This window comes from Rhizobium sp. AN6A (assembly GCF_900215635.1).
In the GTDB taxonomy this organism is placed as follows: domain Bacteria; phylum Pseudomonadota; class Alphaproteobacteria; order Rhizobiales; family Rhizobiaceae; genus Agrobacterium; species Agrobacterium tumefaciens.
Genome location: NZ_OCNC01000004.1, coordinates 2,362,279 through 2,419,949 on the forward strand (window position 1 = coordinate 2,362,279; position 57,671 = coordinate 2,419,949).

General features: G+C 59.5%; 49 protein-coding genes and 1 pseudogene (2 of these 50 only partly in view). 34 read left to right on the forward strand and 16 right to left on the reverse strand.

Annotation, left to right across the window (positions count from 1 at the left end; all coding sequences use genetic code 11):
• On the reverse strand, window positions 1-2,925 hold the 5' portion of the coding sequence (locus tag CRO62_RS24235) for an Rne/Rng family ribonuclease (protein WP_097102374.1). It extends 33 nt beyond the left edge of the window; 2,925 of the gene's 2,958 nt are visible here — the first part of the coding sequence; its start codon is at window positions 2,923-2,925; its stop codon lies off the left edge, out of view.
• Window positions 2,926-3,570: 645 nt separating this feature from the next.
• On the opposite strand from CRO62_RS24235, the gene CRO62_RS24250 reads away from it, so the two are divergent.
• The 4 genes from CRO62_RS24250 to CRO62_RS24265 all read left to right on the forward strand — a co-directional run bounded on the left by CRO62_RS24250 (window position 3,571) and on the right by CRO62_RS24265 (window position 9,386).
• Window positions 3,571-4,842, forward strand: a complete 1,272-nt coding sequence (locus CRO62_RS24250; protein ID WP_097103284.1) for an N-acetylmuramoyl-L-alanine amidase — start codon at window positions 3,571-3,573, stop codon at window positions 4,840-4,842.
• Between the two features lie 326 nt (window positions 4,843-5,168).
• Window positions 5,169-7,613 (forward strand): penicillin-binding protein 1A, encoded by a 2,445-nt coding sequence (locus CRO62_RS24255; protein WP_097102380.1) that lies wholly within the window; start codon window positions 5,169-5,171, stop codon window positions 7,611-7,613.
• A 98-nt stretch (window positions 7,614-7,711) separates the two neighbouring features.
• Window positions 7,712-8,843 (forward strand): peptide chain release factor 2 gene (gene prfB, locus CRO62_RS24260; RefSeq protein WP_097102382.1). Its coding sequence is split into 2 segments (ribosomal slippage): window positions 7,712-7,780 and window positions 7,782-8,843, totalling 1,131 coding nucleotides; the frame shifts between segments, so codons are not numbered across the junction.
• A gap of 72 nt (window positions 8,844-8,915) precedes the next feature.
• A complete protein-coding gene (locus tag CRO62_RS24265; protein ID WP_097102384.1) occupies window positions 8,916-9,386 on the forward strand; it encodes a cysteine hydrolase family protein in 471 nt (156 codons plus the stop codon).
• Between the two features lie 80 nt (window positions 9,387-9,466).
• Here the strand turns inward: CRO62_RS24265 and CRO62_RS24270 are convergent, their stop codons facing one another.
• Together CRO62_RS24270 and CRO62_RS24275 are read right to left on the reverse strand one after the other, a co-directional pair.
• Window positions 9,467-9,967 (reverse strand): hypothetical protein, encoded by a 501-nt coding sequence (locus CRO62_RS24270; RefSeq protein ID WP_097103286.1) that lies wholly within the window; start codon window positions 9,965-9,967, stop codon window positions 9,467-9,469.
• 21 nt (window positions 9,968-9,988) lie between these two features.
• Window positions 9,989-10,762 carry an NAD kinase gene (locus tag CRO62_RS24275; RefSeq protein WP_003512774.1) on the reverse strand — a complete coding sequence of 258 codons (774 nt, stop codon included), beginning with the start codon at window positions 10,760-10,762 and terminating at the stop codon, window positions 9,989-9,991.
• A gap of 306 nt (window positions 10,763-11,068) precedes the next feature.
• Between CRO62_RS24275 and CRO62_RS24280 the strand changes: the two genes are divergently transcribed.
• A complete protein-coding gene (locus CRO62_RS24280; RefSeq protein ID WP_025593313.1) occupies window positions 11,069-11,986 on the forward strand; it encodes a PhzF family phenazine biosynthesis protein in 918 nt (305 codons plus the stop codon).
• Between the two features lie 104 nt (window positions 11,987-12,090).
• Here CRO62_RS24280 and CRO62_RS24285 read toward each other — a convergent pair whose 3' ends face one another.
• Window positions 12,091-18,642 (reverse strand): hypothetical protein, encoded by a 6,552-nt coding sequence (locus CRO62_RS24285; RefSeq protein WP_097102386.1) that lies wholly within the window; start codon window positions 18,640-18,642, stop codon window positions 12,091-12,093.
• A 479-nt stretch (window positions 18,643-19,121) separates the two neighbouring features.
• On the opposite strand from CRO62_RS24285, the gene CRO62_RS24290 reads away from it, so the two are divergent.
• Entirely contained in the window at window positions 19,122-19,490 is a 369-nt protein-coding gene (locus CRO62_RS24290) for an Hpt domain-containing protein (protein ID WP_097102388.1), read from the forward strand.
• A 127-nt stretch (window positions 19,491-19,617) separates the two neighbouring features.
• Entirely contained in the window at window positions 19,618-19,938 is a 321-nt protein-coding gene (locus tag CRO62_RS24295; RefSeq protein WP_003512782.1) for a 2Fe-2S iron-sulfur cluster-binding protein, read from the forward strand.
• Between the two features lie 308 nt (window positions 19,939-20,246).
• On the opposite strand, the gene CRO62_RS24300 is transcribed toward CRO62_RS24295, so the two are convergent.
• Window positions 20,247-20,873: a DUF922 domain-containing Zn-dependent protease gene (locus CRO62_RS24300; protein WP_097102390.1), complete on the reverse strand. Its 627-nt coding sequence runs from the start codon at window positions 20,871-20,873 to the stop codon at window positions 20,247-20,249.
• 179 nt (window positions 20,874-21,052) lie between these two features.
• Here CRO62_RS24300 and folP point away from each other — a divergent pair, with 179 nt between their 5' ends.
• From folP to folK, 3 genes are all read left to right on the forward strand, one after another.
• Window positions 21,053-21,838 carry a dihydropteroate synthase gene (gene folP / locus CRO62_RS24305; RefSeq protein ID WP_097102393.1) on the forward strand — a complete coding sequence of 262 codons (786 nt, stop codon included), beginning with the start codon at window positions 21,053-21,055 and terminating at the stop codon, window positions 21,836-21,838.
• A gap of 77 nt (window positions 21,839-21,915) precedes the next feature.
• The gene (gene folB, locus CRO62_RS24310; protein WP_003502532.1) at window positions 21,916-22,281 is read left to right on the forward strand and encodes a dihydroneopterin aldolase; all 366 of its coding nucleotides are present in this window, start codon (window positions 21,916-21,918) and stop codon (window positions 22,279-22,281) included.
• Window positions 22,282-22,285: 4 nt separating this feature from the next.
• Entirely contained in the window at window positions 22,286-22,801 is a 516-nt protein-coding gene (gene folK / locus CRO62_RS24315) for a 2-amino-4-hydroxy-6-hydroxymethyldihydropteridine diphosphokinase (protein ID WP_097102395.1), read from the forward strand.
• Between the two features lie 14 nt (window positions 22,802-22,815).
• Here the strand turns inward: folK and CRO62_RS24320 are convergent, their stop codons facing one another.
• The 4 genes from CRO62_RS24320 to CRO62_RS24335 form a co-directional block, all read right to left on the reverse strand.
• Window positions 22,816-23,376, reverse strand: a complete 561-nt coding sequence (locus tag CRO62_RS24320; protein ID WP_097102397.1) for a hypothetical protein — start codon at window positions 23,374-23,376, stop codon at window positions 22,816-22,818.
• Window positions 23,377-23,505: 129 nt separating this feature from the next.
• Window positions 23,506-24,585: a YcjF family protein gene (locus CRO62_RS24325; protein WP_097102399.1), complete on the reverse strand. Its 1,080-nt coding sequence runs from the start codon at window positions 24,583-24,585 to the stop codon at window positions 23,506-23,508.
• Complete coding sequence (locus CRO62_RS24330; RefSeq protein ID WP_097102401.1) at window positions 24,582-26,060, reverse strand: YcjX family protein; 1,479 nt, start codon at window positions 26,058-26,060, stop codon at window positions 24,582-24,584. Before CRO62_RS24330 ends, CRO62_RS24325 begins: the two co-directional genes overlap by 4 nt.
• Before the next feature lie 131 nt (window positions 26,061-26,191).
• Window positions 26,192-26,668, reverse strand: a complete 477-nt coding sequence (locus CRO62_RS24335; protein ID WP_236742471.1) for a SixA phosphatase family protein — start codon at window positions 26,666-26,668, stop codon at window positions 26,192-26,194.
• 301 nt (window positions 26,669-26,969) lie between these two features.
• Here CRO62_RS24335 and dksA point away from each other — a divergent pair, with 301 nt between their 5' ends.
• Window positions 26,970-27,389, forward strand: coding sequence for an RNA polymerase-binding protein DksA (gene dksA / locus CRO62_RS24340; RefSeq protein WP_003512796.1), 420 nt, complete (start codon window positions 26,970-26,972; stop codon window positions 27,387-27,389).
• A 128-nt stretch (window positions 27,390-27,517) separates the two neighbouring features.
• Here dksA and CRO62_RS24345 read toward each other — a convergent pair whose 3' ends face one another.
• Entirely contained in the window at window positions 27,518-28,756 is a 1,239-nt protein-coding gene (locus CRO62_RS24345; protein ID WP_179784615.1) for a flagellar biosynthetic protein FliO, read from the reverse strand.
• Between the two features lie 233 nt (window positions 28,757-28,989).
• Between CRO62_RS24345 and CRO62_RS24350 the strand changes: the two genes are divergently transcribed.
• From CRO62_RS24350 to CRO62_RS27720, 7 genes and pseudogenes are all read left to right on the forward strand, one after another.
• Window positions 28,990-29,277, forward strand: coding sequence for a hypothetical protein (locus CRO62_RS24350; RefSeq protein ID WP_097102403.1), 288 nt, complete (start codon window positions 28,990-28,992; stop codon window positions 29,275-29,277).
• A gap of 165 nt (window positions 29,278-29,442) precedes the next feature.
• Complete coding sequence (gene cckA, locus CRO62_RS24355) at window positions 29,443-32,031, forward strand: cell cycle histidine kinase CckA (RefSeq protein WP_097102405.1); 2,589 nt, start codon at window positions 29,443-29,445, stop codon at window positions 32,029-32,031.
• A gap of 296 nt (window positions 32,032-32,327) precedes the next feature.
• Window positions 32,328-32,681: an ATP-dependent Clp protease adapter ClpS gene (clpS, locus tag CRO62_RS24365; RefSeq protein WP_003512812.1), complete on the forward strand. Its 354-nt coding sequence runs from the start codon at window positions 32,328-32,330 to the stop codon at window positions 32,679-32,681.
• Window positions 32,682-32,691: 10 nt separating this feature from the next.
• The gene (clpA, locus tag CRO62_RS24370; RefSeq protein WP_065657957.1) at window positions 32,692-35,208 is read left to right on the forward strand and encodes an ATP-dependent Clp protease ATP-binding subunit ClpA; all 2,517 of its coding nucleotides are present in this window, start codon (window positions 32,692-32,694) and stop codon (window positions 35,206-35,208) included.
• Window positions 35,209-35,368: 160 nt separating this feature from the next.
• A complete protein-coding gene (locus CRO62_RS24375; protein WP_097102408.1) occupies window positions 35,369-36,127 on the forward strand; it encodes an AzlC family ABC transporter permease in 759 nt (252 codons plus the stop codon).
• On the forward strand, window positions 36,124-36,468 hold the full coding sequence (locus tag CRO62_RS24380; protein WP_179784616.1) for an AzlD domain-containing protein: 345 nt from the start codon (window positions 36,124-36,126) through the stop codon (window positions 36,466-36,468). The genes CRO62_RS24375 and CRO62_RS24380 overlap by 4 nt, the downstream gene beginning before the upstream one ends.
• 86 nt (window positions 36,469-36,554) lie before the next feature.
• Window positions 36,555-36,855, forward strand: a pseudogene (locus CRO62_RS27720) (hypothetical protein); the annotation flags it as partial.
• Between the two features lie 24 nt (window positions 36,856-36,879).
• On the opposite strand, the gene CRO62_RS24390 reads toward CRO62_RS27720, so the two are convergent.
• Window positions 36,880-37,770, reverse strand: a complete 891-nt coding sequence (locus CRO62_RS24390) for a LysR family transcriptional regulator (RefSeq protein ID WP_097102409.1) — start codon at window positions 37,768-37,770, stop codon at window positions 36,880-36,882.
• 110 nt (window positions 37,771-37,880) lie between these two features.
• Here CRO62_RS24390 and CRO62_RS24395 point away from each other — a divergent pair, with 110 nt between their 5' ends.
• On the forward strand, window positions 37,881-38,732 hold the full coding sequence (locus CRO62_RS24395) for an urea carboxylase-associated family protein (protein ID WP_097102411.1): 852 nt from the start codon (window positions 37,881-37,883) through the stop codon (window positions 38,730-38,732).
• A 176-nt stretch (window positions 38,733-38,908) separates the two neighbouring features.
• Here the strand turns inward: CRO62_RS24395 and CRO62_RS24400 are convergent, their stop codons facing one another.
• The 4 genes from CRO62_RS24400 to CRO62_RS24415 all read right to left on the reverse strand — a co-directional run bounded on the left by CRO62_RS24400 (window position 38,909) and on the right by CRO62_RS24415 (window position 41,870).
• On the reverse strand, window positions 38,909-39,340 hold the full coding sequence (locus CRO62_RS24400) for an HIT family protein (protein ID WP_097102414.1): 432 nt from the start codon (window positions 39,338-39,340) through the stop codon (window positions 38,909-38,911).
• A gap of 126 nt (window positions 39,341-39,466) precedes the next feature.
• The gene (locus CRO62_RS24405) at window positions 39,467-40,666 is read right to left on the reverse strand and encodes a GNAT family N-acetyltransferase (protein ID WP_097102416.1); all 1,200 of its coding nucleotides are present in this window, start codon (window positions 40,664-40,666) and stop codon (window positions 39,467-39,469) included.
• Complete coding sequence (locus tag CRO62_RS24410; RefSeq protein WP_003512827.1) at window positions 40,663-41,403, reverse strand: glycerophosphodiester phosphodiesterase; 741 nt, start codon at window positions 41,401-41,403, stop codon at window positions 40,663-40,665. The genes CRO62_RS24405 and CRO62_RS24410 overlap by 4 nt, the downstream gene beginning before the upstream one ends.
• Complete coding sequence (locus CRO62_RS24415; protein WP_003512829.1) at window positions 41,400-41,870, reverse strand: RidA family protein; 471 nt, start codon at window positions 41,868-41,870, stop codon at window positions 41,400-41,402. The genes CRO62_RS24410 and CRO62_RS24415 overlap by 4 nt, the downstream gene beginning before the upstream one ends.
• A 116-nt stretch (window positions 41,871-41,986) precedes the next feature.
• On the opposite strand from CRO62_RS24415, the gene CRO62_RS24420 reads away from it, so the two are divergent.
• The 15 genes from CRO62_RS24420 to lpxB all read left to right on the forward strand — a co-directional run bounded on the left by CRO62_RS24420 (window position 41,987) and on the right by lpxB (window position 56,310).
• Window positions 41,987-42,829 carry a cell envelope integrity EipB family protein gene (locus CRO62_RS24420; RefSeq protein ID WP_097102418.1) on the forward strand — a complete coding sequence of 281 codons (843 nt, stop codon included), beginning with the start codon at window positions 41,987-41,989 and terminating at the stop codon, window positions 42,827-42,829.
• Window positions 42,830-42,890: 61 nt separating this feature from the next.
• Window positions 42,891-43,016, forward strand: coding sequence for a hypothetical protein (locus CRO62_RS27725; protein WP_003512833.1), 126 nt, complete (start codon window positions 42,891-42,893; stop codon window positions 43,014-43,016).
• Window positions 43,017-43,022: 6 nt separating this feature from the next.
• Window positions 43,023-43,790 (forward strand): 30S ribosomal protein S2, encoded by a 768-nt coding sequence (gene rpsB / locus CRO62_RS24425; RefSeq protein WP_003512836.1) that lies wholly within the window; start codon window positions 43,023-43,025, stop codon window positions 43,788-43,790.
• Window positions 43,791-44,152: 362 nt separating this feature from the next.
• Window positions 44,153-45,079: a translation elongation factor Ts gene (tsf, locus tag CRO62_RS24430; protein WP_097102420.1), complete on the forward strand. Its 927-nt coding sequence runs from the start codon at window positions 44,153-44,155 to the stop codon at window positions 45,077-45,079.
• Window positions 45,080-45,176: 97 nt separating this feature from the next.
• Window positions 45,177-45,899 carry a UMP kinase gene (gene pyrH / locus CRO62_RS24435; protein WP_003502561.1) on the forward strand — a complete coding sequence of 241 codons (723 nt, stop codon included), beginning with the start codon at window positions 45,177-45,179 and terminating at the stop codon, window positions 45,897-45,899.
• Between the two features lie 66 nt (window positions 45,900-45,965).
• Window positions 45,966-46,523, forward strand: coding sequence for a ribosome recycling factor (gene frr, locus CRO62_RS24440; RefSeq protein ID WP_003512840.1), 558 nt, complete (start codon window positions 45,966-45,968; stop codon window positions 46,521-46,523).
• A 64-nt stretch (window positions 46,524-46,587) separates the two neighbouring features.
• The gene (locus CRO62_RS24445) at window positions 46,588-47,331 is read left to right on the forward strand and encodes an isoprenyl transferase (protein ID WP_097102422.1); all 744 of its coding nucleotides are present in this window, start codon (window positions 46,588-46,590) and stop codon (window positions 47,329-47,331) included.
• Window positions 47,331-48,164 (forward strand): phosphatidate cytidylyltransferase, encoded by an 834-nt coding sequence (locus CRO62_RS24450; RefSeq protein ID WP_097102424.1) that lies wholly within the window; start codon window positions 47,331-47,333, stop codon window positions 48,162-48,164. The genes CRO62_RS24445 and CRO62_RS24450 overlap by 1 nt, the downstream gene beginning before the upstream one ends.
• Window positions 48,165-48,212: 48 nt before the next feature.
• Window positions 48,213-49,334, forward strand: a complete 1,122-nt coding sequence (gene rseP, locus CRO62_RS24455; RefSeq protein ID WP_179784662.1) for an RIP metalloprotease RseP — start codon at window positions 48,213-48,215, stop codon at window positions 49,332-49,334.
• Window positions 49,335-49,533: 199 nt separating this feature from the next.
• Entirely contained in the window at window positions 49,534-51,858 is a 2,325-nt protein-coding gene (gene bamA, locus CRO62_RS24460; RefSeq protein ID WP_097102428.1) for an outer membrane protein assembly factor BamA, read from the forward strand.
• Between the two features lie 49 nt (window positions 51,859-51,907).
• Window positions 51,908-52,975, forward strand: coding sequence for a UDP-3-O-(3-hydroxymyristoyl)glucosamine N-acyltransferase (gene lpxD / locus CRO62_RS24465; protein ID WP_003512851.1), 1,068 nt, complete (start codon window positions 51,908-51,910; stop codon window positions 52,973-52,975).
• On the forward strand, window positions 52,968-53,435 hold the full coding sequence (gene fabZ / locus CRO62_RS24470; protein WP_003512853.1) for a 3-hydroxyacyl-ACP dehydratase FabZ: 468 nt from the start codon (window positions 52,968-52,970) through the stop codon (window positions 53,433-53,435). The genes lpxD and fabZ overlap by 8 nt, the downstream gene beginning before the upstream one ends.
• Window positions 53,432-54,247 (forward strand): acyl-ACP--UDP-N-acetylglucosamine O-acyltransferase, encoded by an 816-nt coding sequence (gene lpxA / locus CRO62_RS24475; protein WP_097102430.1) that lies wholly within the window; start codon window positions 53,432-53,434, stop codon window positions 54,245-54,247. Before fabZ ends, lpxA begins: the two co-directional genes overlap by 4 nt.
• Window positions 54,248-54,250: 3 nt before the next feature.
• Window positions 54,251-55,132, forward strand: coding sequence for an LpxI family protein (locus tag CRO62_RS24480; protein WP_065661058.1), 882 nt, complete (start codon window positions 54,251-54,253; stop codon window positions 55,130-55,132).
• On the forward strand, window positions 55,129-56,310 hold the full coding sequence (gene lpxB, locus CRO62_RS24485) for a lipid-A-disaccharide synthase (RefSeq protein ID WP_097102431.1): 1,182 nt from the start codon (window positions 55,129-55,131) through the stop codon (window positions 56,308-56,310). Before CRO62_RS24480 ends, lpxB begins: the two co-directional genes overlap by 4 nt.
• Before the next feature lie 130 nt (window positions 56,311-56,440).
• On the opposite strand, the gene gltA is transcribed toward lpxB, so the two are convergent.
• Window positions 56,441-57,671, reverse strand: partial view of a citrate synthase gene (gene gltA, locus CRO62_RS24490; protein WP_003496202.1) — the 3' portion only. Its footprint extends 59 nt past the window's final position; the window shows 1,231 of its 1,290 coding nt (coding positions 60-1,290); its start codon lies beyond the right edge, outside the window; its stop codon occupies window positions 56,441-56,443.

Here is a 57,671-nt window from a genome sequence, read left to right on the forward strand (position 1 = left end):
CTTGCGCGGCTTCGGCTCGTCGCCGTCAGGGTTGGCGGGCGTGCCCGACGAGGTCACGACCGGCTCCGAATTCGAGACATTGCTGCCCCGGTTCGCGCGAACCTTTTCTTCCGTCGCGGGTGCTCCGGCTTCCGAACCCAGATCGGCCGAGGCTTCGCCCACTTCGTCGAGGGCGACATCGACGACGGTTTCCACAACGACTGCTGGTTCGACGATCACCGGCTCGATCGTTTCAACGGTTTTGGCTGCGACTTCAGCCTGCGGTGCCGCTTCAGCCTGCGGCACGTCTTCGGTCTTGGCCTTCGCCTTGCGGGTGCGGCGCGGTTTCTTCGGGGCTTCCGTTTCCACAACGTCGGCAACCACACCTTCCACCACTTCGGCAGCGGCAGGCTCTTCGGTTACGGGTGCTGCGGCGGAAACCTCTTCGCTTTCGCTTTCCGTTTCGCCTTCTTCGTCGGACTCAGTGCCTGCGGCATCGAGAGCCTCGTCTTCAGCACGGTTGCGACGGCCGCCACGCTTGCCACGACGGCGACGCTTGCGCTTGCCCTCTTCATCAGAGCTTGCAGCTTCGTTCACACCGTTTTCATCGGCGTCGTCTGCGGCTTCATCGGTTTCGACGCCATCTTCGTCGTCCGCATCATCAGCGCCGCTGTCATCGCCAGCCTGCGCATCAACTGCACCGTTCTGGTCATTCTGTCCGCCCTTGCCACGACGGCGACGACGACGCTTGCGCTTGCGCTTGCCGTCTTCACCGTTGTCGCCCTGCTGCTGTTGCTGGCGCGGCTCGCTAGCCTGCGCCTTGACGATTTCGTCCTCTTCTTCGTCCTCTTCCGCCTCAACGACGAAATCGTCTTCCTCTTCCACGAAGCTCGGGAGCATCTGGATAAGGCTTTCGATCTTCACCGGATTTTCAACCGCTTCACCGCGATCGATGGCGAAATGCTGCGCGCCAACGCCGGCATCGGCAGCAATGATGATCGCCACACCGAAGCGGCCTTCATAATCGACAATCGTGCCGCGCTTGTGGTTGAGCAGATAGAGAGCCGTTTCCGGCGTGCAGCGCACGGTGATGTTGTGGGTCGTGTTGCGCAGCAGATATTCCTCGACGCCACGCAGCACGTGTAGCGCGATGGAGGATTCCGAGCGAACGTGACCCGTGCCGCCGCAATGCTGGCAGACCTGCGTGGTCGATTCCAGCACCGAAGCGCGGATGCGCTGGCGCGACATTTCCAGAAGGCCGAAATGCGAGATACGGCCGACCTGGATGCGCGCCCGGTCGTTTTTCAGGCAATCCTTGAGCTTCTTCTCGACGGAGCGGTTGTTGCGCTTTTCTTCCATGTCGATGAAGTCGATGACAACAAGACCGGCAAGGTCGCGAAGACGCAGCTGGCGAGCCACTTCTTCCGCCGCTTCGAGATTGGTCGTCAGCGCCGTTTCTTCGATGGAATGCTCGCGGGTCGAACGACCGGAGTTCACGTCGATGGCAACCAGAGCTTCCGTCTGGTTGATAATGAGGTAACCGCCCGATTTCAGCGTAACCTGCGGCTGCAGCATGCGGTCGAGCTGGGCTTCGATGCCCGAGCGCGAGAAGATCGGGTGGATGTCGCGGTAAGGCTGAACCACCTTGGCGTGGCTCGGCATCAGCATCTTCATGAAGTCTTTTGCTTCACGGTAGCCTTCTTCGCCCGAAACGATGATCTCGCTGATATCCTTGTTGTAGAGATCGCGGATCGAACGCTTGATGAGCGAGCCTTCCTCGTAAACGAGGCAGGGGGCCGTGGAGTTCAGCGTCAGCGTGCGGACGTTTTCCCACAGGCGCATCAGATATTCGAAGTCGCGCTTGATCTCGACGCGGGTGCGGTTGGCGCCTGCGGTACGCAGAATAACGCCCATGCCCTGCGGAACTTCCAGATCGCGCGCGATTTCCTTCAGGCGCTTGCGGTCGGTCGGCTGGGTGATCTTGCGGGAAATGCCACCGCCGCGTGCGGTATTCGGCATCAGCACGGAATAACGGCCGGCAAGCGACAGATAGGTGGTGAGTGCGGCACCCTTGTTGCCGCGTTCTTCCTTGGCAACCTGCACAAGAAGGATCTGGCGGCGCTTGATGACTTCCTGAATGCGGTACTGCTTGCGCGGCTTGCGGGCAACGCGATCGGGAACCTCTTCCATGGCGTCTTCGGCGCCGACGGATTCGATCACTTCCTTTTCGTGATGATCGTCATCATCGTCGTCGTCATCATCGTCATTGCCACGGCGAAGACCCTCGACTTCCTCTGAAATCGTATCGGTATCGACCATGGCAGCCATTTCGCCGCCCGTGCTGCCGTCTTCTTCGGAAGAGGCCTCAGCAGTGGTGTCGGAAACGGCTTCTTCTTCCGCTACCTTCTTCTTGGCGCGGGGGCGGCGGGTACGCTTCTTCGGTGCTTCTTCCGCAACGGCCTCGACGGCCACAGCTGTCACGTCCTCGGATACCTCTTCGGCAGTGGCAGCGGCAACGGTTTCGTCCACGACCACGGCGTCAGGGGTTTCGCTGACGGCAACGATGCCGACATCCGGCTGGTCCGCCTGCGACAGATCGACAGCCGGTGCGCCAGGCTCGGGGGCGTCAGCCGATTCGAAGTCGTCGCTGCGGCGATGATCCTCGGCTTCCGCCTTGAGGAGCGCCTGACGGTCGGCGAGCGGGATCTGGTAGTAGTCAGGGTGGATTTCCGCAAAAGCGAGAAACCCGTGGCGATTTCCACCGTAATCGACGAAGGCCGCCTGAAGGGAGGGCTCAACCCTCGTGACCTTGGCAAGGTAGATATTGCCGCGGATCTGTTTCTTGTGCTCCGATTCGAAGTCGAATTCCTCGATCCGGTTCCCACGGACAACGACTACGCGTGTCTCCTCTTCGTGGGAGGCGTCGATAAGCATTTTGTCTGCCATGTAAGCTGTGCTCCTCGGCGCAGCCTTGTTTTATACGAGAACAGGCCCGCCACACGGACGAGCCTTTCATATGAGTGCAAGGATGTGCCGGAAATGAAGTCTCCAGCCGGGCCTCTGTAAACTGGCAGCATCCGGACCGACGGCGAGGCGCTTGGCCTGCTCCTGGTATCCGGTTCATATGAAAACTGCTGCGACATCATTGGCCAGGCGGAACGACAATAATATATAGACCCCTTGGGGTCCGATGAATTTGCTCTCCTCAGAGCATCGGTGGCATTGCCACCGGGTAGGTCTCCGGCCACGGCCGGAATTGATCCAGTTTCAGGATAAATGTAACGACGGCAGATGATTGCCCGTTTTGCAGCGCCAGCGTCTTTTTCGATTGGCAGCCGGCGGGCATCTATCCCGTCAACACTTTTAACCCTCATCCTTGTTGTATGTTTTCTCTGTCATAATAGCAATAGGCTGGCTAAATATGCCATATTGTTGGTGGAATTTCCGGGTTAACAATTGGTTCACCAACGCCTGCGATTGTGGGGCGCAAACGCACAAACACGCGTCCGGCGTGGCCGAAATTACGACGTTCCCGGCACTTTGCCGCACCATTTATGAAAAATGACTGAAATACGGAATTTCTTGAAGACCATGAATTTCACACGCAGCGCAGCGATATTCGGTGGGGCAGGGCCGCTTGGCGCGCGAATCGCGCGGCTTGCGGGTGCCCTTGTCTTGCCGGTTGTCTTTTCGGTCGCCGCATTCGTCTCCTGCGTTCCACAGGCCTTCGCCGTGGAGCCGCTCATCGCCAATCAGGCACGCATCATCGGCGACGAGGCGCGCACGCGCATCGTTCTCGATTTTGCCGAGGAGCCGGAATTCGACATTCACTATCTCGATTCGCCCGCCCGCATCGTCGTGGACTTTCCTGCGGTGAATTTTGCGTTCCCCGCATCGGCTCTGGCGCCAACCGGCCTTTTCTCGGACATTCGCTTCGGTAGCATGGGGCAAGACAGCGCCCGCATCGTGCTGACGGCAAAAAAACCGGTTCAGGTGGCGGTTGCTGAAACCAAGAAGGGCGAGGACGGCACATCGTTCCGTTTCGTCCTGGATGCGGAGATCACCACCAAGGCCAAATTCGCCGAACTGGTGAAAGAGCAGCAATGGCGCGCGCCGGCGCCGGTCTCGACAGCGGCGATCACGCCTGACGACAAGACATCGCGGCAAACGGATTTCGTCATCGCTGTTGATGCCGGCCATGGCGGCATCGATGCCGGCGCTTCCGGTGGCGTAACCGGCACGGAGGAAAAGGTCATCACGCTGACCTTTGCCAAGGAACTTGTGGAGCGGATGAACCGGGAGCCCGGCATCAAGGCGTTCCTGACGCGTGATTCCGACACGTTTCTCGCTCTGTCGGAACGGGTGACGATCGCCCGGCAGAACAATGCAAACCTGTTTATTTCATTGCACGCCGATACACTGAAGCAGAAGGGCATCCGGGGCGCGACCGTCTATACATTGTCAGACCGCGCCTCAGACCGCAGGGCGCAGGAGCTGGCCGAGCGCGAAAACAAGTCCGACCAGATTGCCGGTGTGGCAGCCTCCAGCGAGCCGCCTGAGGTGGCCGATATCCTTCTCGATTTCACCCGGCGCGAAACGCAGGCCTTTTCGGTGACGCTGGCAGAAAATATCGTATCGTCCTTCGAGGGACAGGTCGGCCTCATCAATAATCCGCATCGTTATGCCGGTTTCATGGTGCTGCGTGCCCATGACGTGCCATCGGTGTTGCTGGAACTCGGCTTTCTCTCCAATCCGGAAGATGAAAAACTGCTTCTTGATGCGGAATGGCGCAAGAAGGTCGCCGATACGCTTGCAACTGCGGTCGGACGATACCGCACCAAGGCCATGGCGAACGGCGGCTGACGGGCCGGGCGGGTGAGCGGCGCTCCCGTTGTCGCCGTGCCCCTTGCTGCCGAAAAGCTGTTCAATTCTTGGGCCTTGCGGACGATTAGGTTGGTGAAGCCCTATTTTACTCACATTCGCCGCGTTATTGCGGAAGCGGATTCTGTGGTGATCCGCCATTGCGGCTGGAACCGCAATTGCGGCAGTCGGCCCGGTAACATATCAGCGAATGCTGTCGTTCCGGCTTGTCATCGAAGGTATGGTGTGCAAAACGGCACGCGATATGCAAGGATGCGCCCGTATCATCGGGCGTTGATGGTTACGATTCGAATTATCGGTAGCTTGGTATGATCAGACTGATTGGATATTTTTTCGGCTTGGCCAGCGTGCTCTTCCTGTGCGCCGCCGCCGCCGGTGCAATTTATTTGCACGGCGTGACGAAGGACCTGCCGGATTATGCAGTTCTGAGCACTTATGAGCCGCCGGTGACGACCCGCGTGCACGCCGGCAACGGTGCGCTTATGGCGGAATATGCCCATGAGAAACGCCTGTTCCTGCCGATCCAGGCTATTCCGGACCGCGTGAAGGCAGCCTTCCTTTCGGCGGAAGACAAGAATTTCTACAACCATCCGGGTGTCGACATCTGGGGTCTCGGTCGTGCCGTTCTCGTCAACCTCCAGAATCTCGGCTCGGGCCGTCGCCCGGTCGGCGCCTCCACCATCACCCAGCAGGTGGCGAAGAATTTTCTGCTCACCAACGACCAGACCTTCGACCGCAAGCTCAAGGAAGCGCTTCTGTCCTTCCGCATCGAGCAGACCTATTCCAAAGACAAGATCCTCGAGCTTTATCTCAACGAGATCTTTTTCGGCCTGAATTCTTACGGTATCGCCGGTGCGGCACTCACCTATTTCAACAAATCGGTCACGGAACTGACGATCGCGGAGACCGCCTATCTCGCATCGCTGCCGAAGGGCCCTGCCAACTACCATCCGATCCGCCGCGAGAAGGCGGCGCTGGAGCGCCGCAACTGGGTGATCGACCGCATGGCCGAGAACGGCTACATCACGGTCGGCGATGCCGAGGATGCCAAGAAGCAGCCGCTTGGCGTCAATCTGCGCCGTGGCGGCGCGCATATCTTCGCGTCTGACTATTTCGCCGAGGAAGTCCGCCGCCAGATCGTCGAGAAATACGGCGAGCAGGCGCTTCTAGAAGGCGGCCTTTCGGTTCGCACCTCTTTCGATCCGCAGATCCAGATGGAGGCGCGCAAGGCGCTTCAGGACGGTCTGGTGCAATATGACGAGCGTCGCGGTTTCCGCGGACCCGTCGAAAAGATCGAGGCGACCGGTGACTGGACTGCGGCGCTCGCCAAGGTAAAGGGTCTTCGCGACGTTCCCGAATGGAAGATCGCGGTTGTCCTCGCCGTTGCTGCCGATGGCATCGATATTGGCGTGCAGGTCGACCCCGATGCCGAGGATGGCGACAAGCGCACACGCGGCCATATCTCCGCTGAAAACATGCGTTGGGCCTATCGCGATGCCACCGGCAAAAAGCCGACGGCTAAGTCGCCGGTTGGCGTTCTGGCTGTTGGTGACGTCGTTTACGCACAGCCGCTGTCCGGTTCCGGCAACGAATATCGCCTGCGCCAGCCCCCGAAGGTACAGGGCGGCATGATGGTGATGGACCCGCACACCGGCCGCGTTCTGGCCATGGTCGGCGGCTTCTCCTATGCGCAATCGGAATTCAACCGCGCCACGCAGGCGATGCGCCAGCCCGGCTCCTCCTTCAAGCCGTTCATCTATGCGGCCGCACTCGACAACGGCTATACCCCGGCCTCGGTTATTCTCGATGCGCCGATCGAGGTTGTTTCGGGCGGCCAGGTCTGGAAGCCGCAGAATTACGGCGGCGGTTCCGCCGGTCCTTCGACCCTGCGTCTCGGCATCGAAAAATCCCGTAACCTCATGACCGTGCGTCTGGCGCAGGATATGGGCATGAATCTGGTGGCGGAATATGCCGAACGCTTCGGCATCTACGACAAGATGCCGCCGCTTCTGGCAATGTCGCTCGGTTCGGGTGAAACCACCATCATGCGCATGGTCTCGGCCTATTCTGTGATCGCCAATGGCGGCAAGCAGATCAAGCCGACGCTGATCGACCGCATCCAGGACCGTTACGGCAAGACGATCTTCCGGCATGAGGAGCGTGCCTGCGAGGGCTGCAACGCCACCAGCTGGCAAAATCAGGACGAGCCGGTCATCGTTGATAATCGCGAGCAGGTTCTCGACCCGATGACTGCTTACCAGACGACCTCCATGCTGGAAGGTGTCGTGCAGCGCGGCACGGCGGCGGGCAAGATCAAGGTCGATCTGCCGGTTGCCGGCAAGACGGGCACCACCAACGATGAAAAGGACGCCTGGTTCGTCGGTTACACGCCGGACATGGTTGCTGGTCTTTATATCGGCTTCGATTCGCCCGCACCGCTTGGGCGCGGCGGTACCGGCGGTTCGCTGTCGGCACCGATCTTCGGCGAGTTCATCGCCGATGCTGCCAAGCACCTGGAACCGAGCAAGTTCATCGTGCCTGAAGGCATGAAGTTCATCGCCGTCAACCGCAAGACCGGCATGGCCGCTTCGGAAGGCGAACCGGACACGATCATGGAAGCCTTCAAGCCGGGCACCGGCCCGGCCGATACCTTCTCGGTGATCGGCGCGGAAGGCATGTCGCAGGACGATATTCTGAAGACTTCGCCACAGGCCCAGCAGGCCATCACCGGCGGTGGCGGCGGTCTTTATTGATACCAGTCTTATGTTTGGCGGGGGGCGCGGGTCTTTACATCCGCGCCCCCCGCATTTATTTGAGCTACCAGTTTAAATGAAGGCGAAGAACCAGCGAAATGCGCAATGAAATTGTGAACGTAGTCGACGAAATCAAGCAGGCCATAAGCCTGCTGAGGAGGCATCTTTGACTGGGACCAGGCGATAAGACGACTGGACTGGTTGAATAACAAGGCAGAGGACCCGACCCTCTGGAACGATGCCACCGAAGCGCAGAAACTGATGCGCGAGCGCCAGCAGCTGGATGACAGCATCAATGGCGTGAAGGCGCTTGAGCAGCAGCTCAAGGACAATGTCGAGCTGATCGAACTCGGCGAGATGGAAGGCGATGACGAGATCGTCAAGGACGCCGAAGATGCGCTGAAGGCGCTGAGGAGCGAGGCGAACCGGCGTCAGGTGGAAGCCATGCTTTCCGGTGAGGCTGATAGCAACGATACCTATCTCGAAGTGCATTCCGGCGCTGGTGGCACGGAAAGCCAGGACTGGGCCAACATGCTGCTGCGCATGTATACCCGCTGGGCCGACCGCGAAGGCTTCAAGGTTGAAGTGCTGGAAGTTCATGATGGCGAAGAGGCCGGCATCAAGTCCGCGACAATCCTCGTCAAGGGCCACAATGCCTTCGGCTGGCTGAAGACGGAATCGGGCGTACACCGCCTCGTCCGCATCTCGCCCTATGACAGCAATGCGCGTCGCCACACATCGTTCTCTTCCGTCTGGGTTTACCCAGTGGTCGATGATTCGATCCAGATCGACATCAACGAGAGCGATTGCCGCATCGATACCTATCGTTCGTCCGGTGCAGGCGGCCAGCACGTCAACACCACCGATTCGGCCGTGCGTATTACCCACATACCAACCGGTATTGCCGTGGCCTGCCAGCAGGAGCGTTCCCAGCACAAGAACCGCGCCAAGGCGTGGGACATGCTGCGCGCCCGTCTGTACGAGGTAGAGCTGCAAAAGCGCGAAGATGCGGCAAACGCCCAGGCCGCGTCTAAGACGGATATCGGCTGGGGCCACCAGATCCGCTCCTACGTTCTTCAACCCTACCAGTTGATCAAGGACCTGCGCACTGGCGTGGAAAGCACCGCACCCGGCAACGTGCTGGATGGCGATCTGAACCAGTTCATGGAAGCGGCCCTCGCGCACCGCATCAGCGGCGGCGCAGACGTGGAAGTGGCTGATATCGACTGACGCGCCAAAGCGTCGCTTGAAAAAATCACCCCTCGCAACCCATTGCGAGGGGTTTTTCGTTGGAGGAGATGCATGAAACAGGCGCTTTACATCGTCGACGTTCAGCCGAGCTTCAATCCGCCGGCTGCGCTGGTGGCGGACATATCCGCGCTGGCCGCCACCATGCCAAGCGTTGCCAGCGTCGAGCGCCATGATGAAAGCGTCACGCCTTTCGTGCGGCAACTCGGCTGGAAGCCGGGCAGGGACGACTGCTCGCTGGTTGCGGCGGACTGGATTTTCATAAAGCACGGCTACGCGCCGCCAAGGGCGGCTATCGACCACCTCTTGTCTCTAAAGGTCGACAGGGTGCTCGTCTGCGGCATTCAGGCCGATACCTGCGTGCTGGCTGCGGGTTTCGCCCTGTTCGATGCGGGGCTTCATCCCACGCTTCTGCCATGGCTGACGGTGGGCTCCAGCCTCGATCGCAGCGGCGAACTTGGCGCCAGACTATGGAAACATCATTTCGGCGCGGTTCTGACCGGGCCGCACGAGCTTAACGCATAAAGAATTTCCAGTAAAACTGCGTATAATTAAAGAGGTAGAGAACCTCCAGCGATTCCGTTCAAACCGACGTGCTCTGGCCCTCAGTTCGAGGCTTTTTCGATCTTCATCTCCCCGAGCTCATCGATCAGGATCGTCCAGCTTTCCGCTTCCCTGATCTGCGGATCGGTTTTCAGATAGACGGTCACGAACAGGCCGGGCGAGGCCGATGCTCCGTTCGAGCTTTCGGGGCGAATATCCGTGACGTAGGACTTCATCTGGCTGAACTCTTCCAGCTCGATGTTTTCGAGAAGGTTCGGTCCGTTTGCGGTAGTGGCGATGCGCTGCAGATAGACTTTAGCGGTGCCATCGCCCTGGCGGATTGCAACCACCTTGTAATAACCGCGTGTGGGCGTCGCCGGCGGCGGCCGCAACTGGCCGTCAGGACCTTTCACCGGCTCAAGATTATGCTCTTCCCACATGCCGCTGCTGACAACGAAGATCGCCGAAACCGGCAAGTTGTCGATCGCCTCCTTTTGCGCCCGCACGGGAAGCGCTGTGGCGGCGAAAATGAGGGCGGCGAGAAGAGGTTTTTTCAGGGGCATGGCCATCATCAGTGGTTGGCGTCAATTGTTGAATTGTTCGGCGAGAACGCGGTCTGACCATGAACGGTCCGGGTCCGAGAGAATTCTGGCCGTCCTGTCCTGCGATTGCGCAATCCGCACATGCCGTACGGACTTCACCTCCGTATGGTCGGCGACCGCGTTCACCGGACGCTTGTCGCGCTCCAGAACATGAATATCGACCGTCACCTTGTTCGGCAAAAGTGCGCCGCGCCAACGCCTTGGCCGGAAGGCGCTGACGGGTGTGAGCGCCAGAAGCGGCGATTCCAGCGGCAGGATCGGTCCATGGGCTGAGAAGTTATAAGCTGTCGATCCCGCCGGTGTCGCAACCATCATGCCGTCGCAAATCAACTCTTCAAGCCGCGTCTTGCCGTCCACCTCGACACGAAGCTTGGCGGCCTGATGCGATTGCCGGAACAGGCTGACCTCGTTCATGGCAAGCGCCGTAAATTCATCGCCGTCGGAATCCGTCGTCGTCATGCGCAGCGGATGAAAATCATTGCCGGTCGCCACCGCAATACGCTCGACCAGGCCGTCTACCCGGTAGTCGTTCATCAGAAAGCCGACCGATCCCCGGTTCATGCCATAGACCCGCTTGCCGGAATTCATCGTTTCGTTGAGAATTTGCAGCATGAAGCCATCGCCGCCGAGCGCCACGATCACTTCCGCCTCGTCGAAGGGCGTGTTGCCGTAAGCGCCTTTCAGCTCCTCCAGCGCCCTCTGCGCCTCCTCGGTTGCGGAGGCGACGAAGGATAGTGAACAGTTAGAATGCGACATTCGCTTCCCTCGGCAACGACGCATACCGGAATCGATATGCGGACGATGCTGTAACCTGTTGAAGCAGCTCATAATCTCCAAACGTCGATAAAACGGTCGATCGCAAGCCACAAGACGCATCCTTGGTACATGAAGACGGCAGCAGGCGACAAGGCCTTTCCGGCGGACAGGCGTTCGCTGCAGGCGGGTTTGCCCGCGTGCGGTCCACAGCTTCTTGGTTTCCGGCCTTCGACAAGGGTTGCGATGCGGCGCGACGTGAGGCAACTTGCGCGAAACAAGCGGAACGGCGAGTGGCAGGAGACGGGCGTGGTGCTGAATTACAATATCTACGATGTCTTTACCGAGACCAAAATGGCGGGAAATCCGTTGGCGGTCATGTATGACGCGGATGGCCTCGACCAAGTGACGATGCAGGCGATAGCCAGAGAAATGAACCTCTCCGAGACCGTTTTCGTCAACCGCTCGGGCAACCCGGCCCACGCGGCGTCGCTGCGTATCTTCACGCCTTCAGGCGAGTTGCCTTTCGCGGGCCACCCGACTGTTGGCGCAGCGATCGCGATTGCCGAGCGCAATCGCAACGAAGGTGACGACGATATCGATATGGTCTGTGTGCTGGAGGAAAAGGTGGGTCCGGTCCGCTGTGCGGTGAAAATGCGCGCCGGTGCGGTCAGCTTCGCCGAATTTGACCTGCCGCGCAAATCGTCCCGCGTCACCCTGCCGCTCGATCATGCCGCACTTGCCGATGCGCTGGGCGTGAGCGAAGGCCATCTCGGCTTTGAGAACCACGTACCGTCGATCTGGACGGCCGGTGTGCCGTTCCTGCTCGTGCCGCTGCACAATATTGCCGCTATCAGCGAAATGGATTTTGATGCCAATCTCTGGCTGCGCACCGCACCGCTGGTGGAGGGGCGCCTGACGGCGGCCTATATCTACTGTCGCGGCGGCGTCAATCACGCGGCAAAGTTCCATGCCCGCATGTTTTCCCCGGAAATGGGGATTTCGGAAGACCCCGCCACCGGTTCCGCCGCCGCCGCCCTTTCCGGTGCAATCCATCATTTCGACGGCCTGACAGACGGTCACTATCCGCTGTTGATAGAGCAGGGCGTGGAGATGGAACGTCCTTCCCACATCCATCTGCGCATGGACATCAAGGACAACGAAATCGCCCGCGCCCGCATCGGTGGACACGCGGTCCGTGTCGCATCGGGTACCTTCGAGATTTGATTTCAACGTGAGCGACTGAACTACAGTCGAAAAGCTACCTGTCGACCAAAACGAAAAACCCCGGCCATGACCGGGGTTTTATTGTTTCTGGCCTTAACCAGAGATCAGTTGAACCGACCCGCCGCATGGGCAAGCATCGTGTAGACCTTGCCGGTATCGGAGGTGAGGTAGGACTGGGTGACTGTCCGGTCACGGTCCGTGCGGGCGACATCAGCGAGCAGCTTTTCGAAATCGGTGATGTAGCGGTCCACGGCGGTGCGAAACTCGGCTTCCCGCTCGTATTTGCGCTTGATTTCGTCAAACGTCGTCTGGCCCTTCAGCGTATAGAGGCGACGGGTAAAGACGTCGCGTTCGCCGCGCTGGTACCGGCGCCACAGTTCCACCGAGGCATCGTGATCGATCGCGCGGGCGATGTCGACGGACAGCGAGTTCAGCGATTCCACCATGTGACGCGGATTACGGGTGTCGGCAGCACGGGTCGGCTGCTGATCGGCGCTTGCACGGGGTGCGGAAGCGGCGGCCGATTCCTGCGAGGCACCGCGCAGAAGATCGCTGATCCAGCCACCGCCTTCTTCGCGGCGTGCGGCAGGGGCCGCAGCCGTCTGGGCCGGGGCAGGCGCCTGACGGTTTTCGACCTGGCGGTTCTCAAGCGGCAGGGTGCCACGCAAGGCGGGTGCGGCTGCCGGCTGCGGCTGAGCCGGACGTGGTGGCTGTACCGGCGCGGCTGCTGCCGGCTGCGGACGCGTCTCGACGCGGCGCTCAGCGGCAGGCTGGGTTGCTGCAATGGCGCGGGCGACGGGTTCGGAGACTTCCATCTGTTGGGTCGAGCGTCCGACAAGCTGGGAAATATCCTGCAGGGCCTTGATCTGCTCGGAAACGGCGCGGCGCATCGCTGCGGCGCTTTCCTTGGCCTCTTCCGGCAGGTCGAACGCGCCGCGCTTCAGTTCGGCACGGGTCGCATCCAGCTCGCGGCGGATATCGTGGCTGGAGCGGCGGATTTCGTCCGTCGCGCCGGCAAAACGGCTGACAGCTTCCTCAACTGCCTGACGCAGCGTTTCCTTGAGGTTGGCGGCGGCGGCATTCGATTTTTCCGAGGCACTGCCGAGCAGGTTGTCGACTTCCGAAAGCGAGGATTCGACACCGCCACGCAGGCGGTTGACCAGCTCGTCGGAATATTTCTGCGCGTCGGAAAGCGTGCTTTCGATCGAGCGGCTGGCATCCTGACCAGCGGCGAGCAGGGCGCCCCGCATGGTCTGTGCTGCCGAGCGGGCGCGCTGTTCCGTCTCGTCGAGCGAACGGCCAATATCGGAGAAGGATGCCTGCAGATTGTCACGCAGGTTGCCGGCGACGTTCTGCGAACGCTCCTCGGCCTCGTTGAGCGTGGTTTCCACCACGCTGACGACGCCGCGCATGGCGGTTTCGATTTCCTCGGAACGCTTGACGAGTCCGACGGACAGGCTGCGAAGTGCGTCCTGACGCTCTTCCAGCGTACCGACAAGGCTCGACTGCGCGGCATTGAGCAGTTCAGACGCCTGGCTCAGCACCTTCGAATGTTCCTCGAAACGTCCGACGATGCCGGCAACCTGCGCCAGTGTCTGGCCGGAAATATTCGACAGACGATCGATCTTTCCTTCGAGCAGACGGCTGGAGCTGGACACCATGTCGGCGGCCTGCGAGGCGGATTCGGAGAAGCGGGTGGCCGATGCGTTCAACGCTTCGTCGGCCGTGCCGAATTCCTGCGCGGCGCGCTCCACCGCAGAGTTGAAGTTGTTTGCCGACTTTTCGACGATTTCGGCCATGCTGTTGTGGGTCTGCGACAGCATATCCGTGCTCTGGCGCGTGGCGGCGACGAGCTTGTTTGCCACATCGCTGCCCGTGCGGGTGTATTTGTCGATACCTTCTTCGACGGCGTCGGCCATGGCCGTATGCGTCTGCGACAGCATGTCCGTGCTCTGGCGGGTTGCCGCGACAAGCTTGCTTGCTGCGTCGGTTCCGGCATTGGCATAATCGCTGATCGCCTGTTCCACCATGCCGACCATGCCGCTGTTGCTCTGCGACAGAAGTTCGGCGCTCTGCTGGGCGGCGGAGACGATCTTTTCGGCGGCTTCGCGACCGATGGTGGCGTATTCGTCGACGACAGGCTTTGCCTTCTCTTCGATCAGGCGCGACAGTTCAGCAGAACGGCTGGCCAGCATCGAGTTGAGTTCGCGGGTGCGGTTGTCCAGCGCCGAGCGGATGGATTCGCCGCGCGCATCGAGAGCGGATTCGACACCGGTCAGGGTCTCGGAAATGACGCCCACCTGCGAGCGTACGACCGCTTCGGCCTCGGCAACCTTGTTGACGATGATGTTGCCCGCCTCGGAGAAGGTCTGGGCGACGGCTGCCGCCTGGCCGGACAGGCGCGTCTGTGCATCCGAGATGCGGTTGACGATCTCGCCGGAGCGTTCTTCGATCGCCTTGGTGAAGGCGTCGTTCTGCGCCTGTACCTGTTCGGCGAATTCCGAGCCGGTTTTCGCAAGCAGGGCAGTGGAACGAACGGCTTCTTCGTCGATGCTCTGGGTGGCGGAAATGACCGCGCCACGCAGGCCGACCGCGAGCTCGCTCGCCTTGCCTTCGATGGTGCGGTTGACGTTTTCGAGGCCGATCGTCAGCGCGCGGTCCATGGTGCCGAGGCGTTCATCGATGCGAGCCGAACCGGCATCGAAGGTTTCCGCCAGACGGCTGGTGCGACTTTCGAAGGTGTCGGCAACCCGTATCGTCTGCTCGTCCAGAATGCCGGTGATACGTTGAGCCGCATCGTCGCTGGTGCGGGCGAAGGCGGCTGTCTTGTCTTCCAGCGCGTCGGCAAAGCGACGTCCGGCATCCTCGATAGAGGTGTTGACGTTGCCGAGATCGCTCGACACACGCTCCTGCAGCGCACCGAGCGAAGTTTCGATGCGGGTGCCAGTCTCGTCGAGCCTGCCCGTGACGCTTCCAATCGAGGTTTCGATCCGCGAGGAGAGCGCATCGGTCGCACCGCCAATTTCGCGGGCGGCCTCACCGATCTTGACGGCAATATCGCCGGCGCTGTTGCGAAGACGCTGTTCCAGCGTGGCTGCACTGCCGTCTATGGCCTTCTGCAACGTCTCCTGCTGGGTTTCGAGCGAGAGTTCGAGCATGCTGGCGCTGGATGCAACGGTGGTGCCGATCATCATCGCCTGTTCGGAGAGCATGTCGCCCATCTGGGTCGTGGCCGAGCTCAAGGTCGCGGCGATATCCGCCTGGCGCTGCTCGAGCGCGGTACGGATGTCCTCATGCGATTGCGAGAGGTTGTTTTCGAGGTGGGAGACGCCTTCTTCCACCGTCTGCGCAAAACGGCTGCTGCCGTCTTCCACGACGCTTTCGATGCGGTTGGCCGCGCCGGAGACGCTCTGCTCGATCAGGCCGCTATTGCGCTCAAGCGAGCCGGCAATGCGTTCGGCCTGCGAACCGAGCATGGTCTCCAGCCGCTCGTGGCCGCTGGCAAGTGCGTTTTCAAGCGTGAAAGCCGTCGATTCCAGTCGCTGTCCGACGCCTGCGGCCGCAAGCGACAGTGATGCTGTCCTGGCATCCATCGCCTCGGAGATGCGCTCCTCAACGCCGGAAATCGTCATGTCGAGCGCCATGGTGCGGCTGTCGAGTGCGTCCGCGATGCGTTCTTCCGCACTGGAGACAATGCCGGAAAGGGCGGCAGTGCGGCTGTCCAGAGCATCGGCAATACGATCTTCGACCCCGGAAACCGCCGAGTGAAGCGCGGCAGTGCGTCCGTCGAGGATGTCGGCGATCTTTTCCTCGACACCGGAGAAGCTCATGTCTAGCGCCATGGTGCGGCTGTCGAGTACGTCCGTGATCCGCTCTTCCGCGCCGGATACGACATTTTTGAGCGAAGCCGTGCGGCTGTCGAGTGCGCTGGCAATGCGGGTCTCGGCACCGGCCACCAATTCGCCAAGAACGGCGGTGCGGGTATCGAGCGCTTCGGTAATTTTTTCCTCGGCGCCGGAAAACGCCATGTCGAATGCCATGGTGCGGCTGTCGAGTGCATCCGCGATGCGTTCTTCAACGCCGGAGACGACGGCGTTAAGCGTTGCCGTGCGGCCATCAAGCGTTTCCGCGATACGCGTCTCGGCACCGGCCACCAATTCGCCAAGGACGGCGGTGCGGGTATCGAGTGCCTCGGTAATTTTTTCCTCGGCGCCGGAAAACGCCATGTCGAGTGCCATGGTGCGGCTGTCGAGTGCATCCGCGATGCGTTCTTCAGCCCCCGAAACGACGGCGTTGAGTGCTGCCGTGCGACCATCAAGCGTTTCCGCGATACGGCTCTCGGCACCGGCAACCACGTCGCCGAAGGTGGACGTGCGGCTGTCGAGTGCGCCCGCAATCTTCTCTTCGGCACTTGCGACAATGGCGGTCAGAGCGGAGGTGCGGTTGTCGAGCGTTTCCGACAGCCTCTCCTCGACGTTGGCGAAGGTCATGTCGAGCGACAGCGTGCGGCTGTCCATCGTGTCGGCGATGCGTTCCTCTACGCCGGAAATGGCGCTGGAAAGAGCGGCCGTGCGGCCATCCAGCGTCTCGGCAATACGGTTTTCCGCACCGGATACGACGTCGTGCAGGGCAGCCGTGCGGCTTTCCAGCGTATCGGAAATGCGGTCCTCGATGCCGGAAACGGCGCCGGTGATGGCGGCGGCGCGGGTTTCGAGCGTTTCCGAAAGGCGGCGCTCGACATCGGCAACGACGCTGTTGATTGCGGCTGCACGTTCATCGAGCATCGCGGCAAGGCGTTCCGCCGTGCCGGAGACCGAGCCGGTAATGGCCAGCGAACGGCTGGCAAGCGCCTCGTCGAAACGGTCCTGGCTCGCCGAAAGCGCGCCAAACAGGGCATTGCTGCGCTCCGCCAGTACGCCGTCGATCTTCTCGTGCGAATTGGCGAAGGCATCGGTGATTTCAGCGGTGCGCTGGCCGATTGCGTCGCTGAACGCGCGGGTGCGGGTCTCAAGTGCACTTTCGAGCATTTCCTGGCCGGTGCCCAGTGCAGTTGCAAGTGCAAGCGACTGATCGGTCATGGTGTTGCCGATGCGCTCAAGTCCGCTGGTCAGCAAGGTATCGAGGGCTTCGGAGCCGCCGGCAACCGTTTCGTTGATCCGGGCGAGGCTCTCCATCAGCTTGCTGTCGAGGCTGCCGGCGCGCTGGTCGAAGGCACTGGCGAAATCCGCCACATGTTCGTCGAAGGCGGAGTTGACCTGGCCGACCGTCGCCTGCAGGCGTTCTTCATAGAGGCCGGAGCGAAGATCGAGATCCATGATCGCGTCATCAGCCGTGCTTTGCAGGCTCTGGCGGAAGGACAGGCCTTTTTCTTCAAGCGTCGTGGACAGCTTGTCGAGCACGTTATCCAGCGAACCGCCGATGATCTGCTGGCCGCGATCGATATTGCGGTTGAGTTCGAGCGTGCGGGTGGAAAGGGTCTCGTTGAGCTGGCGGGTGCGTTCCTCGAGTGCGCTGTTGAGGCTTTCCGCGCCGCTGTCCAGCGTCGAGGCGTGGATCGCGAAGCGTTCAAGCAGCACTTCACCGCGCTCGTCCAGCGTCGAGGTGAGGTTGTGCAGACGCATGTCGAATTCGCTCGATAGCGTTGCGCCCGAGGAATTCAGTGCCTGAAGCAGGTTTTCGGTCTTGGCGGCAATCAGGCTGCCCATCGCTTCGGTCGAGGCGCGCGATTTTTCGAGCAGCGCGGCCGAGCGTGTGTCGATCATCGAGGCGAAGGCCTCGCCGGTGGTGGAAAGCCGCATCGAAAGCTCTTCGCCGACGATGGAAAGCTCTTCCTTTATCTGTTCCTGCGCGCCGACAATGGAGGAGCGGATGCGCTCCGCATGGTTGACGATGGCGTCGCGCTCGGCGCTCAGTTCCTGCACGAGGCTGCGCACGCGCAGTTCATTGTCTGCATAGCTGCGCTCAAGCGCGTTGACTTCAGAATGGACGAGCGTTTCGAGTTCCGTCGCGCGGGCAATGGTGCGCTCGATGCCATCGTTCATGGCCGAGACTTCTCGGCGAACCGCCTGGCCGACGGACATGATCCGGTCGGAGGCGACAGTTTCGGGTTCAGCAAGACGAAGGGCAACTTCTGCCATCGACCGGGCAGCGTTGCGCAGATCGCGGGCACGCGCCATCATGATCGCGAAGGCGAAGAACAGCATGATCGGAACGACGATGCCGACGACGATCGCCATCAGCCCAGGTATTGCGGCGAGATCGGCAACCGAGCCGATGTTCCAGAGTGCGCTGCCGTAGATAAGATGCGCGATGCCGAGGCCGCCGAGCGCCCAGATCACCGACATGATCGTCGCGTTTCTGAGCGCGCCGCCGATGGAGCCGCCTTCGAGCGATTTCAGGATCATGGCCGGGCTGCGCTTGGAGCCGTCGTTGGCAGCTTCCAGATTGGGGGATTTGGGCGCCTGTTCGGCAGGCGCGCGCGCGGCCTCGGGAGCAGGGGGCTGTCTGCTTGCTTCCTTCAATCTGGCCTCCGGCTGCTTTGGCGCTGTCGTCTTCCGCGATTCCGGCTTGTCTTCGAAAGCACCAAGCTGCAGGGCGTCTTCCAACGCCTGAAATGCAGTCTCGTCGACAGAGTCGCTGATCTTGTTATTCGCCATGCGGTTACGCCTCGTTACACATACGCCCGGCTTCATGCCGTTTGACCATCTGCGACCCGCAAATGGACTGCCGCCATCATGCCAGCAGAACATTATCCCGTTAAAGAGAACAATTCCGCCATTACCAATCCCGAATTGCTGGTGGTCCAGCTTTCGGGCGAAATTACATCACTGTGCCGGAATAACAAAGCTTGAGCATAAGCCTCGTCGGAGCGGCAGTACCGTAGTGACACATTTAGGTGTTCGAAACAATTAATGCGGGTTTGCCGCGGCAGCGAAGTGTCGGCTTTTTAACAGTTTTTAAACCTGAGTTTCACGCTGAACGCCTTGTTTCGCATAAGTTTAACATAAATTAACCATAGCAGAAGATTTTCGCCCGCGTCACGCCGTAATTTAAGCTGATAGCACCGGCTTCAATGCGTAAATACGACACAGATGTGACACGAAACAGGAAACGGCGAGACAAAGGAATTTCAGATATGGCAGCCGTCAGTATTGCTTTCGAAGCTCCGGATAATTTTGGTGGTGCGCCGGCCGCCGCGACAAGACCAATCGATTTCGAACATCTCGCCCGCCAGACGATGGGCGACAAGGAACTTGAAATCGAGGTGCTGCAACTCTTCAGCCGTAACGCCCGTGCTGCCCTGCATGAAATGGCCGGCGCTGACGACAAGACCGTCAAGGCAACCGCCCATCGTCTGAAGGGGGCCGCGCAGGCGGTTGGTGCCTCCACCGTTTCCACGGCGGCGGCGGCAGTGGAGGACAAGGGCAACGATAGCGCGGCTCTAGCCAGACTTGCGGCAGCGATTGTCGAAGCGGAAAATTTCATCCTCAAGCTCTGCCGTTAAGGCGAACCCAGTCTGTTTTACAGGGCCGGTTGCGCTTGGCGCCTGCGAGAAGCGGGTTGCCAAGGCCAACCGGCCTTTCTATGTGTTTGTTTAGAACAGTTCTTAGACACCATTTTGGATCTCCGGCATGACAAAACTGACCATTGTTGCCTTTGACGGCACGCCCCATGAACTTGACGTAAGCAACGGTTCCACCGTCATGGAGAATGCCGTGCGCAACTCCATACCCGGCATCGATGCGGAATGCGGCGGCGCCTGTGCGTGTGCGACCTGTCATGTCTATGTGGATGACGCATGGGCGGAACGCGTCGGCGGACCCGAGCCGATGGAAGAGGACATGCTGGACTTCGCCTTCGAAGTGCGCCCGACCTCGCGTCTTTCCTGTCAGATCAAGATGAAGGACGAGCTTGACGGCCTTGTCGTTCACGTTCCCGAACGTCAAGGCTGACGGCAAGCCGCATTATACGCCACAGAAAAAGCCCCGCTCACCTGTTAGCGGGGAGCGGGGCGAGGCGGGTACGCAGCATGCAAGCGAGGGAGGAAACACCTGCGAGCCTCAAGTGCGCACCGGGAGAACCGGAGGTGGTTTCGAACGCCGGACCCCTGCGGATCACCACCGTTAAAAACCATATGAACAAGCTACAATGAGTCTTGGCGACCGCACCATGACGAGAAGTCACGGGTGATATCGAACATGACGTAACGTCATGTTCGCGTTGCGTTTCGCGTCTAGGGGGGTATGGGGCGAAAGGCTGCTCAGCGCCGGTTCTGGCCCTGTTCGATCCGGTTCTTCAAAAGCCGGGTCATGCGCGCGTCGAAGTTTTTGGATTCCACGATATCGAAGCGCAACTGATCCTTGTCGTGCTCGTCCATGACGGTCTGGGTAATCTTGCCAACCATTGCCTGCAGCGTTTCACAGTCTTTTTGCGGACGAAGCGCCGTCAGTTGCCTTTCAAGCGAGCGGGCATGGCTGCGGGCGATTTCCGCGTGCCGTTCCTCGTGGCGCTTGATATCGGCAAGCAGCGTATCCCAAATGAAGGCCAGTTCCGCCGTGGTGCGGCGGCGGTTTTTCCATTGCGGCAGGAGGATACGGGTGTTCAGCAACACCTTGGTGCTTCCAACGCTGCACATGCCGTTTTTCTCGACATAGGTGAGTTCGCCGCCGAATTTGATCTCGGTGGCACCGGGATGGCGCGCGCCGGTGTTGCGCGTCAGCGGGCCGTGCTTGGAAAGCTGCTTGTCGAGGTCAGCGGCGGTTTTACCGTTGATCGAAAAATAGGAATAGGTCTTGCTGACGATGGTTTCGGAAAAGGCCGATCCGGGCATGGAAAGGGCTAATGCGCCAGCGAAAACGGCGCAAAGAGCACGTGAAGATATGGTCATAACCCGGCCTTCCGGTTGAACTTGAAAAACGTTTGCTGCATAGGCGGAGCGGAACTTATAAGAATTGGCATAACACTCCGTTATTCCCGAAAGGCGCGTGTTACGTGATAACAGCCGGCAGCAATGTGTGGCAAGCGGCCCATGGTCGCTCCCTGAAACTTGATGGACGTGGCCGTATTATGGCCATCGTCAATGCGACGCCCGATTCCTTTTCGGATGGCGGCCGTTATCTTGCCGTTGATGCGGCTTTTTCCCATGCCCTGACCTGTGTTGAGGAGGGGGCGGATATCATCGATATCGGCGGCGAATCCACCCGCCCGGGCGCGGCCGAGGTGACCGAGGGTGAGGAACAGGATCGCGTGCTGCCGGTTATCGAACGGCTGCGTCGCGAGACGGATGTCCTGATTTCCGTTGACACCTACCGCGCATCCACGGCAAGGCTGGCGATCGAGGCGGGTGCGCATATCGTCAACGATGTTTTCGGCCTGCAGAAGGACGGGAACATGGCGGGCGTGGTTGCCGCCGCGCGCGCGGGCGTCTGCATCATGCATACCGGGCGCGACAGGCAGAAGCGCGCCGATGTCATCGAGGATCAGTTCGAATTTCTCAATCGTTCGCTCGAGATCGCGGAAGATGCAGGAATCGCCCGCGACGCCATCGTGCTCGATCCCGGTTTCGGTTTTGCCAAGGACGAGCGTGAAAATGTCGAGCTGATGGCGCGCTTTGGCGAACTTGCCGCGTTTGACCTGCCTGTTCTGGCCGGGACGTCGCGCAAGCGGTTCATCGGGTCGCTGACGGGCAGGGATGCGGCCCACGAACGCGATATCGGAACAGCAGCGACGACAGTGATCCTCAGGCTGGCGGGTGCCGCGATTTTTCGCGTGCACAATGTCGCCGTAACACGCGATGCGCTGGCAATTGCCGACGCGGTTCTTGCCAAAGCGTCGGCAAGGCCCGATGCATAGATCAATAGATGCCGGAGTGCCGCATGCCTTAAAAGAGGCCGGCTATTCCGGTATAACCCCGCCATGGAGGCGATGCGATGAGCCGCTACACCATTATTCTGAAAAACTGTTCCTTTTTCGCCCGTCATGGCCTTCTCGAGCAGGAGGAAGTGCTGGGGCAGCGCTTTTTCGTCGATGCCGAGATGGAGGTTGAAGCGGGTGACGCGCTCGAAACCGACGATATCGAAAATACCGTCGATTATGGCGTCGCCTTCGCCGTTATCGAAAAGATCGTCGTCGGCCAGCGCCGTTACCTGATCGAGGCCCTCGCGAACGATATCGCCAAGGCCCTGCGCGCGCGTTATCCGCAGATTGTCTGGCTGCGTATCACGGTTCGAAAGCCCTCTGCGCCGGTTCCCGGCATTCTTGACTATGCGCAGGTGAGTGTTGAACACCGTGCCTGACAGGATGACAGTTGCTGCATTAGGCCTTGGCGGGAATATCGGTGACCCCGCCGCTGCGATGGCCAGAGCCTTGCGCGAACTGGATGCGCACAGCGATTGCCGGGTGCTGTCTGTCTCCGGGCTTTATCGCACGCCGCCCTGGGGCAAGACGGACCAGGCGGATTTTTTCAATTGCTGTGCGCTGGTCGAAACCTCGCTTTCAGCACCCGCGCTGCTGCAATTGTGCCTCGATATCGAAAAGGGCATGAAACGGGTCAGAACGGAGCGCTGGGGGCCACGCACCATCGATATCGACGTGCTGACCTACGGTAATGATATTGTCGTTACGGAAAGCATTGAAGTGCCGCATCCGCGCATGACGGAGCGTGCCTTCGTGCTGATGCCGCTAGCCGATATCGCGCCCGATCTCGATGTCCGGGGCAAGCCCGTGCGGGAATGGCTGCGGCAGGCGGATAAAACCGGCATCATCAGCGCAAACGAAAAGCGGGAGTGGTGGACACTCCCGCTTGGCGATGGCTGAAAAGACCGCAGGTTTTACGGCTTGATCGAACCGACGGCGATCTGGTCGATGTCGCGCGCAAGTGTGACGCCGATAACCGGGATCATCTGGTCGGCGACCTTGACGGAAATGGTGATGTTCATCGAATTGTCGTTCGACACGCGGGCGACCATGGCACCGTTGAGCTTGGCGCGATTGATGCCTACAACGACCTTGTCGCCGCTAACCTGCCCGGAAATGATGTCCAGTCCCTTGCCTTCGGCGCCGTCGAGGAACTTGCCCTCGTAAGAGCCGCCCTTCTGGCTGATGACCGCGGACATGGGCTGGCTGAAGACGCCGACGCGGCAGGTGCCGGCGAGCTTGATGCCCGTCTGCTTGTCGTCGAGCGGCTCGCCCGTCAGGTCGCAGGTGAACTTGGTGCCCTTGTACTTGCCGGCGACGATTTCGCCCGGACCTTTCCAGCTTCCGGCAACGGAGCGGAAAAACACGTCGTCGCGATCGCGCGATGCGGCATGGACGTCAGACAGGCCAAAGCCACCGCTGACGGACAATATGGCGGCAAGTCCGCCCACAAGCGAAAAGAAGCGCGAATACATGATACTTTCCCCGGCGAAGAAGCCTGTTCGATAAGCGGCAATCTACCGGCGGAATGGTTAATGCTTGGTTTATTTCGGCTTTATTTACAGCTTCGTCCGTAACCTTTTGAGGCGTACAAGTCCGGCTGATCAGGCTTTCTGACCGGTTTTTCCGCCACCAAGATCGGGCGTGAGGTCAGACATGAAATCACCTATGCCCGGTCGCTTCACCGCCTTGAAGGGTAGCGGGCGGCACAGATCCATCGCCGCAATACCGATTCGTGCCGTCATCAGACCGTTGATGACACCTTCACCCAGGCGTGCGGAGAGTTTTGAGGCAAGCCCGTGACCGAGAACCTGCTGGGCAAGCCCATCACCGACGGCGATCGAACCGGTGACCGCGAGATGGGCGACGACGTCGCGCAAAAGCCTGAGCATGCCGAGCGTGCCCGGCCGGCCGCCGTAAAGTTCCGCCATGGCGCGCACCAGCCTTGTCACCTCGAACAGCACATAGGCGAGATCGACCACGGCGCGTGGGCTGACGGCGGTAACGACGGAGACGCGTTTGGAGGAGTTGAGGATCAGCGCTCGGGCCTGCCGGTCGAGCGGCACCAGCAATTCGCGTTCGGCAAGCTCGATCAGATGCGGCCCGTCGATCACGTCGTTTTCGGTGTCCTTGAGTGCGGCGCGCCCCTTGGCCGTTTCGGCGCGGTGGGAGAGAACCGCATTGAGGCGGGTGACGATGGCGCGGGCGGGTTTCGGGCTCTTGTCGAGGCTGGCCGTCTCCGCATCGGCTTTCAGCGATTGAACGGCGTTGAGCCGCATGATGCCGAACACTTCTCGTCCGACCAGAACGAGGACGGCAAAAAGCGCGACAAGGAGGGCAATGCTCGCCGTGTAACCCAGCCAATCGGAGCGGGAAAAGAGATTGCGGATAAGCTGGTCCGCCCAGAGCCCGAAGGCGAGCGAGAACAGCACGCCGAGTGCACCAAGCGCAAGCTTGCCGAAGGAGAAGCGGCTTTTCTTCGGCAAGGCCACCGGCAATGCGGCGGCATCCGTCTCGTCAGGTGCTAAAAATGGATCATCCTCATCGGGCGTCAGGGAAATCTCGGTGTCGAAGCTGCGCGGCGCGCGTTTTTGCGTGGCGGTTGGCCGTGCCGTTTCTTCGGTTTCGAGCGTGAAAGCCGCCGGGCGGCGTGCCTGCGGATCGTTTGGTGTGGGAGCCTTCATGCGAGCTTGTCTCCAAACAGGAACTGCATGGCGCGGTCGAGCCTTATGTGGGGAACGGAAAGCCGGATGCCGCCGCTGCCCGGTTCATCGATATTGGGCGGGCGGAAACGCACGACATTGACGTCCGGCAACGTCGCCTTGTCGCCATCCCTGTCGATGCTGCGGAAAAGCGGCTCCGGGTCTTCGGGCAGGTCGCCGGGAAAGATCGCCGTTTTGCGGTTGCCGTCAAATATCTCGCCGTTGATGGTTTCACCCCCCATCGGCGTGCCGACGATGACCGGAAGCTCGTGACCGTCCTGGCGTACGCTTGCTTCTTTGGTGGCGCGCACGGAAGCCAGCGCCATGACCTCAATGCCGGCGCCATTCATGCCGATGGTGGTGATGGCGCGGTCCACCAGACGGCGGGTCAGCCGTTCCAGCCGGTCGTGGCTTTCATGATGCAGGTGGTCTGCCTTGGTGGCGGCAATCAACACCTTGTCGATGCGTCGGCCCAGCAGCGATGACAAAAGACTGTTGGTGCCAGGGCGGAAACAGGCGAGAACATCGCCCAGCGCCCGCTCCAGATCCTGCACCGCCTCCGGGCCGCGATTGACCGCCTGCAGTGTATCGATCAGCACGATCTGCCGGTCGAGGCGGGCGAAATGTTCGCGGAAGAAGGGTTTCACCACGATTGCCTTGTAGGCGTCGTAGCGCCGCTCCATCATGGCGCGCAGCGAGCCCTTTGGTGCCTTGTCGTCTGTCAGGCCCGGCAGGGGCGCAAAGGTCAGCGCCGGTGATCCTTCGAGATCCCCCGGCATCAGCAGACGGCCTGGCGGCAAGGTGGAGAGCGATCGCTCGTCGGATTTGCAGGCCTTCAGATAGGCTGCGAAGCTTTCCGCGAGGCGTCGCGCCGTCATCTCGTCGGCGGGCGCATTGATGTCGAGCGAGGAGGCTATTGCCAACCATTCCTGCGCGAGTTCGGCGCGGATGCCATTTTGCGCCAGCGCGACGGTGCTGTCGCTGAAGCTCTTGTAGTCCTGCGAAAGCAGCGGCAGGTCGAGCAGCCATTCGCCGGGATAATCGACGATATCGATGGAGAGCTTGCCTGCGGAAAACCAACGGCCCCAACCGCTGGCACTCTGGTAGTCGAGCGTGATCCGCAGTTCAGAGATTGCCCGTGTCGAATCCGGCCAGAGCCTGTCACGTACCAGAGCCTGAATATGGTCCTCATACTGAAACCGGGGAATGGCATCGTCCGGTTGCGGCTCGAGACGCACATTCGAGACGCGCCCGGACCGCATGGCCTCAAACAGCGGCAGACGACCGCCATTCAGAAGATTGTGGACGAGCGAGGAGATGAAAACCGTCTTGCCCGCCCGCGAAAGACCGGTGACGCCAAGCCGCAATGTCGGATGTGTAAGGGTGCTCGCACGATCGGCCAGATTGTCGAATGCGATGAGCGCACTGTCTGTCAGGGACGTAAGAGAAGGCGGCAAAGGCAGTTTCCCAGCTATTTTTCACGGTCACTGCTGTAATATAGGAAGGCGCGGTTGCCCAAAAAAGAAGCGCGCCAATGGATTTTCAACGAGTCCGGCTTCGGCAACGCCTTGGTCGCACGCTGCTGCGGCTATTTGCCGGGCGAGAGAAAATCGACCAGCCGCCAGCGATTTTTACCGTTCCCGGCACTGTCGTCGTGATCGAGAACCGCAAGACCCGATGTCGGAAAACCGGAGGGCAGGGCGGCATGCAGCAGGTCCTCGCCGATCATCGCCTCCAGCGTCGCCTCCATTGTGGGGTTGTGCCCGACCAGCATCACGGACTGTGCGTCCGTTTGCGCGGCGATGAGGGAGAGATAGGTTTCGCTGCGCGCATTGTACATTTCGTCGATATAGACGATGTCGATGCCCTCGTTGAAGGCCCGCTGCCAGGCCTGCGTGGTCTGCCGGCAGCGCGTGGCCGTGGAGGACAAGAGCACGTCCGGGCGGTAGCGCCGGTCGGCGGCAAGGTCGGCGATGATCTCCGCCTCGGCAAAACCGGCCTCGTTCAATCCCCGGTCGAAATCGCGTTCTCCCGGTGCCGCCCAGGCGGCCTTGGCGTGGCGCAAAAGATACACTCGGCTCGGAGAAGATGCTGTCAAGGGCGGGGACCGACGTTCGAATGGGAGGCAATGGAGGAATGCTACAGGATAGGGTTGCAGGACCGCAAGTCCTCTTTCCTGTTGGTAAGTCGCGTTTAAGTGATTTAAGAAGAGATCGCTTGAATACGAATAAAGGATAAAAATTAGTCATTTAGATGATTTTTGTGTCAGTTTTAAAAATGCCTGAAAACTGATCTGTAGACTTGAATCAGCCTATATCATTGGAGTATACACCGCCGCATTGAGATGTTCTTCGAGGAGAATCGCGTTGAGTGAGAAGATCGATCTTAGCAAATATGTGCTCTCGGAAGACGACGAGTTCATGAATGCAAACCAGCGTGCCTACTTCCGCGCGAAGCTGGTGGCCTGGAGAAACGACATCCTGAGAGAAGCGCGCGAGACCCTCGGACATCTCGCCGAAGAAAGCGCCAACCATCCCGACCTAGCCGATCGGGCATCTTCGGAAACTGACCGGGCGATCGAACTTCGCGCCCGTGACCGCCAGCGCAAGTTGATCTCCAAGATCGACTCTGCCCTTCAGCGGATTGATGACGGCACTTACGGTTACTGTGAAGAAACGGGTGAGCCTATTGGCCTCAAGCGCCTCGACGCACGACCGATAGCGACCCTGTCCATCGAGGCGCAGGAACGTCACGAGCGTCGTGAAAAAGTCTACCGCGACGAATAAGGCGCAGCGTTGTTCCGGGCGCTTCGGCGAGCCGGCCAATGAACAGAACCAAAATAACAAAGGGCACGGATTTGTTTCCGCGCCCTTTTTTTGTTTTGAATGTCTGTCTGCCGACAGATGTGAACCTGTCAGCGGTCGCGGGTAACGGAAAGTTCGCCGAAAATACGCGCCATTTCCTTCTGCATGTCGCCATCCGGCGTTGCACCGGTAACAGGCGGCGAGACGGGTTCGGTTTTTGGCTTTTCCGCAGCAGCGGCGACTTCCTGTTCGCTATCGGCATCCTTGCTCTTGGCGATCTCCGCCTCAAGAAAGCTTTCGAAATCGCTGGCAAGGTCATCCGAAAATTTCGGCTCGGCATTAGCGGAGACGACGGGCGGATTTTCGGGCTTTGGCGCAAAGGGCGCAGGCGGCGCATCTTGCCCCGGTTTCAGGCCGGGTAGAACGCGCTCGCGCGCGGCATCCAGAAAATCTGCGGCATTCGTTTGGTCGATGACCGGTTCGCGCGCGGCAAAAACCGGCGGGGCAACAACCGTCGGCCGTTCTTCAGGAACCGTTGCCTGGACAGGCGGTGCGGGCGGCGCCGAGGGTAGAGGAGCCGGCACGAAGGGATCAGGGCGTCGCTGTTCCGGTCGCTCAGCGGGCATGTCGAGTGATGCGGCGGCGAGAGGCAGAACAGCGGCGGCCGGTGCCGCAATGACCGATGCCGGTGGTGGCGCAGGACGGGTAACATCCCTTTCCGGGGCGGCTGGTCTAGTCGGCGCAACGGGCTCGCGTGCCGTCATGGGCGTGGATACCGGTTGCGGCGGCGTAGACGGACGTGGTGGCAGCGATGCGGCCGGTGCAGGCGTGGGTGCACGAGCAGCCGGGGCGGGCGGTTCCGGCCGCTGCGGCTGCTTTGCGGGTTCTTCCGGCAAGGAGGCTGGAGATGCCGCTGCAATTGGCTGCTGTGGCAAAGCAGGGCGGCTTTCACGAGGGATAGGCGGTTCAGCCCTTTTAGGTTCGCTGTCCTGACGCGGCAGCGCCTTAAGTTCAGCTTCCTGCGGTTCGCGCACTTCCCTGACGATTGGGATCGCGCCGATACCACTCTCGATGACGATATCGGTTGGGCCGCCAATCATGACAAGATGCTCGACATTGTCGCGGCGCACCAGCACCAGACGGCGCCGGGCGTCTACCGCCGTCGCATCGAGAACCTGCAAGCGCGGCTGCCGGTTGCGACCGCCACGGATAAACGGGGCCGCGCCGCCGCGCCTGCGCAGGATCCAGAGAACAATTGCCAGAACAAGCAGAGCGAGACCGACACCGACAACGGCGACGATGAGATTGTTTCCATAGGTGCCGATAAAATCTTCCATCATGGAGATCATCCCTTCAGATTTTTTCGTGCAATTAATATTGCCGTGGTTCTTATAATGTGAACGTCAAGCAGGAAAAGACGATTTTTTTAAGCGCGATACAAGGTTTATTCATTTCGTCCCCTAGGATCGCTCCATAGGATCGTCTCGTCAGCCGACCGGGCGCCACCAAAGCGCCATATCTTTCCCTTCAATGCCGGGGAGCAATGAAGGTTGCAATTCTCTCTTCGATGGAGCGATTGTAAATGCTTGCGAAATTGCTCGTTGACGGGTTTCCGGTAAGAGTTTTCATTTTTGTTGTTTTATTTGGATTGCCGGGATTTGTTTTTTCCGCTCAGGCCGCGACGGCGGATGACAAGGCGTCCGACAATCCTGCGAACATGATTGAGTTCGTAAGAGACAATCCATCCTGTATCGATTTCACGGATGGATGCTCGGTTTGCACGGTTGCGGATGGCAATATCGTCTGCTCCGCGCCGCGCATTCAATGCCAGGTTAAAGCGCTGACCTGCAGCCGCAAAATAGGCTTCTGAGGCATTTGCGCGTCTTTAGGGCCGTTTCTCTGTGCGATTTTAAGCCTTTGTGGTGCAGCGGAGCTTTTTGACGGTCAAGCGAGTTGCTACAAGAAATTCTGCTGCCCGATTCCGTTGAGGAAATAGGGCTGACCGAATGACGACCTGCAGGACTGCGAGGCCAAGATGACACGGGTGCGCGAGACAAGCGACAACGACCTTCCGCTGGTGGACAGGCGTGCCCGTTCCGGCACGGTTCTGCGGATTCTGCTGCTGGCGCTGGTGCTCATCGCTGCCGCCGCTGCTTTCGTCTATTTCAAGGATTCGCTGGAAAACGAAATCGTGCTCGGCATTCTCGGCGTGCTGGCGATGATGGGTATCTTTTTTCTGGTGTCGTCGATCATCGGTTTCATCGAGGTCATGCCGCAGTCGCAATCGGACGGGCTGGCCCGCCGTTTCCTGTCGGCGCACCCGGACGGCACACTGATCACCGATGCCAAGGGGCATATGGTCTATGCCAACGCCACCTATTGCCGGATGAGCGGCACCACGAAGGCGAGCGATATCCAGAGCCTGGAGACGCTGCTCTCGCGCAGCCGGGAATCGACCGAGGCGCTCTATCGCCTCATCAATGTTTTGCGGGAAGGCCGCGACGGTTACGAGGAGTTCCGTCTGCTAAAACCGCTCGGGGAGGCCACTTCCGGCGGGCCGCACTGGTACCGGCTGAAAGGTCGGCTGCTGAAGGATGCGGGCGGAGAGGCGCTGCACGTCTTCCAGATCGCCGACATCACGCCTGAGCGGGAAGATCAGGAACGCTTCTTCCGCGAATTGCAGAACGCCATCGATTATCTCGATCACGCGCCGGCCGGTTTCTTTTCCGCCGGCCGCAAGGGTGAGATCGTTTATCTTAACGCAACCCTTTCCGAATGGCTCGGCATCGATCTCGCGCAATTTTCGCCTGGTTCGATGACGGTTTCCGACATCGTCGCCGGCGAGGGTATGGCGCTGATCGAATCCGTCCATCCGCAGGGTTCCGCCAAGCGCACCGAAATTCTCGATCTCGACATGCGCCGGGTCAACGGCCAGAGCATGCCGGCCCGCCTCGTGCATCAGGTTACCTCGAAGGACGGCGCGCCCGGCGAAAGCCGGACGATCGTTCTGATGCGTCCGAAAGGGCAGGAGGATACGGAATCCTCGTCCGCCATGCGCTTCACGCGTTTCTTCAACAACACGCCGATGGCGATTGCCTCGCTCGACGGCGAAGGCCGCATTCTGCGTATCAACGCGCCATTCCTCAAGCTGTTCTCCGGCGTCGTCGGGCGTGACGATATCGATCGCGGCGTTGCCCTCGAAGCCATCATCCACGACAATGAGAAACCCAGGCTTGAGCAGGCGCTGGCCGAGGCAAAGGACCGGCAGGGCGATATCGCCCCGTTCGATTCCCGCCATCCGAGCGACGAGGGCCGCCATTTCCGTTTCTACGTCAATGCCGTCATCGATCAGGACGACGAGGCGCCCGAAGAGGTGGCAATCGTTTATGCGATAGAGGTAACGGAGCAGAAGGCGCTCGAAACCCAGATGGCGCAGACGCAGAAGATGAACGCCGTCGGCACGCTGGCAGGCGGCATCGCCCACGATTTCAACAATGTGCTGACTGCGATCCTGTTGTCATCAGACCATCTGCTGTTGCAGGCCCGGCCCGCAGACCCGAGCTTCGCCGACCTGATGGAGATCAAGCGCAACGCCAACCGCGCGGCGGTTCTGGTGCGACAGCTTCTCGCTTTCTCGCGCAAACAGACGATGCGCCCGGCAATCCTCAATCTGACCGACGTGATCGGCGACCTTCGCATGCTGGTGGACCGGTTGATTTCCGGCACCAACGTCAAGTTGGAAGTGGACTACGGCCGCGATCTCTGGCCGGTGAAGACCGACCTGTCGCAATTCGAGCAGGTGCTGATCAATCTTTGCGTCAACGCGCGCGATGCCATGCCCGATGGCGGCAAGATCACCATCCGCACCCGCAATGTGGATGCGGATGAAGCCGCAGCGCTCGGTCGGCCGGAAGTCCCGGCGGAAGACATGGTCATGGTGGAGGTCGCCGATAACGGAACCGGCATTCCGCCGGAGATCATGGACAAGATCTTCGAGCCGTTCTTCACCACCAAGGATGTCGGCAAGGGCACCGGTCTCGGCCTGTCGATGGTCTATGGCATCGTCAAGCAGTCCGGCGGTTACATCTATCCCGAATCGGAAGTGGGCAAAGGCACTGCGTTCCGCATCTATTTGCCGCGCCACGTGGTGGAAGTGGTGCACGTTCCGGGCCAGCAGCCCGGTGAAGCTGCACTCGCCCCTGTGGCTCTGCCCGAACCGGTGAAGGAAGAGCCGCTGGATCTGACCGGCAACTCCGCCGTCGTGCTTCTGGTGGAGGACGAGGAGGCGGTGCGGCGCGGCGGCAAGCGCATGCTGGAAACCCGTGGTTACACCGTTCATGAGGCGGGTTCCGGCGTCGAGGCGCTGGAGGTGATGGAAGAGCTGGAAGGCAAGGTCGATATCGTCGTGTCCGACGTCGTGATGCCGGAGATGGACGGTCCTTCACTCCTGAGGGAATTGCGCAAATCCTATCCCGACCTGAAATTCATCTTCGTTTCTGGTTATGCCGAGGACGCGTTTGCGAAAAACCTTCCGGCGGATGCCAAGTTCGGCTTCCTGCCAAAACCCTTTTCGCTGAAACAGCTGGCGATCGCCGTTCGCGAAATGCTCGACAACAAGGAATGACGGTGGATGGCGCGGGTGCTGGAGATTAGGTCCGCTGCTGCTCGCGATTCCCTTGCCGGCGCTTGGCGTCAAGGCTGAAAACGACGTCGGGAAAGGCGGATAGCACCGCGCTTTCCCGATGTGTTATCGCGAGACCCCTGTTTTTCCCGAGGTTTGCCTCTTCGCAAACGCAATAGTGATTGCACCGTTTCACAGGGGGCTTAAAATCCGATCTTAACGACCTAGATATGAAGAGGCGAAGTTCTCCCTCCTGGTAATGACTGCCGGTTTGAGAACGGTTTGGAGAATGATGAAAGATGATCGCTGAGCCGATCTACATGCAGGGCGAGGGCGACGGGGAAGACGGCGGTACGAACCGCGGAACGTCCGTTATCACCCGCGTCAAGCCAAAGACGAAAAGACCGAATTTGTACCGTGTTCTTTTACTGAATGACGATTACACTCCAATGGAGTTCGTCATTCATATTCTGGAGCGTTTTTTCCAGAAGGATCGCGAAGCGGCGACCCGCATCATGCTGCACGTGCACCAGCACGGCGTAGGAGAATGTGGGGTGTTTACATATGAGGTCGCAGAGACGAAAGTAAGCCAGGTCATGGATTTCGCCCGACAGCACCAGCATCCGCTGCAATGCGTCATGGAAAAGAAATGAGGATCGCAACGTGCCAACTTTTTCCCCAAGTCTCGAGAAGGCGCTGCACCAGGCACTGACCTTTGCAAATGAGCGTCACCACGAATATGCGACGCTGGAACATCTCCTTCTGGCGCTGATCGACGACGCGGATGCCGCTGCCGTGATGGGCGCCTGCAATGTCGATCTCGATGCGCTGCGCAAGACCGTCAGCGATTACGTCGACAACGAACTGACCAACCTCGTGACCGGTTATGACGAGGATTCCAAGCCCACATCCGGCTTCCAGCGGGTTATCCAGCGGGCTGTCATTCATGTTCAGTCGTCCGGCCGCGAGGAAGTGACCGGAGCGAACGTGCTTGTGGCCATTTTCGCCGAACGCGAAAGCCATGCAGCCTATTTCCTGCAGGAGCAGGAAATGACCCGTTACGATGCGGTCAATTATATCTCCCACGGCATCGGCAAGCGTCCGGGCACGTCGCAGACCCGCGCTCCGCGTGGTGCAGACGAGCCGGAAGCCGACCCCAAGGCTGCACGCAGCAATCCCGAGGAAGAAGGCTCATCCGCCAAGAAACAGCAGGATGCGCTGAAGGCCTATTGCGTCAACCTCAATGAAAAGGCCAAAAACGGCAAGATCGACCCGTTGATCGGCCGTCATGAGGAAGTCAACCGCACCATCCAGATCCTCTGCCGCCGCTCCAAGAACAACCCGCTGTATGTGGGCGATCCGGGCGTTGGCAAGACGGCGATCGCCGAAGGTTTGGCCAAGCGTATCGTTGAAGGCAAGGTGCCTGAAGCGCTGGCCAATGACACGATCTTCTCGCTCGACATGGGCACGCTTCTGGCCGGAACCCGCTATCGTGGTGATTTCGAGGAACGCCTGAAGCAGGTCGTCAAGGAACTCGAGGAATATCCCGGCGCAGTCCTGTTCATCGACGAAATCCACACAGTCATCGGTGCGGGTGCGACCTCCGGCGGCGCGATGGATGCATCGAACCTGTTGAAGCCGGCGCTGTCGTCAGGCGCGATCCGCTGCATCGGTTCGACCACCTACAAGGAATATCGCCAGTTCTTCGAGAAGGACCGCGCGCTGGTGCGTCGCTTCCAGAAGATCGACGTCAACGAGCCGTCGATCGATGATGCTATCGCGATCATGAAGGGCCTGAAGCCCTACTTCGAGGATTATCATCACCTCAGATACTCCAACGAAGCGATAAAGGCTGCCGTCGAATTGTCGGCCCGCTACATTTCCGACCGCAAGCTGCCGGACAAGGCGATCGACGTAATCGACGAGACCGGTGCGGCGCAGATGTTGCTGCCGGCATCCAAGCGCCGCAAGCTGATCACGGAACGGGAAATCGAAGCAACCATCGCGACGATGGCCCGCATTCCTCCGAAGACCGTTTCCAAGGATGACGAGATGGTTCTCGCCAACCTCGAAAAGGAACTGCGCTCAGTCGTTTATGGTCAGGACATCGCCATCGAGGCGCTGGCCACCGCCATCAAGCTGGCACGCGCCGGTTTGCGCGAACCGAACAAACCGATTGGCTCATATGTCTTCTCCGGCCCGACCGGCGTGGGCAAGACCGAAGTGGCCAAGCAGCTCGCCGCCTCGCTCGGTGTCGAGATGCTGCGGTTCGACATGTCGGAATATATGGAGCGCCATACCGTCTCGCGTCTGCTCGGTGCACCTCCCGGTTATGTCGGCTTCGACCAGGGCGGTCTCTTGACCGATGGCGTCGATCAGCATCCGCATTCCGTGGTGTTGCTGGACGAGATCGAGAAGGCCCATCCGGACATCTACAACATCCTGTTGCAGGTGATGGACCATGGCTCGCTGACCGACCATAACGGCAAGAAGATCGACTTCCGCAACGTCATCCTCATCATGACGACCAATGCGGGCGCTTCCGAAATGGCAAAATCCGCCATCGGTTTCGGTTCTTCGCGACGCACGGGTGAAGATGAAGAGGCGATCAACCGCCTGTTCACGCCGGAGTTCCGCAACCGTCTGGATGCGATCATTCCGTTCTCGCCGCTGCCGACCGCCGTTATCCACAAGGTGGTACAGAAGTTCGTCATGCAGCTCGAGACCCAGCTCTCCGAGCGGAATGTCACTTTCGACCTGCACGAAGACGCGATCTCCTGGCTGGCGGAAAAGGGTTACGACGAAAAGATGGGCGCTCGCCCGCTGTCGCGCGTGATCCAGGAACACATCAAGAAGCCGCTCGCCAACGAAATCCTCTTCGGCAAGCTCAAGAAGGGCGGTGTCGTCAGCGTCACAGTCGGCAAGAAGGATGATGGTTCCGACGGCCTCAAGCTCGAGGTTCTGCCGGAAACAGCGCCGGTAAAGCCGAAGCCGGAAGCAGAGCTCAATGCTGCCAAGTCTCCGGGCAAGGCGTCTAAGACCAAGGCGAAGCCCGCCTCGAAGGCAGCGATTGCCAATGAGGAAGCGGATGTTCTGGTTGCCGAGGCGAGCAAGCCCGACGAGGAGAGCAAGCCGCGCCGCAAGGCGAATACGGTGCCGAAGGTGCCGAAGAAGAAATGATAACGGTCTTTCGACCTACAAATTGGTGCCGGGCGAAAGCCCGGCATTTTCATGCCTGAAGCGCGTCGCATTTTTACCGGATTCGTGAAACGCGCTTTGTTTTTCTCGTCATTCCGAAACCGCTGCGCACTTCGGACGACATGCATTAGTGGACCAAGCAATGCAATCAGCAGACAGCGATACCATCCCCCTGCGCGGCTGGTTTTTCAGGGGAATGCGGGGCATATTCTCGCTGCCCTCGCTTATTCTCATGACATCCTTCGTCGGTTTCAGCGCCTTCGCGCTGGAATCGGGCGTCCAACGTGGGGAAGCGGTGTTCATGACGCTGGTTATCTGGGCTTTGCCGGCCAAGATGATCCTGATCGGCTCGATGGTCGGCGGCGCCAATCTTGCCGCGTGTTTTCTGGCGGTGACGCTGTCATCGGTGCGAATGATGCCCATGGTCGCCTCCATCGTTCCGGAGATGCGTGGCGCAAAAACGCCGACATGGATTTTGTTGTTCCTCTCCCACTTCGTGGCGATCACCGCCTGGGTCTTCGCCACGCAAAATCTTTCCAAGATACCGCGCGAAGCTCGGGCTGCGTGGTTTGCCGGTTTCGGCATTACCCTCACCATCGTCAACGCTATCATTGTCGGCCTTTGTTACGGCGTCGTCGCGGCTTTTCCACCCCTTGTCGCAGGCGTGCTGTTTTTTCTGACGCCTGTCTATTTCATAGCGTCGATCTGGGCGACCGCCCGCCATTCCGTCGTCAAGGTCGCCTTCATCATCGGTGTGATCGCGGGGCCGGTCTTTGCGGTAATCGCGCCGGAATTCGACATTCTCTATGCCGGGATCGGTGGCGGCACGGTGGCTTATCTGATCGACCGTTTCGTCTTCCGCCGAAAGATCATTCCCGTCTCACCGGAGAGCGAACCATGATGACCGAACAGTGGTGGGCGCCCTATCTCTTCATCGCCATTGCCGGCTGGCTGGCGACCGATCTCTGGCGCTGGCTCGGCGTGCTCGCCGGCAACCGGCTGAAGGAGGATTCCGAGGCGCTCTACTGGGTGAGGGCGGTCGCCACCGCGCTCGTCATGGCCGTCACCGCCAAGCTGATCGTCTTTCCAACCGGAACGCTGGAGGCATCGCCGCTATGGTTGCGCATCGGAGCTGCGGCACTCGGTTTCATCGCATTCCTGGCGGCCGGCCAACGCGTCATCGTCGGCGTAGCCGTGCCCATCGCACTTTTGGCAGCCGGGTTGTTTGTGCTTGGTTTTTAGTACTCGTCTTATCCGAATATTAAGCGCGACACCTACTTTAGCGCTGACTTGAATCGGGGAGGAAATTCAATGAGACTCGGACTCGCGGTGCGGGGATTTTTATCCTCGGTCAGTTCTATCGCAAAAGCGGACGAGATCTGCGCATAGCCGCCGCTCTGATTTCTGGTGGACTGTTCATCCTGTTTACGCTTGTCGCGTCCGTCTTTAGCTACACGTTTCTTCCCGTCTCTTTCCAGGCAATCGATCACTTGCTTTTCCGCGTGGGCGCGGCCTTCGGTTATAGCTGGACTGGCATCGTCATATGGGCTGCAACATACCCATGGATCGGAAAAGATTCTCTTCGTCATCTATGCGACGTCGCTGCCGCAGCTTCTGGTGATCGTTATTAGGAGAGAAGGCTCGCGCTTCGACTCAAGTTGTCGCGGCGGAGTAATCGCCCCGGTTTTCGCTCTCGCGCGCCTCAGCAACAAGCCAGGCCGACAGGAGTCGGGCTGACGCGGTCATCTCTTCTGCTTCAATCAACCAGTAATATTTGTCCGCATCGGCCGCCCGGTCGAAAAGCACGGTCAATTGACCGTCGGCGATTTCGTCGCGAAGGAGCGCTGTCGGGCAAAGGCCGATGCCGTGTCCCGCCTTGAGAGCGGTCACGAGCAGATTGAAGTCCGCAAAGATTGGTCCGGTGCCCTGGAACAGGAATAGGCCAGCAGTCGCCAGCCAGTCCCGCCATGCCGTCTCGGTGGCGTCATGCAACAATTCAGCCCGCAGCAGGTTTGAGACATCGTCGAAGGGACCGGACTTCGTGGCGTAAGCGGGCGCGCATGTCGGGCGTGTTTCCGCGCTGAAAAGGGCTACAGCTTTTTGTGTGGGGCGGGCGCCGTGGATGATGCTGAGATCTGGCTGCGTGGCGTCATTCCTGCCGGAATAGCTGATTGACACCTGTATGTCGGGATAAAGCGCGCGGAAACGGGGCAGGCGGGGTGTCAGAAAATGCGCCACCACCGAAGGCAGGCTGGCCAGACGAACGGTGATGCGGTCGCGACCCTGGCGGATCCGGGCGGCACCGGAGGCGATCTGCAGCAAACCACCCGAAACAGTGATTCCGAATTCCTGACCCGCCGGCGTCAGTCTCACGCCTCTCGCATGGCGCTCGAAAAGCGGCGCGCCGAGCCACGTTTCTAGATTGCGCACATGCTGGCTTACGGCCGTCGCCGTCATGCCGAGTTCCTGCGCGGCCAGGGAAAAACTTGTCCTTCTGGCCGCAGCTTCAAACGCGCGGAGGGTGGCGAGCGGTGGCAGTTTCATGATGCTGCGAGGCTAAGTCAGACTTGGTCTGAGCGCAAGAAAAACCCGTCTTGTCATCACGCCATTCATGCCGCAATTTCGCGTCACATTTTCATCCATCCGAGGATTTCATGCCCCCCGTGTCCGCCGCCGAACCCATTGATGCCGCCGCGCGCCGCGCCGTCCGTCCCGTCGTCGTTTATCCGAACGGCACACTTCAGACACCGGACCTTGCGCGTCTTGAACAGGCTAAAAAAGCCATGGTGAAGACAGACGAAGTCATCGTGCCACCGCGCGAGGGCGGCACTTTCAATGTTCCGAAGGGACACTTTTTCCGCATCGTCAGCACCGAAGGCCCACAGGTGGGGGATTTGAACCTCTGGAATGCCCACGATCTGACGGAGCGCTTTTTCAGCGGCAAAACCCGCGCCCTGCATGCGACCCATGTTTCCGTAGGCAACCGGCTGTGGAGCAATCTGCCGTCCCTGCGGCCGATGGCGACCATCACCCATGATACTTTGTCATGGTATGGCTGGGATGAAGATGGCGGTGGCGTGCATGATGTGATCGGCACCCGGTGCGATCCCTATACCAACAAGCTGTTGAGCGGCGGCGACTATCACCATTGCTGCCATTCGAACCTCACCAATGCGCTCGCCGTAGCCAAAGGCCTATCATTCGGCGAGGCGGAACCGCATGTACACGATGTTCTGAACGTCTTCATGTGCACGGGTTTCACCCGCGATACGCATCAGTATTTCATGAAGGCAAGCCCGGTGCGGCCGGGCGACTATCTGGAACTCTTCGCGGAAATTGATCTCATCGGCGCACTCTCCGCTTGCCCCGGCGGCGATTGTGGCGCCAGCCATTCCAGCGATGCAGTCCCGTGCTATCCCCTGAAGGTGGAGATATTCCGGCCGGATATGGCGGTGCTTGAAGGCTGGCCCTGGCCGGAGAGGAATGCCTATCGTCCCGTGGAATGATGACAAGTACCACGGTCGTCATGCCGGACTAGATCCGGCAACCAGCCACGGCGCGTCTGCGCCGAGAGGAGTATTGCGCGATCAAGGACTGGATCGCGCCGCACCCCGGATAAGCTCCGGGGTGACGGTGTGCGGATGCCGCCATTCTGCCAAACGCGTGGGCGTCTTGGCAAACATCACGGGGCAAGTGCCGCCTTTATCTTTTCCGCATGGGCCTTCAGCACTTCGCCATCTGCCATAGCGCCGGAATGCGGCTTTAGCGGCTCGCCTTCCTTGCGCGGAATGACGTGGAAATGCAGGTGGAACACGGTCTGGCCAGCCGCCGGTTCGTTGAACTGGGCGACAAAGACGCCATCAGCGTCGAAGGCTTCCTTTGCCGCGACTGCCAGTTTCTGCACCACGGCAATGGTCTTTGCCAGCACTTGCGGGTCGGCATCGAGCAGATTGCGGGAGCCGGTCTTCGGAACGACCAGAAGATGGCCAGGTGCCTGCGGCATCACATCCATGAAAGCCAGCGTATGCTCGTCTTCATAGAGCTTGTGGCTGGGAATTTCGCCGCGCAGGATTTTCGCGAAGATATTGTTGTCATCATAGGCGCTGGCGGTCATCGGTGATCTCTCCTCGTAACGGACTAATGCATGTCGCGTAAAAGCGTGTAGCGGTTTTGCGATAACGACATGCCCCTAAACAAAGGCATAAAGCGTAGGGAGCGAATCTAAAAGATCGCGACAGCTTTATGAATCCGGCTCGTGTTCCTGTCGCTCACCCTTGCGGAAGGGCGTGTGGTCTTCCAGATAGTCGCCAATATGTTCGACCTCTTCACGCTCGCGCTGAAGATAATCGGCAATCGCGCGGCGCAGACCGGGATGGACGATGAAATGCGCCGAATGGGTGGTGACCGGCATGTAACCGCGCGCCAGCTTGTGCTCGCCCTGCGCACCCGCCTCCACCCGCTTCAAACCCTTCGACAGCGCGAAATCGATCGCCTGATGGTAACAGACCTCGAAATGCAGGAAGGGATGATCCTCGATACAGCCCCAGTGCCGGCCGTAAAGCGCATCCGAGCCAATGAAATTGATTGCACCGGCGATATAGCGTCCCTCGCGTCTGGCCATGACCAGCAGAACGTCGTCAGGCATGCGCTCGCCGATCAGCGAATAGAATTCCCGCGTCAGATAGGGCCGTCCCCATTTGCGGCTGCCGGTATCCATGTAGAAGGCGAAGAACTGGTCCCAGATCTCCTCGGTCAGGTCGCTTCCGGTCAACCAGTCGATCTCGATGCCGTTTTCCAGCGCTGCCCGGCGTTCCTTTTTCAGCCCCTTGCGCTTGCGCGATGAAAGGGCGTCGAGAAAATCGTCGTGGTCGCGATAGCCGTCATTGATGAAGTGGAACTGCTGATCGGTCCTGTGCAGGAAGTCCCGGGGCAGAAGCGCGGATAGGTCGGCGTCTTCCAGAAACGTGACATGCGCGGAAGAAACGCCGATCTTTTCCGTCACCTGGACAAGGCCGGATGCCAGAAGCGGTTTTAAGCGCGTCTCGTCTTCGGTTTCGGACACCAGCAGCCGAGGCCCGCTCGCCGGCGTAAACGGCACCGAACATTGCAGCTTCGGATAATAATGGCCGCCGGCTCGCTCAAAGGCGTCCGCCCAGCCATGGTCGAAGACATATTCGCCCTTGCTGTGGTTCTTCAGATAGGCCGGAACGGCTCCGACGAGTTCGCCCGATGCGTTTTCGAGAAGCAGATGGTGCCCAAGCCAGCCGGTCTTGGCAGTGGCCGATCCGGAATCTTCCATCGAGGATAGAAATGCGTGGGAAATGAAAGGATTGTACGGTTTTCCTGACACATTGCGTGATGTTCCGGAAAGCCGTTTCCAGCTGTCCGGATCGATATCCCTCAGGGATTGCGCAACGCGTATGGAATAGTCTTCTGTCATGCCGTGGCGGAGGGGTTCTCTCTCGGGTCGAAACCTTCGAATGTCATCTGGTCCGCATATTTATAGGTAGTCTCGCGCGCATTTTCATCCCTGACAGTCCAGGTAATCACGGGAAGCCCAAGTTTTCTTTGCGCCTCGATGAAACTGTTGGGTAAATGACCCCAATGATAGGAGATGAAATCAACACCGATCTGCATCGCCTCGTCGTGTTTGAAGAAGTCTTCCGGCTTGGCGCCTTCGGCGGTAAGGCCGAGCGGCCAGGGCGAGCCTGCAGCCTTCAGGTCTCTGAGGAGGTGATGGTCGAAGCTCATCAGCGCCACCTGGCCCTTGTAGCCCTCGAGATCTTCCAGCACCGCTTCGGCAAACCCGTCATCGACGCCTTCGCCCTGACGTCCTTTCAGCTCGATCACCAGCGGCACCTTGCCGGCGCATAGCGCCAGAAGCTGTTTCAGCGTCGGGATGCGGTCCTTGGTCTGACCGACCGAAAGCAGAGACAATTCACTGGCGGTATGTTCGCGCACGTCGCCCTTGATACCCGTCAGCCGGGCCATGTCGTCGTCGTGAAAAATCACCGGCACGCTATCAGCGGCCAGTTGCACGTCGCATTCGATGGCAAAACCAGCGTCGATGGCGCGCGAAAATGCGGATAGCGTGTTTTCCCAGACCACCTTGTTCAGGTCGTGATAACCGCGATGGGCGACGGGCTGGGCGGTAAGCCAGGAAAGTTTAAGGGTCATACGTCGATTTCCACGATCGCGTCGATCTCGACGGCGGCATTGAAGGGCAGGCAGGCCATGCCGACGGCGGCGCGGGCATGCTTGCCGGCATCACCCAGAACGTTGGCGAGCAGATTGGAGGCGCCGTTAATGACGAGGTGCTGTTCAACGAACTCCGGAACCGAGGCAACGAAGCCGTTCAGCTTGAGGATACGACGGATTTTCGAGAGGTCGCCGTTCAAGGCAGCCTTGACCTGTGCGAGAATGTTGACGGCGCACAATTCGGCGGCGCGCTGGGCGGTTGCAACGTCAACATCGCGGCCAACGAGGCCCGTCACCGCAATCTTGCCTGATTCCATCGGCAGTTGACCCGATACATAAAGAAGATTGCCGCTGATGGTGAACGGAACGTAGTTTGCGGCAGGTGCTGCCGCTACGGGAAGAGTAAAGCCCAGTTCCTTGAGGCGGCCTTCGATGACATCAGACATTTTCGTCTCCGGTTTTGTTGTAAATCCTTCAAGAATCCGGCATTCAGAAGATGTTGATCCAAAAGCCGGGCGGTTGCTTGTACAATATGAGCAGCGAGTCCAACAGGAGATATTGCATGTTTGTCAGGACGCTTGGTTTCGTTGCCGCCACAGGGCTTATGACCGGCCTGTCGAACGGTGCCAACGCCTTGCCCGTCACGGTTCCGGACCTCATCGCCCATCGCGCCGTCTACGATCTCGAACTCAAGGACGCGACGGATCGTTCCGGTATCGAGGGCATGACGGGCCGTATGGTCTATGAATTCACCGGCTCTGCCTGTCAGGGTTACAAGACGGATTTCCGTTTCGTGACACAGATCAACACCGGTGACGCGGTCCGCATGACCGACCAGCAGACGACGACCTTCGAGGACCTGGCGGCGAGGAAGTTCACCTTCGAGACCAAGTCCTACACCGACGACAAGCTGGACAAGGAAGTGCAGGGTGCTGCAATCGACGACAAAGAGGGTGTGAAGGTTGATCTGACCCGCCCGGACCCCCGTCAGATCGATCTCGTCGCCAGCGAATTTCCGACCGAGCACATGTTTCAGGTCATTGAAAACGCCAAGCAGGGAAAGCGCATCTTCGAATCCCGTATTTTCGACGGCTCGGATGACGGCGATGAAAGCCTGATCACTTCCACGCTGGTCGGCAAGGCGCAGATGCCGAAGGACGGCGATGCCGAGGCCGGCAAGGCGGGCGAATTCGGCAAAGCCGCGTTCTGGCCGGTGACGATCGCTTATTACAACGACAAGACCGGCACCGACGCCCTGCCGATCTACCGCATGTCGTTCAAGCTTTACGATAACGGAATCACCCGCGATCTGACGATGGATTACGGCGATTTCGTTCTGACCGGCAAGCTCGCGAAGCTTGATATCCTCAAGCCGGAAACCTGCGAAAACAAGCCGGTTCGCTAAAAGGTGGACCCTTTGCGTGGTTTTTTCGCAGAAATGCTTGCTTTTTATCTGAGGCGACTGTATGCGCCTCACCATTCCACACGCGAAGCTTGGGATGTTCCGGGAGAAATCCGGTCCGTTCCGCCCGGTGGTGTCGATGAAAATCGGCGCTGTTCGCTTCGCGGGGGTTAAACCGGAAAAGGAGTAACTAGGCATGGCATTGCCCGATTTTTCTATGCGTCAGCTTCTGGAAGCTGGTGTTCACTTTGGTCACCAGACGCATCGCTGGAACCCGAAGATGAAGCCGTACATCTTCGGCGACCGTAACAACATCCACATCATCGACCTGGCTCAGACCGTTCCGATGCTGTCGCGCGCCCTTCAGGTCGTGTCCGACACCGTTGCTCGTGGCGGCCGCGTTCTGTTCGTCGGCACCAAGCGTCAGGCGTCTGAAATCATCGCCGACAGCGCAAAGCGTTCGGCCCAGTATTACGTCAACTCCCGCTGGCTCGGCGGCATGATGACCAACTGGAAGACGATCTCCAACTCGATCCAGCGTCTGCGCAAGGTTGACGAGATCCTGAACTCGGAAGGCACCGGCTATTCCAAGAAAGAGCGTCTGACCCTCGAGCGCGAACGCGAAAAGCTTGAAAAGGCTCTCGGCGGTATCCGCGATATGGGCGGCGTTCCGGACCTGATGTTCATCATCGACACCAACAAGGAAAAGATCGCGATCGAAGAAGCCAAGCGTCTTGGCATTCCGGTCGTTGCGATCATCGACTCAAACTGCGATCCGGATCACATCGACTACCCGATCCCGGGTAACGACGACGCATCGCGCGCCATCTCGCTCTATTGCGACCTGATCGCCCGCGCCGCCATCGACGGCATCCTGCGTCAGCAGGGTTCGTCCGGCCGCGACATCGGCGCTTCGGAAGAAGCTCCGATCGAGCCCGCGCTCGAAGACGAGGCTGGCGCCTGATATAGGCCCTGTCTGGCGGCGATTTCGTGTCGCCGTCTCCTCGACCAGGATATGACAAGGCCGTCAAAGACCTTAAATGGGTTGACGGCCTTGTTCGTTTCAAACCGCTCCGTCGGGGCTTCGGTGAAGTCTCTGGCGTTTTGATGCGGATGAAATCCGGTGGCAGCCTTCATAACGCTGTCACACTTGAGCGGCACCCATCGTTTCGATGTATGGAGACGCCGCAGCACTTGGGAATGCGCATGCCCCTTTCCTGAAATCGTCCCGGTTTCAAAGGGTGTGCGGCCGGGTACACTCATCACCCAGAACTTCGGCACGGCGAATTCAGCCGGCTGACCGATCGAACCGATAAGAGGCAAACAATGACCGAAATCACAGCCGCAATGGTGAAGGAACTGCGCGAGAAATCCGGCGCAGGCATGATGGACTGCAAGAAGGCTCTTGCTGAAACCAATGGCGACATGGAAGCGGCGATCGACTGGCTGCGCGCCAAGGGCATCGCAAAGGCCGACAAGAAGTCTGGCCGTACGGCTGCCGAAGGTCTGATCGGCGTCGCCACCATGGGTCACAAGGCTGTTGTTGTCGAACTCAACTCCGAAACCGACTTCGTTGCCCGCAACGACGCGTTTCAGGATCTCATTCGCGGCATTGCCCAGGTAGCGCTCTCCACCGACGGCACCGTTGAAGCTGTCAGCGCCGCCACCTATCCGGCAACCGGCAAGTCCGTTTCCGACAGCATCAAGGACGCGATCGCCACCATCGGCGAGAACATGACGCTGCGCCGTTCGGCAGCACTCGAAATCGAGCACGGCGTTGTCGCGACCTACATCCACAATGCTGCCGGCGAAGGCATCGGCAAGCTCGGCGTTCTCGTTGCCCTGAAGTCGGTCGGCGACAAGGCCGTTCTGAGCTCCATCGGCCGCCAGGTCGCCATGCACATCGCTGCAACCAACCCGCTCGCCATCCGCGCCGAGGAAGTTGACGCAGCCGTGGCCGAGCGCGAACGCAACGTCTTCATCGAGCAGGCCCGCGAATCCGGCAAGCCGGAAGCAATCATCGAAAAGATGGTTGATGGCCGCATGCGCAAGTTCTTCGAAGAAGTCGCTCTTCTGTCGCAGGCTTTCGTCATCAACCCCGACATCACTGTCGGCGCTGCCGTCAAGGAAGCTGAAAAGGAAGCCGGTGCTGCCATCGAAGTGACGGGCATGGTTCGCCTGCTGCTCGGCGAAGGCGTCGAAAAGGAAGAAAGCGATTTCGCAGCAGAAGTCGCTGCAGTCGCCAAGGGCTGATTATATTTACCCAATCTTGGGAAAACGGGAGGGCATCGCGTGACAACGCGGTGCCCTTCGTGTATCCGCGTTTCGGTTACATTTCCGAGGAGTCATGATGTCTTCCAAGCCGATCTACAAACGTGTTCTTCTCAAGGCTTCCGGTGAAGCCCTTATGGGCGATCAGGGTTTCGGTATCGATGTGGCGGTTGCAGACCGTATCGCCTCCGATATTGCCGAGGCGAGGGCGATGGGCGTTGAAGTCGGCGTTGTCGTCGGCGGCGGCAATATTTTCCGCGGCGTTGCCGTGGCGTCCAAGGGCGGTGATCGCGTTACCGGCGACCACATGGGCATGCTAGCCACCGTCATCAACGCGCTGGCGCTCGCAACCTCCCTGCGCAAGCTCAGCATCGACACCGTCGTTCTGTCCGCAATCGCGATGCCGGAAATCTGTGAGAGCTTCTCGCAGCGTGCAGCGCTCCACCATCTGGCGCAGGGCCGCGTGGTGATTTTTGCCGGCGGCACGGGCAATCCTTTCTTCACCACCGATTCCGCCGCAGCGCTGCGCGCCGCGGAAATGGGCGCGGAAGCGATCTTCAAGGGCACCCAGGTGGACGGCATCTATTCCGCCGATCCGAAAAAGGACCCGACAGCCACCCGTTTCGACGAGCTGACCCACAGCGAAGTGCTCGGCAAGGGACTGGCGGTCATGGATATCGCAGCTGTCGCGCTTGCCCGCGAGAATCACATCCCGATCATTGTTTTCTCGATCCACGAGAAGGGCGGTTTCGCGCAGATATTGACCGGCGGCGGCCGCAAGACCATCGTGCACGACAAATAATCAAAAAACGATGTCGCCCCTGTGGCGTATTCCGGCCGCCACGGCCGATAGAGATGGAGTATCAAGATGAGTGGTATTGACCTCAACGATATCAAGCGCCGCATGGATGGTGCCATCAATGCATTCAAAAGCGATATCGCATCGCTGCGCACCGGCCGCGCTTCGGCCAACATTCTCGATCCGGTGACCATCGAGGCCTATGGCTCGCGCGTTCCGCTAAACCAGGTCGCAAACATCACGGTTCCGGAGCCGCGCATGCTCGGCGTCAACATTTGGGACAAGTCGATGGTGAACGCCGTTGACCGTGCCATCCGCGAATCCAATCTCGGCCTCAACCCGATCGTTGATGGTCAGAACCTGCGTATCCCGCTGCCAGAACTCAACGAAGAGCGCCGCAAATCGCTCGTCAAGGTTGCCCATGACTACGCCGAGAAGTCCAAGGTGGCGATTCGTCACGTGCGTCGCGATGGCATGGATGGTCTGAAAAAAGCCGAAAAAGACGGTGATATCGGTCAGGACGAAAGCCGTGGACAGTCGGAAAAAGTGCAGAAAATCACCGACGACACGATTTCGGAAATTGAGCGCTTGCTTGGCGAGAAGGAAAAGGAAATCATGCAGGTCTAGTATCGCTTGCGATAGACCTGTATTTTATTCGTTTTAATTCCGCGCTGCCTGTTACTGGATCGATATGCCGACGACGACACGTTCCTCAATACCCGAGCACGTCGCCATCATCATGGATGGAAATGGGCGATGGGCAAAACAGCGCGGTCTTCCGCGCGTGATGGGGCATCGCCGCGGGGTCGAGGCTGTGCGCGAAACGGTGCGCGCGGCCGGCGACTGCGGTGTCCGCTACCTCACACTTTTCGCGTTCTCGTCGGAAAACTGGCGCAGGCCCGAATCCGAGGTCAGCGACCTGATGGGGCTCTTAAAGGCTTTCATTAGGCGCGACCTTGCGGAACTGCACCGCGAAAACGTGCGTGTGCGCATCATCGGCGATCGGCAGGGGCTGAAAAACGATATCCGCAGCCTTCTCGAGGAAGCGGAACACATGACGGCTGATAACACCAGGCTGACGCTGGTGATTGCCTTCAATTACGGCAGCCGCGACGAGATTGCCCGCGCGACAATGGCGATTGCCCGCGATGTCGCCGAAGGCCGGCTGGATGCAGAATCGATCACGCCGGAGATGATTTCGGCCAGACTCGATACATCAGGCATACCGGATCCGGATCTGATCATCCGCACCAGCGGCGAGGAACGGCTGTCGAACTTCCTCCTCTGGCAGGCTGCCTATTCCGAGTTCCTGTTCGTTCCCGAATATTGGCCCGACTTCGACCGGCAGCGATTTTTTTCCGCAATCGAGCAATATGCAACGCGTGATCGCCGTTTTGGCGCTCTGGCCGAGCAGGTTGCCGTGGCAGGCGCCTGATGAGCCGTGAACTCAGACTGCGGATCATATCCGCAATCGTCATGGCGGCGGTCATTTTGGCTGCGACCTGGTATGGCGGCATTCTGTTCCGCATCGTGGCCGGTCTGCTGGCGATCCTCATCTATTATGAATGGGCGACAATCACCCGCATGTCGGAAACCAATTCCACCGGCAATGCCTGGGGCTGGTTTGCGGTTGCCGTCATCGCCGGCAACACGATTTTCGGCGAACCTTCGCTCGATCTGCCGCTTTTATCCGGATTCACGCTGACTGCGGCGCTGTTTCCGGTTTTGCGCGGCAAGAACTGGTGGCTGGTGGGCGGCATTTTTTACGCTGGACTGAGCGGCATATCGCTGGCTGCCATCCGCGGTGACGAACTGGCCGGATTCGCTTCCATCCTGTTCATTTTCGCCGTCGTCTGGTCGACGGATATCCTGGCCTATTTCGTTGGACGCGCCATTGGCGGGCCGAAACTTGCGCCGTCGATTTCGCCCGGCAAGACCTGGTCCGGCGCCATTGGTGGTGCTGTGGCGGCGGTGATCGGCGGCGCTGCGGTCTCCATGGCCTATCACGGCAGGATCAGCCTGCTGGTGCTGGGGCTCGCGCTTGTCCTCTCGGTGTTCAGCCAGATCGGCGATCTCTTCGAATCCTTCGTGAAACGTCGTTTCCAGGTCAAGGATTCCAGCCATCTCATTCCGGGCCATGGCGGCTTCATGGACCGTGTTGACGGTCTTGTTTTCGCCTGCTTTACGGTATTCCTCATAGCTTTCGTGCATGCGGCGGCAACCGGAGACGTGCCCGGATCGGGCGGCGGTCTATTGCCGGGTTTCTAGGCGGCGCAAAGGTCACGACATAAAGGGCAGATTGTCATGAACACAATAATGGCGGCGACGGGTTTTCTGACCGGCTATATCGTGCCCTTCATCCTGGTGCTTTCCCTGCTCGTTTTCGTCCATGAGATGGGGCATTACCTTGTCGGTCGCTGGTGCGGCATCCGCTCCACCGCATTCTCCATCGGCTTTGGCCCGGAGCTGATCGGTTTCACCGACAAGCGCGGCACGCGATGGAAACTTTCCGCAATTCCTCTCGGCGGCTATGTCAAGTTCTTCGGCGACGAAGATGCGGCGAGCAAGCCGGATAGTTCCGGCCTGACGCAGATGTCGCTTGAGGAGAGGGCGCAGACGCTTTCCGGCGCTAAGCTGTGGAAAAGGGCGGCGACGGTTGCCGCCGGACCTATCGCCAACTTCATTCTCGCCATTCTCATCTTCGCGGTCCTGTTCGGTGTCTACGGCCGGATGATCGCCGATCCGGTCGTGGCGGAAGTGCGTGAAAACAGCGCGGCTGCGGCCGCCGGAGTGCACCCCGGTGACCGCCTCGTTGCGATCGACGGTGAAAAGGTGAAGACGTTCGAGGACGTACGCCGTTATGTCGGCATCCGTCCAGGTACGCCGATCACCGTGACCGTCGAAAGGGCAGGCGAGGAGCTGAAGCTGCCGATGGTTCCGACCCGCACCGAAACCACGGACCAGTTCGGCAACAAGCTGGAAATGGGAATCATCGGCATTGTCACCGACCAGAATAGCGGCAATTTCCGCCACATCGAGTATTCGCCGTCGCAGGCGCTGCTTGAGGGCGTGCGTGAAACGGGCCACGTCATCACCGGTACTTTCAACTACATCGGTAACCTCGTGACCGGGCGCATGAACGCCGATCAACTGGGCGGTCCCGTCCGCGTCGCACAGGCTTCGGGCCAGATGGCGACGCTCGGTATTTCGGCCGTCATCCAGCTTGCAGCGGTTCTTTCCGTATCGATCGGTCTTTTGAACCTGATGCCTGTGCCGGTTCTGGACGGCGGACATCTGGTGTTTTATGCAATCGAGGCCATCCGCGGCAGACCGCTTGGCGCCGGTGCGCAGGAGGTTGCGTTCCGTATCGGCATGGCAATGATTTTGGGTCTTATGGTTTTTGCAACATGGAATGATATCAGCAGCTTGATTGGCTGAGGATAGTGTTTTAACGGTTTTGTTAGTCGATTGTTTACCCTGTTTTTATCCCGAAGTGGCGAATGCGCCACTCTGGATCACGAAGTAAACAGAATTTAACGTTCTGACTTGCTTGTAGGGGAAAAGCAGGTAAAACGACGCACATGGCCGGAGTCGGGTTCCGCCCGCTGAGGGACAACGTAAAAAGGTAAGAATTGAAATGAAGGCTGGTTCAAGATTTTTGAACGCGGTGTCGGCGGTTGCGCTGTCTGCTGGTGTTTCTTCGGTTGCGGGCCTCGGCGTGCTTGTCTCTGCTGGTGTTGCGAATGCAGCCGTCATCAGCAAGATTGATGTTCGCGGCGCTGAGAGATCCGGTGCGGACTCCGTACGCTCCAACATTACCATTGCGCCGGGTAAGAACTTTTCCAATTCAGACATCGATGAATCGGTGAAGCGTCTTTACGCCACCGGTTACTTCTCGAATGTCTCCATGCGCGTTTCCGGCAGCACGCTGGTTGTAACGGTCAACGAAAACCAGCTCGTCAATCAGGTGGTTTTCAACGGCAACCGCAAGATCAAGGACGACAAGCTCGCTGGCGTCGTGCAGACCCAGCCGCTCGGCCCGTTCAATCAGGCAATCGTCACTGCCGATATCGCGCGCATCAAGGAAGCCTATTCCGCGATCGGCCGCAGCGACGTCGAGATCACCACCCAGACCGTTTCCGTTGGTCAGGGCCGTGTGAACATCGCTTTCGTCATTAACGAAGGCGAGCGCACGAAGATCGGCCGCATCGATTTTGTCGGCAACAATTCCTATAGCGACGGTCGTCTGGCCGCTGTCATCAATACCAAGAAGTCCAATATGCTGTCGTTCCTGACACGCAAGGACGTCTATAACGAGGACAAGCTGCGCGCCGACGAAGAGGCGCTGCGCCAGTTCTACTACAACCGTGGTTATGCCGACTTCCGGGTCGTGTCGTCCGACGCGGTGCTTGATGAGTCCAAGAACGAATACACCATCTCCATCACGGTCGACGAAGGCAAGAAGTACGACTTCGGCAACGTCGCAGTCGAATCGACTGTTCCGGGTGTTGACGGCTCCGAACTTCAGGGTCTCGTGGAAACCCGCCAGGGCGCAAGCTACAGCGCCAAGGAAGTCCAGCAGAGCATGGAAGCGATTTCCAAGCGCGTTGCCGGTGAGGGTTATCCTTTCGCCCGTGTAACGCCGCGCGGCGACCGCGATATGTCTGGTAACACCATCGGTGTGACCTATATCGTCGATCAGGGCGAGCGCGCCTATGTCGAGCGTATCGAAATCCGTGGCAACACGCGTACGCGTGACTACGTCATTCGCCGCGAGTTCGATATTTCCGAAGGCGATGCTTTCAACCAGACGGTCATTACGGCTGCCAAGCGCCGTCTTGAAGCGCTCGGTTATTTCTCGAAGGTCAATGTCTCGACTGCCGGCGGCAGCGCGCCTGACCGCGTCGTCATCGTTGTCGACGTGGAAGATCAGTCGACAGGTTCGTTCGGTATCGGTGCGGGTTACTCGCAGAACGATGGTGTGCTGCTTGAAGCATCGATCGAAGAGAAGAACTTCCTCGGTCGTGGCCAGTACATTCGTCTCGCCGCCGGTGCGGGTGAAGACGATGCACGCAGCTACACGCTGTCCTTCACCGAGCCGTATTTCCTTGGTTATCGTCTGGCCGCAGGTTTCGACCTGTTCAAGAGCCAGAGCCGTAGCGAAGACTATTACGATTACGACGAGCAGGGCTTCGCACTGCGCGTGACGGCGCCGATCACCGAGAACCTCTCGACGACGTTCAAGTACACCTACAAGCAGCTCAACTATGACGGTGAGGGCGATTGGGAAACCGGCAGCAATCTTGCCGAACCCTATAAGGCTCTGATCCGTGGCGGTGACTGGACGCAGTCCATCATCTCGAACACGCTGAACTACAATACGCTCGACGACCGCAACATGCCGCGCGAAGGCTGGCAGGCTGCCTTGACGAACGAATTTGCAGGCCTCGGCGGCGATTCCGAATATTACAAGATCTACGCCAAGGCGCGCTTCTACTACACGCTTTCGGACGAGTACGATGTTATCGGCTCGCTCACCGGTCAGGCGGGTCACGTTGTTCCGACGGGCGACAATCTGCTGGTATTCGATCAGTTCAAATTCGGCGGTCGTCAGGTTCGCGGCTTCAAGAACGATGGTATTGGCCCACGTATCGGTTCCGACTCCATCGGCGGCACGACCTACTTCGCGGCTTCTGCTGAAGTCACGGCTCCGATGCCTGGTGTTCCTGAAGATTTCGGTCTCCGTCTCGCTGGTTTCGTCGATGCCGGTACGCTGTACGGCAACAAGGTTGCCAACAGCGCAGGCGTGAAGGATGACAACTCCATCCGCGCATCCGCCGGTATCGGCGTGATGTGGGCATCGCCCTTCGGCCCGATCCGCGTCGACTACGCGGTTCCGATCGCCAAGGAAGACTACGATGAGGAACAGCGTTTCCGGTTTGGCATGTCCAACACTTTCTGATATCGGCAGTCCAGAACTGCAACTTTGAACGTTCTGGAGTGTCCGGCTAATGGAATACAACGCGTTTTTTCCGCCCCACGAGGGACTGCGATTGAAAGACATCGCAGACCGTTTTGGGGCGGAACTGTCTGATGAGGCGGCTGGAGAACGGATCATCAGGTCTGTTGCGCCGGTCTACCGGGCAAAACCCGACCAGCTCTGCTATATTCTTTCGCGAAAGAACCGCGATGAGTTGCCGACCTGTGAGGCCGGCGCCGTCATTTGTGACGCCGCACTTGCGGATATGCTGCCATCTCACATCCCGGCGCTGATATCGAAAAACCCGCACACGCTTTTTGCGCAGGTAGGTGCCTTGTTGCATCCCGCCGCGATGCGTCCCGGTACGATTGTCGTGATGGAAGCTGAAGTTTCCCATACCGCGCATGTCGATCCGTCTGCAAAGCTGGAAGCTGGCGTGATTGTCGAGCCGCTTGCCGTGATTGGCGCTGGTGCCCATATCGGCGCCGGTACGCGGATCGGGCCTGGCGTCATCATCGGCGCGGATGTTCAGGTGGGGCGTGATTGCACGATTGCCGGCGGCGCGAGCATTCTTGCCGCTCTCATCGGGAACAATGTGATTATTCACAACGGCGCACGCATCGGTCAGGACGGGTTCGGTTATGCGCCCGGTCCGCGCGGCATGCTGAAGATCGTGCAGATCGGCCGGGTTATCATTCAGGATAATGTCGAGATCGGCGCCAATACGACGATCGACCGTGGCACCATGGACGATACGGTCATCGGCGAAGGTACCAAGATCGACAATCAGGTTCAGATTGGCCACAACGTCCGCATCGGCCGCCATTGCGGCATCGTCAGCAAGGTCGGCATTGCGGGCAGCACCCGCATCGGCGATGGTGTGATGATCGGTGGCGCGGCGGGTATCAACGGCCATATCACCATTGGTGACGGCGTGCAGATTGCGGCGATGAGCGGTGTTGTCGCCGACGTTCCGGCCGGCGCCCGTTATGGTGGGACGCCAGCGCGTCCGATGAAGTATTTCCTGCGCGACATGGCCGATATTCTGGCGCGCGCTGAAGGGCGTGATAAAAAAACAGGAGAAAAAAACGATGGCTGAAGAAACCAAGACGACGCTCGGCGCGGCTGACATTCTGGAAGTCATGAAGCTTTTGCCGCATCGTTACCCGTTCTTGCTCATCGACAAGATCATCGAGATCGATGGTAATAATTCGGCGATTGGCATCAAGAACGTGACGGTCAACGAACCGCATTTCACCGGTCATTTCCCGGATCGCCCGATCATGCCGGGCGTTTTGATCGTCGAGGCCATGGCTCAGACAGCAGGTGCGATCTGCGCCCGCAGCCAGGGTGAGGGCGGTTATCTCGTCTATTTCATGACCATCGACAATGCGCGCTTCCGCAGACCCGTCGTTCCCGGCGATCGTCTGGAAATTCACGTGGTCAAGCAGCGCCAGCGAGGCAATGTCTTCAAATTTCATTGCGAGGCCAAGGTCGAAGGCGCGCTGGTGGCGGAAGCTGACGTCGGCGCGATGATGATCCCCGAGGACCAGCAATGAGCACTATCGCGGCTTCGGCAAAAATTCACCCGACCGCTGTTGTCGAAGACGGCGCGGTAATCGGTGAAAATGTCGTCATCTGTGCCCAGAGCTATGTCGGCGCGAAAGTCACGCTGCAAGACGAGGTAACGCTGCACAATCACGCCGTCGTCTCCGGTCTTACCGTCATTGGCCGTGGTTCGGTCATCCATCCAATGGCCGTTATTGGCGGTACACCGCAGGCGATTCGCCACGATGGCTCGGAAACGACGCTCGAGATCGGTGCGCGCTGCATCATGCGCGAAGGCGTGACGATGAATGCGGGCAGTTCCGACGGCAGCGGCAAGACGATTGTCGGCGATGACAACCTGTTCCTCGCCAATTCGCACGTAGCGCATGATTGTCGCCTCGGCAGCCATATCATCCTGTCGAACAATGTGATGCTGGCGGGACATGTCACCATCGAGGACCGCGCCATCCTGGGCGGCGGCTGTGCCGTGCACCAGTTCACCCGAATCGGTCGTCAGGCCTTTATAGGTGGGTTGTCGGCGGTCAATTATGACGTCATTCCCTATGGCATGCTGAACGGTAATCCCGGCATTCTCGGTGGGCTGAATGTCGTTGGCATGACGCGTTCCGGTATCGACCGCGCGGATATTCACAAGGTCAGGCGCGTCTTCAAGCAGATATTCGAAGGCGAAGGCGCCATCCGCAGCAATGCGGCTGCGATTGACCGCGCAGAATATCTCGATTGCCCCCAGGTCATCGAAATCCTCGATTTCATCGGTGCGGATAGCGACCGCGCGCTTTCCTCGCCAAACCGTGGCAAGTGAGCCGTGACAGGCGGCGGGCGTCTCGCCATCGTAGCCGGAAGCGGCCAGCTGCCGCTGCATGTCGCGGCGGCCGCGCGCGAGATGGGGGAGAACCCCTTCATTGTACAGCTGCGCGATGATTCCCAGTTTGACTGGAGCGGTTTCGACAATGCGGTGATCAGCGTCGGCGATGTCGCCGGGCTCGGTCGCCTGCTGCGCGAAAACCAGGTGGACCGCGTCGTGCTTTCCGGCGCCGTAGCGCGGCGCCCGGAATGGCGGGAAATTCGTCCTACGATCGGCATATTGCTGAAACTGCCATCCATCGTCCGCACCCTGCTGTCGAGCGGCGATGACGCCGTTTTGCAGATGGTCATCAAGGTCATCGGCACGCTCGGTGCAAAAGTCATTGGTGCCCACGAGATCGCACCCGGTCTGCTTGCGACGACCGGCCCTTTCGGTGCGCATAAACCTGCTGAAGATGATCTGCGCGACATACGCAAGGCCGCGCAGGCCGCACTGGCACTCGGCACGCTTGATGTCGGGCAGGGCGCAGTCGCCGTTGGCGGCCGTATCGTTGCACTGGAGGGCGTGGAGGGTACAGACGCGATGCTGGCGCGTGTTGCGGCATTGCGCGCCGAGGGCCGCATCTCGCCCCGTCGAAAGGGTGTTTTGGTGAAGCTCTGCAAACCGCAGCAGGATATCCGCGCTGACCTGCCGACCATCGGCGTGGAAACGGTGGAGAACGCGCATAAAGCCGGGCTTGCGGGGATCGCCGTTGAAGCCGGACGCGCGCTGGTACTTGATCGAGATGAGATGTTGAAGGCGGCAGATCAGGCCGGCATATTCGTCTGCGGTATTGATACGTCACTCGGTGAAGACATGATGGGCGGAGACATGGTGGGATGACGGCAACATTGAAGGTGGCGGTTATAGCCGGCGAGGTATCCGGCGATCTTCTGGGCGCCGATCTCATCCGGTCCCTGAAAGGCCATTACTCGGGTTCTATAGAGCTGATGGGCGTCGGCGGTGAGGCTCTGGAGGCACAGGGGCTGGTTTCGCTGTTCGATTATTCCGAACTCTCCATCATGGGCTTCACGCAGGTTCTGAAGAAGCTGCCGAAGCTGATTTCGCGGATCAACCAGACTGCGCAGGCAATCATTGTCGCCAAGCCGGATATTCTGCTGATCATCGACAGCCCGGATTTCACCCATCGTGTTGCGAAAAAAGTCCGCAAACAATTGCCGCATCTGCCGGTCGTCAATTATGTCTGCCCCAGCGTCTGGGCGTGGAAGGAATATCGCGCCACTGCGATGTTGTCCTATGTCGATCACGTTCTGGCCCTGCTTCCATTCGAGCCGGAGGCGATGCGGCGTCTCGGCGGCCCGCCGACAACCTTTGTCGGCCATCGCCTCAGCGTCGATCAAGATGTGCTCTCCGTGCGGCAGAGGCGGGCTGAGCGGCCCCTGCCTGCCAATGGCGAACCGAAAACCATTCTGCTCCTGCCGGGGTCACGTTCCACCGAAACGACCCGGTTGATGGAGCCGTTTCAGGAGGCCGCAAAAGCCTATGTCGAGCGCAACGGCCCGACGAAGTTTCTGCTGCCGACAGTGCCGCGCCAAGAAAACCGCATCCGCGAACTGGCAGCAACATGGCCGCAGGATATCAGGCCTGAAATCGGCATCGATCCCGCCTTCAAGTGGAATGCATTTGCGCGCGCCGATGCGGCGATTGCCGCCTCAGGCACCGTTATTCTCGAACTCGCGCTCGTCGGCGTACCAACCATATCGGTCTACAAGACCGACTGGATTTTCACGATTCTGAGCAAGCGGGTGAAAACCTGGACAGGTGCGCTTCCGAACCTGATTGCCGACTATGTCGTGGTGCCGGAATATTTCAACGAGGTGGTACGGGCAGGGTCGATGCTGCGCTGGGCCGAGCGGCTCTCATCCGACACCACCGAACGGCGGGCGATGCTGGAAGGCTATGCTCTGGTGCAGGAGCGTTTGCACACCGAAGTGCCTCCTGGCGAAACCGGCGCCCTTATCCTTCTCGATGTGCTGAACAGCCGCAAGCAGCAAGGCTGAACCGGCAGCGATCCTGTCTGCTTCTTAGGGTCGGCAGGGCAGGTTTCGCTATTCTTCTCGATGATCATATCCAACAAAAAAGCCGGCGGATAAAACCCGCCGGCTTTTTTATATTGGTTGGTTTCCCGGCTTAACGCTTGGAAACCGGAACGTAGTCACGCTTGCCGGCGCCCGTGTAGAGCTGACGCGGACGGCCGATGCGCTGCTGCGGATCCTCGATCATTTCGTTCCACTGCGCGATCCAGCCGACGGTGCGGGCCAGTGCGAACAGCACGGTAAACATGGTCGTTGGGAAGCCAAGCGCCTTCAGCGTGATACCCGAATAGAAGTCGACGTTCGGGTACAGCTTCTTCTCGACGAAATAAGGATCGGAAAGAGCGATCTTTTCAAGTTCGAGCGCGACCTGCATGATCGGATCATCGGAGTTGCCTGTGGCTTCCAGCACTTCGTACATCGTCTTCTGCATGATCTTGGCGCGCGGGTCGTAGTTCTTGTACACGCGGTGGCCAAAGCCCATCAAGCGGAACGGATCGTTCTTGTCCTTGGCGCGGGCAATATATTCCGGAATGCGGTCAACCGTGCCGATTTCGTTGAGCATGTTGAGCGCCGCTTCGTTGGCGCCGCCATGTGCCGGACCCCAGAGGCAGGCGATGCCCGCTGCAATACAGGCGAACGGGTTTGCACCCGACGAACCGGCAAGACGCACCGTGGAGGTGGAAGCGTTCTGCTCGTGATCCGCATGCAGGATGAAGATGCGGTCCATGGCGCGAGCCAGAACCGGATCGACCTTGTACTCTTCGCAAGGCACGGCAAAGCACATGTGCAGGAAGTTGGAAGCGTAATCGAGGTCGTTCTTCGGGTAAACGAAGGGCTGGCCGATATGGTACTTGTAGGCCATGGCGGCGATCGTCGGCATTTTCGCGATCATCCGCAGCGAAGCGACCATGCGCTGGTGCGGATCCGTAATATCCGTCGAGTCGTGATAGAAGGCCGAGAGAGCGCCGACCGTGCCGCACATGACGGCCATCGGATGTGCGTCGCGACGGTAGCCGGTGAAGAAGCGGCTCATCTGCTCATGCACCATGGTGTGGCGCGTTACGCGGGTGTCGAAGTCCTTCTTCTGCGCAGCCGTCGGCAATTCGCCGTAAAGCAGCAGATAGCAGGTTTCCAGGAAGTCGCCCTGTTCGGCAAGCTGCTCGATGGGGAAGCCGCGGTGCAGGAGAACGCCTTCGTCACCATCGATATAGGTGATCTTGGATTCGCAGGAGGCTGTCGAGGTGAAGCCGGGGTCGTAGGTGAAGGAGCCCGTGTGCTTGTACAGCGTGGCGATATCGACGACGCTTGGTCCAATCGTGCCTTCC

Excerpts from the sequence above, each read along its gene's own strand:
- CRO62_RS24250 (WP_097103284.1), top strand. The coding sequence starts at position 3,571 with ATGAATTTCACACGCAGCGCAGCGATATTCGGTGGGGCAGGGCCGCTT.
- CRO62_RS24255 (WP_097102380.1), top strand. The coding sequence starts at position 5,169 with ATGATCAGACTGATTGGATATTTTTTCGGCTTGGCCAGCGTGCTCTTC.
- CRO62_RS24265 (WP_097102384.1), top strand. The coding sequence starts at position 8,916 with ATGAAACAGGCGCTTTACATCGTCGACGTTCAGCCGAGCTTCAATCCG.
- CRO62_RS24270 (WP_097103286.1), bottom strand. The coding sequence starts at position 9,967 with ATGCCCCTGAAAAAACCTCTTCTCGCCGCCCTCATTTTCGCCGCCACA.
- CRO62_RS24275 (WP_003512774.1), bottom strand. The coding sequence starts at position 10,762 with ATGTCGCATTCTAACTGTTCACTATCCTTCGTCGCCTCCGCAACCGAG.
- CRO62_RS24285 (WP_097102386.1), bottom strand. The coding sequence starts at position 18,642 with ATGGCGAATAACAAGATCAGCGACTCTGTCGACGAGACTGCATTTCAG.
- CRO62_RS24290 (WP_097102388.1), top strand. The coding sequence starts at position 19,122 with ATGGCAGCCGTCAGTATTGCTTTCGAAGCTCCGGATAATTTTGGTGGT.
- CRO62_RS24295 (WP_003512782.1), top strand. The coding sequence starts at position 19,618 with ATGACAAAACTGACCATTGTTGCCTTTGACGGCACGCCCCATGAACTT.
- CRO62_RS24300 (WP_097102390.1), bottom strand. The coding sequence starts at position 20,873 with ATGACCATATCTTCACGTGCTCTTTGCGCCGTTTTCGCTGGCGCATTA.
- folP (WP_097102393.1), top strand. The coding sequence starts at position 21,053 with ATGGCCATCGTCAATGCGACGCCCGATTCCTTTTCGGATGGCGGCCGT.
- folB (WP_003502532.1), top strand. The coding sequence starts at position 21,916 with ATGAGCCGCTACACCATTATTCTGAAAAACTGTTCCTTTTTCGCCCGT.
- folK (WP_097102395.1), top strand. The coding sequence starts at position 22,286 with ATGACAGTTGCTGCATTAGGCCTTGGCGGGAATATCGGTGACCCCGCC.
- CRO62_RS24320 (WP_097102397.1), bottom strand. The coding sequence starts at position 23,376 with ATGTATTCGCGCTTCTTTTCGCTTGTGGGCGGACTTGCCGCCATATTG.
- CRO62_RS24325 (WP_097102399.1), bottom strand. The coding sequence starts at position 24,585 with ATGAAGGCTCCCACACCAAACGATCCGCAGGCACGCCGCCCGGCGGCT.
- CRO62_RS24345 (WP_179784615.1), bottom strand. The coding sequence starts at position 28,756 with ATGATCTCCATGATGGAAGATTTTATCGGCACCTATGGAAACAATCTC.
- CRO62_RS24350 (WP_097102403.1), top strand. The coding sequence starts at position 28,990 with ATGCTTGCGAAATTGCTCGTTGACGGGTTTCCGGTAAGAGTTTTCATT.
- cckA (WP_097102405.1), top strand. The coding sequence starts at position 29,443 with ATGACACGGGTGCGCGAGACAAGCGACAACGACCTTCCGCTGGTGGAC.
- clpS (WP_003512812.1), top strand. The coding sequence starts at position 32,328 with ATGATCGCTGAGCCGATCTACATGCAGGGCGAGGGCGACGGGGAAGAC.
- CRO62_RS24375 (WP_097102408.1), top strand. The coding sequence starts at position 35,369 with ATGCAATCAGCAGACAGCGATACCATCCCCCTGCGCGGCTGGTTTTTC.
- CRO62_RS24380 (WP_179784616.1), top strand. The coding sequence starts at position 36,124 with ATGATGACCGAACAGTGGTGGGCGCCCTATCTCTTCATCGCCATTGCC.
- CRO62_RS24390 (WP_097102409.1), bottom strand. The coding sequence starts at position 37,770 with ATGAAACTGCCACCGCTCGCCACCCTCCGCGCGTTTGAAGCTGCGGCC.
- CRO62_RS24395 (WP_097102411.1), top strand. The coding sequence starts at position 37,881 with ATGCCCCCCGTGTCCGCCGCCGAACCCATTGATGCCGCCGCGCGCCGC.
- CRO62_RS24400 (WP_097102414.1), bottom strand. The coding sequence starts at position 39,340 with ATGACCGCCAGCGCCTATGATGACAACAATATCTTCGCGAAAATCCTG.
- CRO62_RS24405 (WP_097102416.1), bottom strand. The coding sequence starts at position 40,666 with ATGACAGAAGACTATTCCATACGCGTTGCGCAATCCCTGAGGGATATC.
- CRO62_RS24410 (WP_003512827.1), bottom strand. The coding sequence starts at position 41,403 with ATGACCCTTAAACTTTCCTGGCTTACCGCCCAGCCCGTCGCCCATCGC.
- CRO62_RS24415 (WP_003512829.1), bottom strand. The coding sequence starts at position 41,870 with ATGTCTGATGTCATCGAAGGCCGCCTCAAGGAACTGGGCTTTACTCTT.
- CRO62_RS24420 (WP_097102418.1), top strand. The coding sequence starts at position 41,987 with ATGTTTGTCAGGACGCTTGGTTTCGTTGCCGCCACAGGGCTTATGACC.
- CRO62_RS27725 (WP_003512833.1), top strand. The coding sequence starts at position 42,891 with ATGCGCCTCACCATTCCACACGCGAAGCTTGGGATGTTCCGGGAGAAA.
- rpsB (WP_003512836.1), top strand. The coding sequence starts at position 43,023 with ATGGCATTGCCCGATTTTTCTATGCGTCAGCTTCTGGAAGCTGGTGTT.
- tsf (WP_097102420.1), top strand. The coding sequence starts at position 44,153 with ATGACCGAAATCACAGCCGCAATGGTGAAGGAACTGCGCGAGAAATCC.
- pyrH (WP_003502561.1), top strand. The coding sequence starts at position 45,177 with ATGTCTTCCAAGCCGATCTACAAACGTGTTCTTCTCAAGGCTTCCGGT.
- frr (WP_003512840.1), top strand. The coding sequence starts at position 45,966 with ATGAGTGGTATTGACCTCAACGATATCAAGCGCCGCATGGATGGTGCC.
- CRO62_RS24445 (WP_097102422.1), top strand. The coding sequence starts at position 46,588 with ATGCCGACGACGACACGTTCCTCAATACCCGAGCACGTCGCCATCATC.
- CRO62_RS24450 (WP_097102424.1), top strand. The coding sequence starts at position 47,331 with ATGAGCCGTGAACTCAGACTGCGGATCATATCCGCAATCGTCATGGCG.
- rseP (WP_179784662.1), top strand. The coding sequence starts at position 48,213 with ATGGCGGCGACGGGTTTTCTGACCGGCTATATCGTGCCCTTCATCCTG.
- bamA (WP_097102428.1), top strand. The coding sequence starts at position 49,534 with ATGAAGGCTGGTTCAAGATTTTTGAACGCGGTGTCGGCGGTTGCGCTG.
- lpxD (WP_003512851.1), top strand. The coding sequence starts at position 51,908 with ATGGAATACAACGCGTTTTTTCCGCCCCACGAGGGACTGCGATTGAAA.
- fabZ (WP_003512853.1), top strand. The coding sequence starts at position 52,968 with ATGGCTGAAGAAACCAAGACGACGCTCGGCGCGGCTGACATTCTGGAA.
- lpxA (WP_097102430.1), top strand. The coding sequence starts at position 53,432 with ATGAGCACTATCGCGGCTTCGGCAAAAATTCACCCGACCGCTGTTGTC.
- lpxB (WP_097102431.1), top strand. The coding sequence starts at position 55,129 with ATGACGGCAACATTGAAGGTGGCGGTTATAGCCGGCGAGGTATCCGGC.